Source organism: Kocuria sp. CPCC 205260 (assembly GCF_040981045.1).
Lineage (GTDB): Bacteria > Actinomycetota > Actinomycetes > Actinomycetales > Micrococcaceae > Kocuria > Kocuria palustris.
Genome location: NZ_JAVKPT010000006.1, coordinates 114,265 through 161,509 on the forward strand (window position 1 = coordinate 114,265; position 47,245 = coordinate 161,509).

Here is a 47,245-nt window from a genome sequence, read left to right on the forward strand (position 1 = left end):
GAGCCAGCAGCGCCTGGATCTCGGGGTGGCAGGTTCCGCACCCGGTGCAGGCGCGGGTGGCCGCCGTGATGGCCTCCGCCGTCCGGGCACCGCCGTCGATGGCCTCCTCGAGCACGCCTCGCGTGACCCCGGCGCAACGGCAGACCACGTCCGCGGGACCAGCGGCGGCCGGTTCGGGAGCGGCCCACTGCGAGTCCAGCGAGAGGAGCCAGGTGAGGTCGCCCCGGAGCGGCTCCCCGGCCTCGACCGCCGCGGTCAGCTGAGCCATCGCGCGGGGCCGTGCCAGTGCCACGGCGCGTCGTAGACGGCCGTCGTCCGCGAACTCCGCATGAAGGTCCTGGCAGAGCGCATCGTCGGTGAACCGGATCCGCCTGGCGGGATCGCCGGCGACGGGCAGACCGGAATCGAGGACTACCAGGTCGATGTCCTTGGCCTTGAGCCGCAACACGGACGGTTCGTGGGCCGGCATCGGCTCGACGGGGCCGGTCATGAGGCGGGGGTCGGCGAGGGCCCTCACCTCGGCTGCGATCCGGGCCGCGAGGTACTCGGCCTGCCGCCAGCCCGGCGCGATCATGCCCGCCGGTGCGCTCCGGAGTTCACCCGCCCTGCGCTGCAGGCAGGGCTCGCATCCCGGATCCCGGCACAGGACCTCGGCGCAGTCCCCGATCGCGAAGACCCGGCCCTCCACGTCCGCCTGGAGCTCGTGGTCCACCACGATCCCCTGGAGGACGCGCAGGCCGGCGCCCTCGGCCAGACCGGCTCGCGCCTGGACCCCGCAGGACAGCACCAGCAGATCCCCCGGTATCGATCCCCCGTCGGCGAGCTCCAGCGCCGTGAAGCCGCCGCCAGGGTCGGTGGCCACTGCGACGGCACGGGCCGAACGGCACCGGACACCCGCCTGCCGTAGCCGCTCTGCCAGCAGCCGCGCCGTGCCCGGGGACAGCACCCGCCCGAGCGGATGATCGCCGGTGTGCACCAAAGTGGCCGTACCGGCCGTCTCGGCCGCGGCCAGGGCCGCTTCCACCCCCAGGACTCCTCCGCCCAGGACGACCGTGTGCCCGCGTTCGGCCACAACAGCTCGCATGTGCCGCGCGTCGTCGAGGTCCCGCAGGGCAGTCACTCCTGCCGGGAGAACGGCCCCATCCGGTGAGGGATCCAGTCCGCGCAGATTGGGCCGGACCGCCCGGGCGCCGGTCGCCAGCACCACCCGGTCCCAAGAGAGCCCGGAGATCCCGGCGGAGGCGTCGCTGCTGCTCTCGCTCGCCCCGTCGTTCTCCTGGTCGTTCTCCTGGGCGTTCTCCCCGGCGGCCTCCCCCGGGCCTGCGGCAGCCACGCGAACCGTGATCCGCCTGCGCGTGCGGTCCATCCTCAGCACCTCGGCGCCGAGGCGGACGTCGACCCCCGCGGCGCGCCACGTCTCCAGGTCGGCGACCGTCAGCGACTCGCGGGAGACCCGCCCCACGGCGTATTCGCCCACCAGGATGCGGTTGTAGGCCATGTGGGGTTCGGCCCCCAGGACGGTGACGCGAAGCAGGCCGCGTTCGACCAGGGGCAGGACATCGTCGACGAAACGGGCGGCCACAGGACCGCAGCCCACCACCACGACGTGCTCGCCGACGTCGAACGGGACCCGTGCCCGCACCCTGCGAGCGCGGAAGGCGACGGAGTCCTGCCCGTGAGCCGGCTCCAGCCCGGCCCCGGCCTCTCGCGGGTCTTGGCGCCTGCTTCCACCCGGCGGAAGACCGGCCGACGAGACGGTGGCGCCTGGTCCTGATACGTCCGTGCGATCGGTCACGTGAGGCTCTCCTGAGGATCGTCGATGCGGGGCGCTCCGGCCGGTCCGGGGGCACCGGGCGGCGCAGGTGCTGCCCGTGCGACACGGACTCGCACGGCCTTGAACTCGGGCATGCCCGAGACCGGGTCCACCACGGCTGAGATGAGCCGGTTCACGGTCTGCTCACCGGCGAAGTGGAACGGGAGGAACACCGTGTGCGGTGCGATATCGGCGTCCACGGCCACAGCGGCAGCGGCCTTGCCGACCGCGGAGGCCAGGGCCAGGCGGTCACCGTCGCTCACGCCGAGGCGCGCGGCCACGGTGGGATGCAGGTGCGCCCGCGCCTCCGGAGCGGCGGCCTGCAGCGAGGGGACGCGCCTGGTCTGGGTGCCGGACTGATAGTGCTCGAGGAGCCGTCCCGTGGTGAGCATCAGTTCGATATCCGGCCCTCCGGCGTCGGGGGGTACCGGTGGTTCGGCGATCGAGCCGCGGTCGTGCGCGGGTCCGAGCTCCGCGCGTCGCGCTGCTGTTCGCGGTCTGACGGCCTTCATATGGGCCAGTCCGTCCGCGTGGCCGAACCTCTCCAGGAACATGCGCGGTGTCCCCTCCGGGGCGGCGGCGGTGACCGGCCACTGCCGAGCGCTGGACTCCGCGGGCCCTTCGAGCCCGTCCAGTCCGGCGTGGCTCAGTGCCGAGTAGTCGGCCTTGCCTCCCGCCGAGGCGCGGGTGAGTTCCTCGAAGACCTCCGCGGCGTTCGTCGAGAACGTGCCCGGAGCGTCGAGACGGCGGGCGAGCTCCGCCATGATCCACAGCTCGTCGCGCGCCTGTCCCGGTGGCTCCTGGATCTTCCGGCGGCGAAGCACCCGGCCCTCCAGGTTGGTCATCGTCCCCTCCTCCTCGGCCCATTGCGGGACGGGGAGGATCAGGTCGGCATGCAGGGCGGTCTCGGACATGAAGAAGTCGGAGACGACCAGGAACTGCAGGCGGTCCAGTCCCCGGGCCACCTCCGCCGCGTCCGGAGCCGAGACCACCACGTTGGAGCCGTTGACCCACAGCGCCTGCAAGCCTCCTGGCACGCCGAGCGTGGTCAGCAGCTCGGCGGCCGGAATGCCGGGGCCCGGGATGATCTCAGGGTCCACGCCCCAGACGCGGGCCACGTGCTCGCGGGCGGCGGGGTCGGTGATCAGGCGGTAGCCCGGAAGCTGGTCCGCCTTCTGCCCGTGCTCACGGGCGCCCTGGCCGTTGCCCTGTCCTGTCAGGGTGCCCCAGCCCGAGTTCTCCCGGCCGGGCAGGCCCAGCAGCAGGGCCAGGTTGATCGCCGCCATCACGGTGTCCACGCCGTCCACATGCTGTTCCGCTCCGCGGCCGGTCAGGACATACGTCCCTTCGCGTCGCCGGCTCAGCAGGCGGGCTGCGGTGACGACGTCGGTCGCGGCCACTCCCGTGACGGCCTCCACACGTTCGGGCCACCAGGCCGCTACCGCCGCCCGGACCGCGGCCGTACCGGACGTGCGCTCGGCCAGATAGCCCTCGTCGGCAGCGCCATCGCTCAGGATCACATGCGTGATGCCGAGCAGCAGGCTCAGGTCGGTGCCCGGGCGCGGGGCGAGATGGATCCCGCCGCCGTCGTCGGTCAGGGCCGCGGTCGCCGATCGTCGCGGATCGACCACGATCAGCCCGCCTGCGGCCCGGGCGGAGGCGAGGTGCTGCACGAACGGCGGCATGGTCTGGACGGGGTTCGAACCGCACAGGAGCACGGTGTGCGCCGCGTCGAGGTCCTGGAGGGGGAACGGCATGCCCCGGTCCGTGCCCAGTACCGCGTTGGCGGCCCCGGCCGCCGAGGACATGCAGAACCGGCCGTTGTAGTCGATCCGGGAGGTCCGCAGAGCGATGCGGGCGAACTTCCCCAGCTGGTAGGCCCGTTCCGTCGTCAGCGAGGCGCCGCCGAAGATCCCGGCCGAGTCCTCGCCCTCCCGGTGCTGGATCGCGCGGAAGCGGGAGGCCATGAGATCCAGGGCATCGTCCCAGGCCACGGGTTCGAGGAGAGGCTCGCCGTCCGCGTCGACGCCCACCCTGCGCAGCGGATGCGTCAGCCGGTCCCGCGCGTCCAGCAGCTCGGCGGCGGTCCAGCCCTTGCGGCACAGCCCGCCGCGGTTGGTCGGGAAATCGCGGGGTGACAGCTCGATTCCCCTGCCGGTGCGCGTGAGCGTGATGGCGCACTGCAGGGCGCAATACGGACAGTGCGTGTCGACGGCCTCGGCCGTCGCGGAGACCCCCTCAGACATGTTCCGCGGCCATCGCGGTGCCGCGACGCAGGTAGAACGCCCAGGTGAGCACCAGGGCCACCATGTAGAAGCCCACGAAACCGAAGAACGCGATCTCGTAGCCACCCGTCGCCGACTTCGATGCGGAGAGCACCTGGGGGATGGCGAAGCCCCCGTAGGCTCCCACGGCGGAGATGAGACCGAGGGCCGCGGAGGCCCGCCGTGCGGTGGAGACTCCCCCGGCGGTGTCCTCACCCCTCGCCTCGCGCAGAGCGCCGCGGATGCGGTAGATGGACGGGATCATCCGGTAGGTCGAGCCGTTGCCCACACCCGAGCAGATGAACAGCGCCAGGAACAGCACCAGGAACAGCCAGAAGTTCTGCAACGGCAGGGTGAGCACGACCACCAGGGCGAACAGCGCCATGCCCGCGAACGCGTACACGGTCATCTGCGCACCGCCGAAGCGGTCCGCGAGCTTGCCGCCGTACGGGCGGGCCAGCGAGCCGATGATCGGGCCCATGAACGCCAGGGACAACGACGCCGCGCCCACGGAGAAGGTCGAGAACTCGGGGAAGGTGTCCGCGATCAGCTTGGGGAATACCCCCGCGTAGCCGATGAACGACCCGAAGGTCCCGATGTAGAGGAAGGACATGACCCAGAAATGCGGCTCCTTGACCGCGGCCAGCGAACCGGCCACGTCGCCTCTGGCGTCGGAGATGTTGTGCATGAACCTCCAGGCGCCCCAGGCCGCCACGATGATGAAGGGGACCCAGAACCAGCCGGCCAGGGGCAGGTTCAAGGCCGCCGCACCACCGATCGTGATCACCAGGGGGACCACGAGCTGGGCGATCCCGGCCCCCAGGTTGCCCCCGGCCGCGTTGAGTCCCAGGGCGTAGCCCTTCTCACGGGCGGGATAGAAGTAGGTGATGTTCGCCATCGAGGAGGCGAAGTTGCCTCCTCCGAAACCGGCCGTGGCCGCCACGAGCAGCATGAGCCAGAAGGGGGTCGCCGGGTTGGCCACCGCCAGTGCCAGGCCGATCGAGGGGATCAGCAGCAGCAATGCGGAGATGATGGTCCAGTTGCGCCCGCCGAAGCGCCCCACCATGAAGGTGTACGGGACCCGCAGCGTGGCGCCCACGAGCGACGGCATGGAGATCAGCCAGAAGAGCTGGGAGTCGGTGAACTCGAAACCCGCCCGCGGGAGGAAGACCACGGTGATCGCCCACAGCTGCCACACGGCGAATCCCAGGAACTCGGCGAAGATCGACCATCTCAGGTTGGACCGTGCGATCGCCTGTCCCTGGGCCTCCCACTGCTGCCGGTCCTCGGGATCGTAGCCGTCCAGCCATCGGCCAGGGCGCTCACGCAGGGCGAGCTTGGGAAGAGCCTGAGGGGCCCCGGCGTTCTGTACGCCGGAGTGCTGGAGTTCGGTGCTCACAGAAGCCTCCAAGTATCGAGAAGGCACCCGCGAGGAGTCTTGGGATGCCGTTATTCCCGACCCTAGGAACTCCCTGTTGCCGTGCATGTCGCAGGGCCGTCACTGGGGGGTGACGCTTTGCTCACGTACCCCGGCGCAGGTGGTGAGGGACGCAGGTGGTGAGGCAACAACGGACCCTCAGTGCTACGGGAGCAGGGCCTTGCCCTCTTCCCACCGTTTGAGCACGACGTCCACCAGCTCGGGCGGGACCTCGGTGCCATCCACCAGCAGTGGCTCGGTGACCCTGCCCCCCGCCCGGGCAGACGTGGCGGGCAGTCCCTCGGCTGCCGTCTGCGCGGCCCGGACGGCATCGGCGTGGAACACCCCGGGAGCCACGTGGAAGGAGACCGTGGTGACATCCCGGGCCCCGTCTCTCAATGCGCCGGCGACGGCATCATGGGCGCTGGGCTCCACGGCCGAGACGAAACCGGTGCGGACGTCACGGCCCGTGAGCTCGGCCAGGTCGGCTGCCTGCCGGCGGACGTCCTGAACCGCACGATCGTCGGACGATCCCGCCGCCACCAGCACGATGGCGGGCGCTGCCGTCTCCGCGGAAGAGGCCACGAGGGCTTCATGCAGTGCCGGGGCGGCCTCAGGGCGCCTCACCGCGGTGGTACGGGCCTCTGTGTGGGCGATCCGCCGGGCCATGAGCTCGGACAGGCTCCGATCCGGCCCCAGTGCCCCGGTCACCACGTGATGCGACCGCCCCGCCACGGCCCGGGCCAGGTCCTGGTGCACGTGGAACCCGGCTGACAAGAGCAGGGGCACGATCACCACGGGACGATCCGCGAACTCCTCGCACCGGTCGACGACGTCCGGCTCCTGGACGTCGACCCAGGTCAGAATGACGTCTATGCCGGGCAGCGCCTGCGCGACGGAGGCTGTGATCTCCTCCGTCGCGATCTGCGCGGACCGAGACGTGGATCCATGGGCGCAGAGCAGCAGGACCGGATCCTGCGGGGCGCTCACGAACCCAGCTCGATCAGCACGCGGCCGTCGTCGATCGAGACCCTGTGCACGGGCAAGGAGAGCTCCGCGCCGGTACGGCATTCGCCGGTTCGCAGGTCGTAGACCTCTTTGTACAGCGGGGAGGCCAGGGTGGGCACGCCGTCCACGGTCTCCCCCACGAGGCCCCGGGCCATCACGAGGGCCCCCGAACGGGGGTCGGCGTGGTCGCAGGCGTAGACGGTGTCGTCCTGCATCCTGAACACGGCGACCTGATGCTCGCCGATCAGCGCGACCTCGCCCCAGTCCGGCTCGAGGTCGCTCACAGCGCACACATCTTCAAAACCCCGGGTGCTCGCCGGAGCCGGCTCAGTGCTCATGGTGGTGGTTCCGTTCTGTGTGGGGTCTTCCGGACCGTGTCCTGCGTTCTTCGTACATCCGCACCCAAGCATCCTGCGGCAACCGCATGACCTCGGCGTTACGGAGATGCTTCTATGTCAGCAAAGGTCGAGCGGACTGCCCAAACCGTTGCCGGTGATTTCCGCTCGCGAATGCACGTGAATGCACGTGAATGCCAGGACACGTTAGGAAGCGTCACACTCATGCCACACACGCCAGCTCCCGGAACCGGACGCGAGATCCTGGTGATCGGGGGTGGACCGGCCGCTCACCGCCTCGTGCAGAAGCTCATCCAGAGGGGGCTCGGGGAGGACCGGGTCACCGTCCTGGCCGAAGAGCCGTGGTCCTCGTACGACCGCGTGGCCCTCGAGACCCTCTTCAACGATCCGTACCGCGACCTCTCCCTGGGCGGACCCGAGTTCTGGGAGCACCCCCAGGTCACCCTGCACACCGACATGAGGGCCTCGGATCTGGACGTCAAGGGGCCGAAGGGCCTGCGCGACGCGCGCGCGGATCGTCAGCCGCGCCGAGCTGCCCGAGGATCAGGTGCTCCAGCTGCGGGTCTGCCGCTTCAGCGGGAGGTGCTGGTGCCCCCAAGGTCACAAGCACCTTCCGCACAGGACAGCGGCAGGATGGTGAACCCGCATCTGCTCGACCTTCATCAGAATAGGCGGAGATGTCCTCGATCAGGCAGCGATCCGTGCAGAAAAGCGGACATGTCCCCTAAAATAGCCGAAGTAGATGAGCTTCCGCACAGCGGAGGACATCGGCGCCCTGACGTGGGACGACGTCGGGATCACTGCGAACCGCTCTGCGCCTGCGCTGCGCTCGACGATGCCTGCGGCTCCTGCGCCTCGAAGATCGACACGAGCACCTGGCGAGCCCAGTCGATCACGGCGGCATCGGTGAGGTCCTTGCCTCCGACGCGCGCCGTCTTGGGCTTGGGGATCAGGACCTGACGGGCACCGGAGGCGTCGGCCCCCGGAACCGGCACGATCTTGGATCCGGGGTGCATGCGCTGCAGGCGCATCTGCTTGGACTCGGGCAGATCGGCCGGGGCGAAGCGGATGCTCGGCCCCTGCACAGCGATGTCCGACAGGCCCACCGAGCGGGCCATCACACGCAGGCGGGCGACCTCGAGCAGCAGCCGAGCCGGCTCCGGAAGCTCGCCGAAGCGGTCCTGCAGCTCGGCCTCGACCTCGCGGATGCCGTCCACGTCGGAGGCCTGGGCCAGGGTGCGGTAGGCATCCAGGCGCAGGCGCTCCCCCGGGACGTAGTCGTGCGGCAGGTGCGCGTTGACCGGCAGCTCGATCTTCATCTCCGTGGGCGCGGTGTCCTCGTCGCCGCGGAACTCGGAGACGGCCTCGCCGACCAGGCGCAGGTACATGTCGAAGCCCACGCCCTGGATGTGACCGGACTGCTCGCCGCCCAGCAGGTTGCCGGCACCGCGGATCTCGAGGTCCTTCTGCGCCAGCTGCAGGCCGGCGCCGAGCTCGTTGTGCGCGGCCACGGCCTTGAGCCGCTCCAGGGCGGTCTCGGTCAGCGGCTTCTCGACGTCGTAGAGGAAGTAGGCGTAGGCCCGCTCGCGGCCGCGGCCCACGCGCCCGCGCAGCTGGTGCAGCTGCGAGAGCCCGTACTTGTCCGCGCCGTCGACGATCAGGGTGTTGGCGTTGGCGATGTCCAGGCCGGTCTCCACGATCGTGGTCGAGACCAGGACGTCGAAGCGCTTCTCGTAGAAGTCCAGGATGATCTGCTCGAGCTCGGTCTCCGACATCTGCCCGTGCGCCACCGCCACGCGGGCCTCCGGGACCAGCTGGGCGATCTCCGAGGCGCGGCGGGTGATCGACGAGACCCGGTTGTGCACGAAGAAGACCTGGCCCTCGCGCATGAGCTCGCGGCGGATCGCGGCGGTGACCTGCCGGTCCGTGTAGGCGCCCACGTACGTCAGCACGGGGTGGCGCTCCTCTGGGGGCGTGGCCAGCGTGGAGGTCTCGCGGATGCCGGTCAGCGACATCTCGAGCGTGCGCGGGATGGGGGTCGCGGACATGGACAGCACATCGACGTCCGTGCGCATGGCCTTGAGCTTCTCCTTGTGCTCCACGCCGAAGCGCTGCTCCTCGTCCACGATGATCAGGCCGAGGTCCTTGAACTGGACCTCCTTGCTCAGCAGGCGGTGGGTGCCCACCACGAGATCCACGGAGCCGTCGCGCAGACCGGCCAGGATCTCCTTGGACTCCTTGGCGGTCTGGAAGCGGGACAGGCCCGCCACGCGCACGGGGAAGCCCGAGTAGCGCTGGGAGAACGTCTCGACGTGCTGCTGGCCCAGCAGCGTGGTCGGCACGAGCACCGCGACCTGCTTGCCGTCCTGGATGGCCTTGAAGGCCGCACGCACCGCGACCTCGGTCTTGCCGTAGCCGACGTCGCCGGAGATCAGGCGGTCCATGGGGACCTCTTTCTCCATGTCGGCCTTGACCTCGTCGATCGTGGTGAGCTGATCGGGGGTCTCGATGTAGGGGAAGGCCTCCTCGAGCTCGCGCTGCCACGGGGTGTCCGGGCCGAAGGCGTGGCCCCGCGTGGCCATGCGCGCCGAGTACAGGCGGATCAGCTCGGCGGCGATGTCCTTGACCGCCCGCTTGGCCGCGCGCTTCTTGGCATTCCAGTCCGAGCCGCCCATCTTGGACAGCACCGGAGCCTCCCCGCCCTGATAGGTCGAGATCTGGTCCAGCTGGTCCGTGGGCACGAACAGCCGGTCCTTGGGCCCATTGCGCTTGGACGGGGCGTACTCGAGCACCAGGTACTCGCGCTGCGGCTTGGGCTGCCCGGGCTTGGTCACCGCACCGGCGATCGGTCGGGCGATCAGCTCGATGAACTGACCCACGCCGTGCTGCTCGTGGACCACGTAGTCGCCGGGCTGCAGCGCCAGCGGATCCACCGCGTTGCGCCGGCGCCGCTGCGGCAGCGCCGTCTTGGTCTTGGCCGCGTAGGACGACGAGCGCCCCAGGACGTCGGCCTCGCTGAGCAGCGCCACGCGCTGGTCGTCGAGCACGAAGCCCGTGGACACCCCGGCTGTGGTCAGCTCGACGACGCCGGCGGTGGGCTCGACCTCCAGGGACTCGTGGCGAGCGGCGGGGATCTCCGCGCTGCCCATCAGCTCCGCCAGGCGCTGCAGCGGACCCGGCCCCTCGGTCACGGCCACCACGCGCCAGCCCTCGCGCACGAGCGAGCCCAGGTGCTCCAGCAGCGCCTCCACATCGCCGCCGAAGCGCCGCGGCGCCCGCCCCGAGACGGTCAGGGTGTCGGCGTCGGTGTCCATCAGCCGCACGAGCGCCTCGTCGGTGTCGGCGTCGACCTCCGAGAGCTGCGCACCCACGGTCAGTGCGGTCGTGGACCACCAGCCCAGGCCGGTCTCCAGAGCGGTCTCCCGGGACTGGGCCAGCGTGTGGAAGGACCCGGAGGCCAGAGTGCGCCCGTCGTCCTCCAGGGACTGGGCCTGGGCCACGTCCAGCGGCGCCTGGTCGGTGTCCGCGGCGGACTCCCAGGCCGCGGCCAGGAACTCCTCGTTCGTGGCCACCAGGTCCTCGGCGCGGGCACGGACCTTCTCCGGCTCCTGCACCACCACGATCGACCCGCCCGGCAGCAGCGAGAGCACGGGCATCATGCGATCGGCCAGCAGCGGGGCCAGCGACTCCATGCCCTCCGAGTAGATGCCGCCGGCGATGCGCTCCAGGATGGCCTCCGCACCGGGCAGGCGGTCCTTCAGCCGGGCGGCGCGCGACTGCACCGCAGGGGTGATCAGCAGCTCGCGGCACGGCGGAGCCACGATGCGCTGCGGGTGCTCGCCGCTGCGCAGGGTGCGCTGATCGGCCACCGCGAACCAGCGCAGCTCCTCGATCTCATCGCCGAAGAACTCGACGCGCACCGGATGATCGGCGGTGGGCGGGAAGACGTCGAGGATCCCTCCGCGCACGGCGAACTCGCCGCGGCGGGAGACCATGTCCGTGCGGGAGTAGGCGGCAGCGGCGAGGGCCCGGACGGTGTCGTCGAAGGACTGCTCGGCCCCGCGCTCGAGGATCACCGGCTGCAGGTCCCCCATGCCCTCCACGACCGGCTGCAGCACCGCGCGCACCGGAGCCACGACGACATCCAGCGCCCCCTGCTCCGGGTGAGCCAGCCGGCGCATGACGTCCAGGCGCTGGCCCACGGTGTCCGAGCGCGGCGAGAGCCGCTCGTGCGGCAGCGTCTCCCAGGCCGGAAGCGAGGCGACCTGAGCCTGCGGGGCCCAGGCCGGCAGCTGCTGCTCGAGCTCCTCGGCCTCCCGGCCCGTGGCGGTGACCACGAGCAGCACCGGCTGCTGCCCGTCGGAGGCCGGGGCGCTGCGCAGACCCGCCAGCAGCTGGCTGATCAGCACCGGGCGCATGCCATCGGCCACGCTGATCACGGTCTCGGCGGAGCGCTCCGCAGGGCGCACGCCCGCCTGGGCGCGGACTGTGGCCAGCGAGGGCTCCTGGGCGAGGATGTCGGCGAGGCCGGTGAGGGACATGTGCTGCGGGACTCCTGGTGGGCACGGCTGGATCGAGAAGGGCGCGGTCTGGGGCGACACGACGAATGGCCCTGCACTCGGATCGAGGGGCGGCTCGAGGTGCGTGCGGGACTGAGGCCTCCAGGCTACTCGTCGGCTCGGACGCCGCAGCGTCGGGCTGAGACGCAGGCCTCAGCCGCCGGCCGAGGCGCGGTCCTGCACCGAGGCCGTCCCGGCGCTCGGGTGCGCCAAGCCCAGGCTGCTTCGCAGCGCGGCCACGGCGCGCCGCCTGCTCGACTCGGCCAGCAGCGCGTGATCCGCATCGCCCAGGGACATCGCACGGAAGTGCACGCCGCGGCGCTGCAGGGCGCGCACCTCCCGCTGACCTCCGGCCATCTCGAAGCTCTCGCGGTCGCCGTCGCCCAGATGCAGGTCCACCGGGGGCAGCCCCGACGGATCCCGCAGCATCTGCCCCAGCATCTGGACCTGGCCGGTGCGCGCTGCGATCCGCAGCTGCCACAGCGGCATGGTGCTGAGCACCACCCGCCGCGCGGTCTTCAGCCGCTGCTTGAGACGAGCGCGCCATGCGTGCGGGTCCCGTCCGAGGCGCTCGCGTCCGCCCAGCAGCCGCTGCACGGCGCCGTCGCGGTAGAAGCGCCAGTAGTAATCGCCATCGGGGGTCCAGGCGACGCTGTTGAGCAGGATCGCCAGGTCGAGCTGCCGGGCGGTCTTCAGCGCCATCCACGCCCCGGAGCACAGTCCCGCGGCGGCCACGGGTCCGTCCACGCGCGCCCTGAGCCAGCGCACGGCCTCCATGGTGTCCTCCACCGCCTCCTCGGTGTACGGCATCGGCTCGCCCAGGGCTGCCGGGTCCCCGGCCTCGCCGATCCCGCGGCGCTCGGCGCGCAGCACGACCAGCCCCTGCCCGGCCAGCTCCCGGGCGGTGCGCGCCCACAGACCGGTGGGCCCGTCCATGGGCTCGGCATCGGCGGCGATCAGCAGCAGCCCCGCTGCCTGCCCCGACGACGGCCCTCCATCCCGGCCCCACGCTGCACCGGACGACGGCCGTGAGGCCTGAGCCTCGGGAGCCTGCCCCGGCACAGGCCGCGTCAGCACGCCGGGCAGGCGATGGGGTCCGATCGTCACGAACTCGCTGCGCACGGCGAGCAGGCCGTCCCGGAGCGGGCTGTCCCAGTGCCTGGGCCAGGCCAGCTCCGGAACGGGAGCCGTCGCCGTCTGCGCATGATGACCCTCACTACCCGAGGCGTCCGCGGAGGATCGCTGCGCCGTGCGCTCCTCCGAGCTCGGCACCGCCAGGGAGATGACCCGGTCCAGCACCTCGAGAGGGACCCGAGCATCCCGGGAGGCCACGGCGTACATGCGCTCGGCCCCGGCCCTGTCCTGCGCCGTGGCGCGCACGATGCTGACGTCGCCTCGGCCGTGGAGCGCCTGGTCGGAGGGCAGCCGCAGCGCGGCCAGGGAGGCGGCCTGCTCTGCGCTCAGGCTCAGCCCCGGCAGTTCGATCCCCTCCGCCGACGGAAGGCCCGCGGACATCCGTCGCAGCGCCCGGTGCTCGCGCACGAAGCGCCGGCCGTCGACCGGCTCCCACAGGACGGTGCGCTCGGCGGCCTCAGGATGCTGCAGCGCCCCGGCCGCCACCGCGGCGCCCAGGCGCAGTCCGATGACCGAGACCGCCGCCCCCGGCGCTGCCTCGCGCGCCGCTGCGATCAGCCGCAGCAGATCCTCGTGCCAAGCGCCAGCCGGATCTGCGGGCAGCCGACCCGTTGATTCACCGACCCCACTCCACGACGGCCTCAGCACGACTGCTCCCGCCCTCGCCGCCGCTCGGATCGCCAGGACCCGCAGGGTCCGGTAGGAGATGACCTGCTCGCGGCCCACGGGCGGAGCCAGGACGATCGCTGCGCGCACCGGCCCCTCGCTGGGACGGTGCACGTGGACTTCCAGGGCCTCGCCGTCCGCGCTGCCGGGGAGCCAGCGCGCGGTCCCCAGCTCGGGATCCCACAGGGCATCGCAGTGCGAGGACCTGTTCGACGCGGCGCCTCGGTCGGGCTGCCTGTCGGGCCCGTCCCGCTGGCTGCCGTGCGCGACGGCCCAGGGCGCTGCGCCGCCGTCCCTCGATCGCGATGTCTCGGTCATCGCCGCTCCCCCTGTCGCCGTGGCTGCTGTTTCCGCGGCTGCGCGCAGCCGGCTCGCTCCTCCGGCCGTCGCCGCGCAGCACCCGATCCGGGGATCCTTCCGGCGCTGAGCGCGTCCCCACGCGCTCCCCGGCCCCGGCCGGTCTCGCTCCCAGCGTAGGGGGCTGATGCGAGCCATGCCGAGGCGCGGACGTCATATGCCGACCCGTTCACGAGGCCGCGGTGGAGCGCTGCCGCCGCCGATCGGCGCCATAGCGGGCGCGCGGCGGCTTCACCCCATGTCAGGCGGTCCGGGGGCCGGTCGGGCTGTTGGTACATTGACCGCAGGAGCGAGCCGTGGGCAACAGACCGGAGGCTCCTGCACGGGGGATCAGAACGGGCTGCTCAGCTGCCGGCATGGGGATGCCGACAGCGGACCGGAGCCCGCAGCGGGGATGCGCTCTGCATCCTGGCAGCGGTTCGGCGCAGCCCCTCATCAGAAGGGCTTGAGGCGCACATGACCTCTGCACACGGCCACGACGTCGGCAATGGCGCTGCGCTCGTCCTGGACGCAGCCGCCGCACAGGACGGACGGGACCTCAGGACCGAGGAGGACTTCGCGCCCGGGGCACCGAGCAGACGCGGGTCCGCGGTCGACTGGCTGATCATCCACCAGTTCGACGCCGCCCGCGCCTCCCCCGGCGGCATCGACACCGTGATCCGCGGGATCCTGCGGCATCTCGACCCCTCCGTGTCGGTGGCGGTCGTGGGCGTGGACACCACTCCGGGCGGCGATCCGCACCGCGTCGGCCGGTGGGAGACGCACGTGCTCGGGCAGCGCACCTTCCGCTTCCTTCCGGTCGTGAGCCTGGATCCGGCCGATCAGTCGCGGCGCATCCCCCACACGGCCCGGCTCGTGGCGGGCGTGGTGCGCCATCGGAAGTCGCTGCCTCCGGCTCGCCGCCTGCAGTGCCACCGCATGGACACCGCGCTGACGCTCGGCTCGCTGCTGCGGATCCCCTTGGCCTATGTGATCCACACCCAGGTGGCCGGTTCGACCGGCAGGTCCTCCGACTCCTTCTGGCGCTTCGCCGGCCAGATCCACCCGCGGCTGGAGAACGCCGTGATCCGCCGCGCCGTCGACGTCCGCGTCTTCAGCCCCGCCCGTCTGGAGGCGGTGCAGCGGGTCAACCCGATCGCCCGTGCGGCCACCACCTGGTGGGAGCCGGAGCTGCTCGAGCGCGCCGCCGCGGAGGCCCCCGTCCGCGATCCGCACCGGATCGTGTGGATCGGACGCGTCGAGAAGCTCAAGGCCCCGGACTTCGCCGTCGAGGCCTTCGCCGAGCTGGTCCGCGAGGATCCCGAGACGCCGTGGTCCCTGCACTTCTACGGACCGGGCACCGAGCTCGAGGCCCTCACCCGGCAGGTCGAGGCGCTGCCCCGGGAGATCGGACGGCGGATCACGATCCATGGACCCGTGGCTCCGCAGGAGATCGCCCGCGTCCAGGCCTCGTCCGGGGTGTTCCTGATGACCACCTTCGCCGGGTACGAGGGCTTCCCCACGGTGATCGTCGAATCGCTGGCGGCCGGCATGCCGGTCGTGTCCACCGAGGGCGCGGATCCCGCTGGGCTGGTGCAGGACGGGCGCACCGGATTCACCTCCCCCCGCGATCCCCGCGAGTTCGCCGAGCGGATCCGGCGCAGCGTCGGACTGGACCGCGCCGAGCTGCGCAGCGCGGTCGCGCACCTGTCGGCTCCGGCCGCCGTCGGGCGGCTCATGCAGGCAGCGGAGGCCCGAGACAGGGCCTTCTCGCCTCGCTTCGAGGCGCTGGACGGCCGCCTCCTGCTGGATGGCATGGAGTTCATGATCGGCTCGGACGCCCAGGTCGACGACGAGCTGGACCGCCTGGCGCACACAGGCCGCCCCGAGCTGGTCGTGACGGCCAACGTCGATCACGTCCTGTCGCTGCGCACGTCCTCGGCGCTGCTGGCCGCCTATCGCGGGGCCTCGCTGCGCCTGGTCGACGGCATGCCCCTCGTGGGCCTGGCGCGGGTGCTGGGCCTGGCGCAGGCCGAGCGCCACACCGGGGCGGACCTGCTGCCGCACACCGCTGCCGTGGGCGCCGAGCGCGGCTGGCGCATCGTGGTCACCGGCGGTGCCGACGACGTCGCCGCCGAGGCCGTGGCCCGGCTGAAGGCAGCGCATCCGGGGGCCGATCTGCACCACGTCCCGTTCCCGTGCATGCCGAGGGTCGATGACCCCCTCTCCCAGGAGGTCATCGACCGGCTGGCGCAGCTGGATCCGTCCCTGGTCTACCTCTGCCTGGGCTCGCCCAAGCAGGAGGCCTGGTTCGAGCACTGGCGCCGAGAGCTGCCCGCGGCCGTCTACGTGGGCGCCGGGGCGGCCGTGGACTTCGCGGCGGGAGCCCGTCGGCGCGCCCCGCGCGCGCTGCAGATGATCGGCGGCGAGTGGACCTGGCGGCTGGTGCAGGAGCCGCGGCGCATGGCCGGGCGCTACCTGGGGCGCGGTCCGCGCTTCCTGGGCGTCATCGCCCGCTCCGTGCTCAGGGACCGGCTGCGCGTGGGCCGCTGACGCGACCGTGCCCGGCGCCTCCCGACAGGACGGGAGGCGCCGCAGCTCGCGGGAAGGCTCAGCGCCCCATCACCGGGTCGTAGTCGACCATCTCGTCCGTGGTCTCCTGGCGCCGCTTGAGCAGTCGCATGCCGCCGGGCACCCTCGCGATGCGCGCCTTGACCCCCACCCGCTTCTGCGCCGGCATCAGCTCGGCGGCCAGCAGCAGCTTCTGCTTGGCCTCCTCGATCCGTCCGGCACGCAGGGCCTCATTGGACTGCCGGATGATCCGCTGCGGGGACCCGACGGACAGTCGGTGCTCCACGAACGCGATCTCCTCCGGCGTCATCTCCTCCCGGAACCCCTCGAGCAGCAGCTGCAGGGCCCGGTCCTCCCCGCGGCCCATGTCCTCGACGTCGGAGCTCATGGATCCCGGCGACCACCACAGCAGCAGCAGGACCTCCTCGAGGCGGTGGAACCGCCAGCCGGAGAAGACCGCCCGCAGCCACAGCTCCCAGTCCTCGACATAGCTCTGGGTCTCGTCGAAGAGCCCGACCTCGTCGAAGAACTCCCGTGGGAACAGGCTGGCCAGGCTGCCGATGTTGTACTGCAGCATCACCTCCCGCTGGCGCTTGGGCTCGGGCACGGGCTCCCGGTGCAGGGGCCGCGTCGTGTCGAGCGGTCCGCGCGTGATCTCGGCGCCCTGCAGGGAGACCAGCACCCTGCCTCCTCCCAGCCGCTCGCGCTCGGCCACCATCCGGGAGATCGCCGCAGGCATGAAGGCGTCGTCGGCATCCAGGAACGTGACGAACTCGCCGCTGGCCATGCGCAGCGCGCGGTTGCGGGCGCCGGCCACGCCGGTGTTCTCCTGGCTCTGCACGATGACGCGCCGGCCGGGCAGCGCCATGCGCTCGTACACCCGGGCGAGCTCGGCGGTGGCGTCCTGGGAGCCGTCGTCGATCACGATGATCTCGAGGTTCTGCCAGGTCTGGCGCATCAGCGAGGTCAGCGCCTCGCCGATGAAGCGCTGAGCGTTGTAGGCGCCCATGATCACCGTCACGAGGGGGACGCCGCCGCCCTCTTCGGGCACGGCGGCGAGATGTCTGCCTCGGTGGTCGTTCGTGGTCACAGGAGTCTCCCGTCATCGATGCTGCTCCGGCGCCGCCTGCCGGATCGTGCGGCAGCGCCTGCGGCCGCCCATGGCCGCGCTCGGGTCGCGGCACCTTCCCCGCGGCGCTCGCACGGCCCGCCACGAGCCTGGCACCGCCGGCCCGGAATCGGAACTCCGGCAAGTTTCGCTTCATGAGTTCCCGAAGCGATGTCCCCACATGCGCGGGGCGCCGTTGGGGCGAACGAGTGCTCGGAGTCGAGGTCGGCGCCCCGTGTGTCCGCACAACTGTGCCGGGCCCGGGCCTGCGAGCCGGTCCGATGAGGCTCGGGCCCGCAGACCAGGCGGTATCGTCTGAGCCCGATGCGCCGGGGACGCTTCTGGGCTCCCTTCCGCCTGGCAGCCGACCGTGGTCTCGGATCCGGCTGGCGGCGGCGCGACGGCGGGCCCGTCGCGGGGCGCAGGATCCATGCATCGCCCGGGGTGGGGACCCCGGCGCAGCTTCGAGGGGAGAACCGTCGTGACCCTGGCACGCTATCTGAAGGCGCTGCGGCGCTGGTGGCCGATCGTGGTGCTGTGCGCACTCGTCGGGCTCGGACTGGGCTACGGCTCGGCCCTGCTCATGCCCAAGTCGTACGAGGCGCAGACCACGATCTTCGTGAACGTCTCCGAGTCAGCCACGGTCCAGGACCTGCAGATGGGCGAGCAGTTCGCCCAGTCCCGCGCCGCCTCCTACGCCGCGATCGGCACCTCCTCCGAGGTCCTCCGCCCGGTCTCGGACGAGGTCGGCGACGAGGTCGAGGACGCCGTGACCGTCACCAACGCGCCGAACACGGCCACGCTCAGCGTCACCGCCGAGGACCCGGACCCGCAGCGCGCGGCCGAGATCGCCCAGGGCGTCTCGGAGAGCCTCGTCGAGCGGGCCGCGGACCTCGAGGGCTCGTCGGCCCCGGATGAGTCCCCGGTGCAGCTGTCGATCATGGACGAGGCGGAGGTGCCGCTGGCCCCCGCCTCGCCCTCGCCGTCGATGAACAGCCTCGTGGGCGTCGTGGTCGGCCTGGTGGTCGGGCTGCTGATCGTCCTGGCCCGCGCCGGCTCCCAGGCCGGCAGGCGCGCACCGTGAGCCGGCGCCCCACCACCTCACGGGGCGCCCGCGTGCTCGTCGTGTGCCCCACCGAGTACGGGGGCCAGATCGAGCACGCCGCGGACACCGCCTTGGCCCTTGCCGCGGATCCCCGCACGCAGCGCGTGGTCCTTCTCTCCCGCAAGGGCGCCGACGCCTACCTGGGCCGGCCCCGGGTCGAGGGGCTGCAGATCGTGGAGTCGATCCCCCCGCGGCGCACCGGCTCAGGGATCCTGCGTCGCGGGATCCAGGTCCTGGACCTGGTGCGCGAGCACCTGCAGATCCGCCGCCTGGCCGCCCAGGCCGGCCCCGGAGCCGTCGTGGCGCTGGACTCCTCGAAGTACCCGTTCCCGGCCGTGCTCACCCCCGGCAGGGACCAGGCCTCGGTGCTGTTCCTGCACAACGTCCGCCCGCATCACGACGACGCCCGCGCCTCGCTGCGCCTGCGGCTGCTGCGCCGCCTCGAGCTGGGGGCGGCCACCGGCTGCGATCGCGTGATCGTGCACGGCCGGGACCAGCGCAGCACCGCGCAGCAGAACCTGGGCGAGACCCGCGGCGACCTCGTCGCTGTGCCCCTGCCCACGAGCACCCGGATCGACGAGGCGGCTTCCGCCGAGTCGGTGCCCGTGCCCCTGCACGACGACGGTCCCGCCGCCTCCGCCCGCCTCGAGCTGCCCGAGCAGCCCTACGCGCTGGTGCTGGGCGAGCTGCGCGCCAACAAGGGCGTCGAGCTCGCGATCGACGCCGCCGGGCAGGCGGGCGTGCCGCTGCTCGTGGCCGGTCGCGCCGAGAGCCCCGAGCTCGCCGCGACCCTGCGCGAGCGGGCCGAGCGCGCGGGCACCGTCCGGCTCGAGGACCGCTTCCTGGAGCGCGGCGAGTTCCAGAGGGCGCTGGAGGGCGCGGCCGTCGTCGTGCTGCCCTACACGCACTTCGACGCCCAGTCCGGGATCCTCGCCAAGGCCATCGCCGCCGGGCTGCCCGTCGTGGCCTCCGACCTCACCTCGCTGCGCGAGCAGAACGGCGCGCACTCTCCCGCCCGCTTCGCGGACATCCACGACCGCGACGCGTTCGCCGCAGCGCTGCGCCAGGGCTTCGACGACGCCGTCGCCGCCGGACCGCGCACCGGTGCCGACACCTCGTCCCGCGCGGACTGGCAGCCCACGGTCGAGGCCGTGCTCGGGGCAGTCCCCCGCGGCTGAGCAGGACGCATCCGATCGGGGTCCTCGCATGAGCATCCCCAGGACCAGGAAGGAGCAGGCAGCATGACGGAGATCAGCACGCTGCGCCCGGCTCGGCACACCGCCCTGCCCGATGGCCGCCTCCCCGAGACCGGGACGCGCCTGGACCGCGTGCTGTCCGGGCTGCTCATCGTGCTCTCGGCCTTCCCGTACGCGGGGATCCCGGTGGGCGGCGACACGAACATCCCCGTGTCATCGGTGCTCGCCGGCATCCTGGTGCTGCGCGCCATCCGCTACCTGCCCCTGTTCGCGATCGCCGTGGTGCTGGCGGCGGTGCCGTTCTTCTCGGCCTTCATCCGCCTGTTCCTCACCTCCGATCCGCTGCAGCTGATCCCCACCATCACGTGGGTCGCTGCGACCCTCGCCCTGCCGGGAGCCGCGGCCGCCGTCCTCTTCCTGCGCCGCCGTGCGATCGCCTGGCTGTCCTGGACCCTGATCGGCTCCGCCGGCTACGCCGTGGTGCAGAAGCTCGTGTTCATCGACCGGCTCGACACCATCCCGTTCATGTGGCTCTACACCCTGCCGGGCTACGCCAACATGTCGGACTTCGCCGACACCTTCCTGCTGTACGTCAGGCGCCCCTTCGGGTTCTTCCCGGAGACGTCGTTCATGGTCGGGTCCGTGACGCTGATGGCCATGGTGCTCATCGTGCTGCTGCGCCACTACGGCATGACCCCGTCCTGGCTCGAGTGGTCTGCGGTCGGCCTGGCCGTGTGGGCGGCGGCCATCTCCGGCTCCGGCTCGGCGGTCGTCGTCGTGGCGGTCGTGGCCATGGCCATCATCCTGCCGGTGGCCATCCGCCAGGCCTGGCTGTTCCTGCTGGGCGTCCCGGCCGCCGCGCTCGGCGCCGCCGTGGTGGCCTCCAGCGTGCTCCAGGAGCGCTCGGAGAGCTTCAACTGGTCCTGGGCGGACCGAGGCAGCTCGGTGCAGGCCGTGGTGAAGCGGCTGATGGAGGACCCGATCGCCTTCTGGGGCGGACTGGGCCGCGGCAATGTGAACCAGGAGTTCGTCTCCGGGCGCATGCCCCTGGAGACCTTCCAGCACTACAACCCGATCCCGGACGTGTACTCCGTGCTCGGCCGCATCATCGCCGAGAACGGGATGCTGGTCGGCGGGCTCACGGTGGCCGGCATGGGCCTGCTCATCCTGCGCTCCGGCGGGCGCGTGCCGCCGCTGATCGGCGTGCTGCACGTCCTCACGTGGGTCGTGGTCGCCGGGGCCACCATCAGCTACGACAACGCCTTCTGGCTGTGGGGAGGGGCCGGCGCGGCCCTGGGCCTCGAGCTGACCCGGCGCTGGCCGGAGGAGCCCGTCCCGGGCGGACGGCGCATCCGCTCCACGGCCGAGATCGAGGACGACTTCGATCGTCGTCAGGACCTGCTCGACGCGCCGGCCGGTGCCGTCGCGGCGCATCCCCGCGGCGGCGGCTCGAGCGCTGCCGCTGCGCGCAGCGACGACGGCGCCGGTGCCGCTCCGTGGGACCGCTGACCTGCTGACCCTCTGACCCGCTGAGTCGGCTGCGGGGGCCGCTCGGCCTGCTGCACGTCCGCCCCGGCATCACCCCTTCACCTCACGAGGACAGGACGAGAATGCGCATTCTGCATGTCATCAACGACGCCGAGACCGGCGGCGCCCAGACCCTCGTCGAGGCTCTGGCACGCCACCGGGACCCGAGCGACGAGGCGCACATCCTGGTGCTGCTCGGCCGCGGCGGGCTCAGCGACCGGCTGGAGGAGGCGGCCAGCTCGGTCGAGCACGTGGGCATGTCCCGGAAGGACCTCGTGCCGGCGCGGGCCGCAGCGCATCTGCTGCGCATGGTCCGCAGGCTGGAGATCGACGTGGTGCACTCGCACCTGCAGCAGTCCGACCTGCTCAGCGCGCTGACCCCGCACGGCCGCCCGCGCGTGTCCACGCAGCATTCGAGCCAGGACGGCTCGTCCTCCGCCGTCGCCCGCTTCGCGTGGCAGGCCGCGGCCAAGACGTCCTTCCGCATGGATGCGGTCGTGGCCTGCTCGCCGTCGGCGCGCAGGGTCGCCACCGAGTTCGGCTACACGTTCCCGGCCGAGAAGATGCCGGTGATCGTCAACGGGACCGCGACGGCCCCCGCCCCCTCCCCCGATCCCGGGGGCCAGCGGCTGCTGCATCTGGGTCGCTTCGCCCCGGCGAAGGACCATCGCACCCTGCTCGAGGCCATGGCGCTGGTCCACGAGAGGCTCCCCGGCGCCACGCTGCGCTGCGCCGGCAACGGCGTGGACGAGGACAACGACGAGCTCACCTCCTGGCGCCGGGAGCTCGGGCTGGAGGGGAGCGTCGAGCTGTGCGGCACGATCTCGGACGTGCGCTCCGAGCTGCGGGCGGCCGACGCCCTGGTCTTCTCGAGCTCGACCGAGGCCCTGCCGATGGCAGGGATCGAGGCGCTGAGCGAGGGGCTTCCGGTCGTGACCACGGACGCCGGCGATGCCGGGCTGCTGGCCGTCGACGAGCACCTGCTCTGCCCGCCGCGAGACCCCCGCGCGCTGGCCGAGCGGCTCCTGTGGCTGCTCGAGCGCTCCCCGCAGCAGCGCGCACAGCTGCGCCGCCAGGCGTGGCAGCTGTGCGGCGAGCGCTTCGGGATCGAGCGCACCGTCGCCCGCTACCGGAGCATCTACCGAGATCTGGTCGGGGTCGCCTGATCCGAGCCCTCATCGGGTGAGGGGCCCTCGGCCCGGGACGGATCCTCGTCCCGGGCCGCCTGCTCGGCGGCCTCGGCCACGATCTGCCCGTCGGCGCGCACGGTGCGCATCATGCGCACGGCCATCAGCGCCAGACCGGCCCCGACCACGAGGATCGTGGGCCAGCTCGGCAGCAGCCGCGCGACCAGCACGGCGAACGCGACGTAGGCGAGCGCTCCCGCGAGCATGACGGCCCAGCGCCTGAGGTCCTGGCCCTGGATCCGGTAGGGCAGGTCCCGGTTCGCGCCCATCACCTGCGCGGCGCTGAGCAGCAGCGACGGGGCCACGGTGCCGAGGATGACCCACTCGATGTCCCCGGTGCTGGTCGCCAGCCACACGGCGGGCAGCGTCAGCACCAGGATCGCCAGGTTGATCAGCGAGGCCCGAAGCGCCGACCCGCGAAGGGTCATCACCATGCTCGCCGGCTGGTTGATCGCCTCGGCGATCAGGCCGATCGTCAGCGTGGCCAGGCCCATGGCGGCGAAGGCGAAGTCGTCGCCCATCCACGCCGTCATCAGCTCCGTGGGGATGCTCAACAGCGCCGCGCCCATGAGCATGCCGATGCCCAGGGTGAGCGTCTGGCAGCTCTTGAGCACGTGCGAGGCCTGCTCCCCCTCGGCCACGCGCAGCGGATAGCCGTAGGGCATCGTGATCCAGCTGACGATCAGGCGGCAGCTCTGGTAGACGCGCATGAGGGCGCCGAACGCCGTGGCCGCCGCCAGGCCCAGAGTCGGCCCGACCAGGAACAGCGGCAGCTGGTAGACGCCCAGCAGGGCCAGCGAGCCGATGGACATGACGGAGGACAGCCGCAGCAGCGGGGCCCCGTGATCTGCCCACAGGCGACGATCGAGCACCGGAGCCCGGAAGCGCCGCCACACCGCCCACAGGCACACGAAGGGCGGCAGCATGAGCGAGAAGCACTCGACCACCACGATCCCGATCAGCCCGCTGCCCGTGAGCAGGACGGCCCCGTAGCCCAGGGCCCGCAGGATGATCGACACGACGGCGGCCTTGCGCTCGATGTCCGGGCGGTTAAGGCCCCACAGCACCGAGTTCAGGCCGCGGCCGACCATGGAGACGAACAGCGTGCAGCCGGCCAGCACGGTCATGGGCATCACCGCGTGCTGGTCCTGGTCCGGGACATCGACGGCTGCCAGGTACAGCGGGAAGGCCAGCAGGTACACGATGGTCAGCCCCGCGCCGAGCAGCACGAAGACCAGGATCGCCGCCGTCACGAAGCGCCGTCGCTCGTACGAGGCGCCCGGGCCCTCCGCGATCCCGGTCAGGGTGCGCACGATCCCGGAGCCCAGCCCGAAGTCGGTCATGGTCAGCATCTGGATCGCGCCGATCGCCAGGACCCACAGGCCGTAGGACGGCGCGCCGACGATGGACACGGCCAGCGGGTAGAGCAGCAGCAGCCCGAAGATCGAGGTGAAGCCGGAGAGGTAGTTCCACAGGATGTTCTGCCCGAGACGCTCCGATCCTGTGTCGGCCGAGGTGTCGGCCTCGGGCTCCTGGCCTCCGCGGACCTCGTCTGCAGCCGTCTCGGCGGGCAGCGGCGCGGACGCGCTGCGCTCCCGGCGCCGATGACGGCGCAGGGGCCCGGAGGCGGGGCCTTCGAGGCGGTGCTTGGCCATGCGGACGGTCCTCCTGGACGGGTGCGGACCTCGAGGTCCTCATGAGCGAGGGGAGAAGGGGCCCCTGCGCGAGGTGCGGCTGCTGCGCCACGGCGGAGATCGCACGTGGTCAGGACGTGGTCTCGGCATCCCCCGATGCCGTCGGCGCGGCGCGATCCCCATCGCGGCCGTCCGATACGAGCATGTCCCGGAGCATCGTACGCACCTCCGCCCGCCCGGACGCTGCAAGCAGGGCGTGGTCCAGTGAGGGGACATCGTGCACCCGAACAGTGCGTCCGAGCCGTCGCGCGATGCGTACACCCCAGTCGCCGCGGGCCTCGCGGAACTCGGCCAGGTCCTCTGCGCCCAGGATGAGATCGATCTCACGCGCTCCGCCGGGCAAGACGAGCATGCTCGAGACCGCGTCGCTGATCCCGAGCAGGGCCAGCAGGTGCCGGGCCGGGGCGGGGGCGTGCGTCTCGACGGCGCCGCGCAGTCCGCGCAGCCGACGGCGCAGCACGTCGCGCACGCCCGCGGGCCACGTCGGCCGCTGCTGCGCTCCCCCTGCCTCCCGTGCGAGGGACTCCGTGAAGCCGCGCGGGGCGTTCTCCCAGGTGTCCCTCTCTCCGTAGAGCAGGTCGTAGTAGCCGGTCCCGGGTCGCCAGGCCACGTTGTTGACCGCGATCACCCGCCGCGTCACGGTCCGCTCCGCGCTGCGCAGCGCCAGCCAGGAGCCGACGCACAGCCCGACCGCCGTCACGGGCAGGCCCGTGCGCCGCGTCAGCCAGGCGGCATCCGATCCCACGGCGCGCAGCGTCGCAGGGTCATAGGGCGAGGGGATGGTGTCCAGGCTCGCGTCGGAGAGGATCCCGCAGCCCGGGCGCTCGGCGCGCAGCACGGTCATGCCCTCTCCCGCCAGGTCCCGCGCCGCACTGGTCCACAGGCCCGTGGGACCGTCCGAGGGCTCGGAGGCCGCCGCGATCAGCTGCACGGCCGTCTCGGGCAGACGGCGCCGCCCGCCTCCCGTCGGCCGATCCTCCGCAGCGCTGAGCACTGCCGGTCTGCCGTCGGCCACGCGCACGAAGGTCTCGATCACCCGTTGCGGCGCTCCGGACGAGTCCGGCACCGTCAGCGCGGCGCTCGCCCTGGGTTCCATGTCCACGGCCTGCTGCGCCTCAGTGCTCAGCGGAGGCTCCAGCGGATCCGCAGCCGTCAGGAGCTCGACGATCTCGTGGACGGCCGTCCGCGGGACTCGCGCGAACTCCGAGCCCACGCCCCACAGCATCTCGGCGGCCTCCCGATCGTCCTCCTCGCGGATGCTCCACCGATCCGAGGGCAGCGGGCCGCGCCGAGGGTCAGGCAGGGTCCGCAGGCTCTCGGCCTGCTCGCGGCTCCACAGCATTCCGCTCACCTCGGCGCCCTCGTCCGCCGTCGGCCTGGGCACGCTGACCCGACGCAGAGCCTGGTCGCGACGCAGCTGCTCCCGACCGCCCTGCGGCTCCCACAGCACGACTCGCTCCAGCTCCGGAAGCGGCCGGGCGTCCGGGCCGTCACCGGCTGCGGCGCCCTCTCGTGCCGGCTCGTCAGTCGCAGTGCAGGCGTCCAGCAGCACGGCCGCCCCCAGGCGCAGGCCCACGGCGTGCACCGCAAGCCCCGGCGCCCGCCGCCGCAGCTCGTTCACGGATGCGCGCACATCAGCGCGCCAGGCCGAGCGGACGTCGTCGCCGGGCAGGTCGTGGGAGTCGCCCGAGCCGCGCAGGCCCAGCCGCAGCACCAGGCAGCCCTCTCCCGCCAGCTCCCGGCTCAGCACGGCGATCGCGGCCGTGGACACGACGCGCTCGCGTCCCAGCGGTCCCACGACCAGCACGGCCGCGCGCGCCCTGCCGCTCACGGGGCTCTCCAGGACGCCCGCCGCCGCCGGAGCCTCCAGCACGCGGCCTCGCGCCTCCTCGCCGTGCACCATCCGGTCGTCGCCGACGGGGATCCACGTCTGCTCGATCCTCGTGCTCGCACCACGGCGCTCGGCACCGGCCGAGCTGTCCGGCCTGGCAGATCCCTGCGCCGGGCTCACGAGACCCGCGCCCCTCCCGCGGGTGCTCCGGCATCCGGTGCCGGAAGGGCGCTGCGCAGGGAGGCGACCAGCAGCCGATGGGACTCGCTGGTGAGCAGCGAGTGGTCCATGTGCTCCAGACGCCGCTCGCTGAGGGGCAGCCCGCGCTGGTCGAGCTCGCGCACCGCGCGGTCGGCGCGGGTCTGCTCCCAGCGCTCGATGTCGTCACGGCCGTTGACGACGTGCACTGGCTGACGGGCCGCCATGGGCTCCAGCACGGACTCCGGGCCGATCACGCGGCGGGAGCGGTTCAGGCGCAGCCACAGCGGGTAGGGCATCTCCCACCGCATCCATCGCACGATCTCCGGACGGATCTCGGACTTCAGCCCCCGGAGGTCTCGCTCGCGCAGGCGTCGAGCCGCGATCCTGACCAGCGCCGAGACCGGGGAGGCCTTCGCCGCTGCGCCATCGGCCGGCCCCTCCGACGGGACGTCGCCGGCCGCCGTGTCGGCGACGTCGGGCAGCGCGGAGTCGTCGGCGATGCCCAGGTAGGCGCTGCGGGCCTTCGCGCGCTCCACCGCGGGGAGGTCGGCGTCGTAGACCAGGCGCAGGCCCTCCCACCAGGAGAGGTCCATCTTCCACTCGGCATGCCCGATCAGCGTGGTCGAGTCGGAGAGCACGGGACGGCCGTGCAGCTCGCCCAGGCAGGCTGCCCAGGCCGAGGCGCAGTGCAGCCCCGCGTGGACCTCAGCGCAGCCGTGGTCGCGAAGCCACTGGACCATGTCCTGCAGCCCCACCGCCGAGCGCAGGGTGTAGGAGTTGCTGGCCTGCAGCTCATCCACCGGAGTGGAGTCCGCCACGGTCGGACGGTCGCAGCGCAGCACCACGAAGCCGCCGGCAGCCAGCTCGCGGGCGGCATAGGGCCACTCCCCGCCGCCTGCTCGTCCATCCGGGCCTCCCCCGGAGACGATCAGGCCCGGCCCCCGCCAGCGCAGCGCATCGGCCCTCGGGTCCTCGCCTGCGGCCTCGTCCCGGGACTGCAGGGAGCCCTCGGCCCAGGTCACGATGCCCACCCGCGGCTCGGGGCCGACATCGACCAGGCGCTCGTGGAGTCGGACGCCGTGCTCGTCGTCCCAGCTGATCTCGCGCACCGGGGCCGAGACGAGCCCGCCCTGGACGGGCTGGTGCTCCGGCAGGGCATCCATGACCAGGTCGAGGACGTCGTCGTGCAGATGGGTGTCGAACGGCTCGACGGCGTACATGGCCTTCGCCCGTCGGCGGTCCTTCTCCTTCACGATCGCTGCGTTCTCGGGGCTCGGGGCGGGCAGCCCGCTGAGGCTCTCAGCCTGGGCACGGGTCAGGGTCAGGCTCAGAAGATCAGCCTCGCCGTCGCGCTGCGGCGTGGAGGAGGCCAGCGCCGCGCGCATGCGGGTCCACTGCCGCACGAAGGCGCTGCCGCCCACGGGCTCCCAGGCCACCACGGTGCCGAGCTCCCCGGACATGCTGGCCAGCAGGGCCGCCCCGATCCGGTAGCCGATCGCGTGCACCGGGACCTGCGGCAGGCCGCGGGACTCGCGGACGTGGGAGATCACGGTGCGGACGTCGTCCTGCCAGCGTCCGACGAGATCGGGGTCCCCGTAGAGCGGCTGCGAATCCGAGGTGCCGCGCCAGAAGAAGCGGACGGCCGTGTAGCCGCGCCGCGCCAGCAGCACGGCCAGCCGCCGTACCGCCAGCAGGGACAGCACCTGCTCGCGTCCGGCAGGCTGGCCGAGCACCACGATGCCGCGGCTCGTCCCGTCCTCGGGGGCGTGGATCCATGCCAGCACGGCCTCTCGGCCGGTTCCCGCCCATGTGGGCTGTCCTTCGAGCATCTCTCCCCCAAACGATTCGACCGGGCCCGGCCACGGCGATCCCTCGCCCCACCCGACCCGCTCCCCCTTCCGGCCCCGGAAGAGGGGACAGCGGCTCCCCTGCCGCTTCAGCCGCCGGACGTCGTGCGACCAGACACGACGACGGGCGGCCAGGCGCTCGCCTCGACCAGCGCGACGTCCCGGTTCCCGTCTGGCTCCAGGTCGAAGCCCTCGTCCAGCGGGATGCGGCCTGCCCCGCAGGGCACGCGCACGGACGACGATGCGGCCGCCGAGCTCAGCCTCAGCTGCCCGCTCCGGGCACGATAGCCGGGCTCGCCGGCACGGCGCTCGTATGACGACTCATCGTCCTGTCTCCCGAGCGTCGGCTCCGTCCGCAGGTCGGCCAGAGCGTCGCGGCTCTCGCCCCCCAAGAGGCGGACAGTCTTGAGTGCGCTGTCCGGCCCGACCGGATCGGAATCCGGTCCGACCTGCAGATCCACCGCCAGCGCCTCCCACTGCCGGTCGCCGAATCCCCAGTTCCGATCGAGATCCAGGAAGCCGCCGAGCTCGTCCTCCACGACGAATGTGACGGACCCGGGGCCGTCGATCGACACGTCGCAGTGCGTCTCGTGGCTGAGCACGCCCTGTCGCGTCCAGACCCGCAGCCGCAGCCTTCCCCGCAGCCGCAGCGGGCGGTCGCACACCACGTGCGCGTGCAGTCCGGCCAGCCCCTCGTCGGTGAGCAGCACCGCGACCGGGGCGCAGGCGCGGCGCATGGCGTACCAGGTGGCCTTGGGCAGGCCCTCGGAGTCGAGCAGCCCCCAGCCGGCCCCCGGCACCAGGTCCCGGGCCGCGAGGATGATCACGCCGTCGCAGCGCGACCCCGGGCGGCGCAGATCGGCCAGGGTGCGCTCCACGGCCCGGGCCGATGCCGCGCGCTCCAGCCGCAGCTGCTCCTCGCGGACGAGCCCGTCCCAGTCCACGTCCCCGGGATGATCGGCCACCAATCCCGTGGCACCGCGGTCGGCCTCGATCCCCGGAGCGATCCAGCGCCGGGCGTAGTGCGCGGCGATGTCCTCGAAGTCCCATTCGGCCCCCGGATCCCGGGCCGCCGCCGCGGACCATGCCGCGCGGGCGGCCTCGTCATGATCGGCCGTCGCAGAGCCGAAGGCGGCCTCGATCGCTTCGGGGCGCGGCGGACACCCGAAGGCCAGGGCCTCGGCCGCGAAGCGCACGCCGCTGAGGCGGGCGTCCGTCAGCGGCCGGCGGTAGGCGCCCACGCCGAACCAGTGGGAGATCCCCTGATCGGGGCGGGTGGGCGGCTGCCCGCCGCACGGACTCGTGGGCACGTGCACGGCCTGCGGGACGAGCTCGGCGCTCAGGCGCGGGATCAGCTCGTCGATCGCGGTCATGGCCATCTCCTGCGGGCTGCGGCCCCACAGCACGGGCTGCTGCAGGACCTCGTTGCCGCCGGAGACCACCGCCAGGCACGGGTGCGCCCCCAGGCGCGGCAGCCAGGTCCGCAGCTCGGCCTCGAGCAGCCCCAGCCAGTCGGGATCCTCCGGTGGATCGAGGGTGGCCAGCATGGCGTCCTGCCAGACCATCAGGCCCAACCGGTCGCAGGCCTCGTAGAAGGCCGGGGACTCCCAGGCTCCGGTGCCGGAGATCCGCAGGATGTTGGCGCCGGCAGCGGCCATGGCTCGCACCGTGCGCTCGATCTTCTCCGCCGCTGCGCCCAGGCTCAGCGGGTCCACGGGCGCCCAGACGGCGCCGCGGACGAAGACCGGGCGGCCGTTGACGATCAGCCGGAAGCCGCCGTCGTCGGTCTGCGCCTCCAAGCGGCGGAATCCGACGCTGCGCCGGGCCAGCGGCTGCAGCTGTCCGGGACGGGATCCGGCGCGCACGGTCAGCTCGTGCAACGCGGGCTCGCCATGGGTCGCCGGCCACCACAGCGCAGGCTCACGCACCTCGAGTCGCACCCGGCTCTCACCCGCAGGGACCTCGACAGCCGTGACGGCGCCTGCGCAGGCGAGCTCCAGGTGCCCCCCGCGCTCGGCCATGCAGTCCACGAGCACCCGCGCGCTGCGAAGGTCCGCATCGAGCTCGGTGCGCACGCCCGTCAGCTCGATCCCGTGCTGCGGCACCGGCAGCAGGGAGACCTGCCCCCAGGGCCCGATGACGGGAGCGGTGCCGGCCCACGGGATCCGACCGATCAGCGGCGTCCGGCGCCAGCGCAGCGACTGATCCGCCACGAGGCTGGAGCGCCATCGTCCTCGAGGCCGGCGCGGCACGGGCAGCAGGGACAGGGCGCGGCACACGATCGCCAGCTCATGACGGCCCGGCGACGCCGTCAGGTGCACGACCAGGTCGTCCAGCCCGGTCGCCGATGTCGCGGCGCGCCGGCCGTCCCACCAGACCTCGGAGACGGTCGCCACCCCGCGCAGGCTCAGCTCCCACTGCCCCTGCGGCTCGCCGGAGGGCAGCTCGAGGTCGGCGCGCCACCACCAGTCCCGGTCATCCGGCTGCGCCACCGGCTCGCGCCCCGCATCGCGCAGGGCGGCGGCGAGCGTTCCCGGCACGGAGGCGGGCAGGCTCAGCTGCGACAGCTCTTCGAGCCGAGGCCTCAGGATCGAGACCCCGCCCGCGCGCAGCACCGGGGCCCCGGCCTGCTCCCAGGGACCCGTCCAGCCGATCGCCCCGGACTCCGTCCCGTGCAGTGTCCAGTTCAGCCTCCCCAGGGCGACGCCGCCCGAGCCTGTGCCGAGCGGGTCGTCCACGAGCGGGTCGGGACTCATGAGGCGGGCTCGGACCCGCCGCCGTCGGCGGCCCAGGAGGCCAGCGCCTCCGCCGCCTGCGCCCAGTGCTCGACCGCGGAGTCCATGGTGGCCGCCAGGGCCGAGGAGCCCCGCCCGCGGGCGAGCCGAGCCAGCTGGAACTGCATGCCCTTGGCCTCCTCCGAGACGGCGGTCCAGGCCTCGACGGCCGGTTCGAGCTCGGGCACCTCGGCATGCCGGCATGCGGCGGCCGCCAGCATGGAGACGACGCCGAGCTGCCGCGTGGTCTCGAAGCACAGCGCGTGGTAGCCCTCCATCCCGTTCTCCCCCAGCCAGGCGAAGCGCGAGCGGAGGATCTCCATGAGATCGGCGACCGGATTCATCTGCGGTGCCCGGGCGGAGTGCAGCCGCAGCAGGCGCCGGGTCTGCGCCGCGGCGTCGACGTCCTGCGGGTCGCGCAGCCCCTCCAAGGAGATCAGCTCGGTGTAGGGCGAGGGCACGATCCCCTGGCTGCGGCCCGCGCCCAGCACGTGGTCGAAGTCCGCGCCGTCGAGCCGGTGCAGCCCCTCGTTGTGCAGGTAGACGAGCTCACGGGTGTCGGGATCGGCATGCAGCACGACGATCGAGGTCTTGGTGTGCTCCTGCCCGTAGGACACGCCTCGGGTGTCCGGCAGCCAGAACGCATCGGCCTCGATCAGCATGGGGTTCCCGAGGCCCAGCTGCAGCATGACCTGCTCCTGCAGTCCCAGCCAGATGTCGTGCTCGCCCACCCGGATCCCGGTGACCTCCTCGAGGTCGCGGTGATCCACCTTCAGGAACTCGAACTGCGTCGCCTGAGCCGTGGTCGCGACAGCCGCTGCGAACAGCGGCTCCGGTGCATGCCCCAGACCGTGCAGCAGCTCGATCCACACGTCCAGGTAGCAGTTCGTGTTCGACCAGACGGACTCATCCCGGTGCAGCGGGTGCTGGATGAAGCCCTCAGGGCTCAGCGCTGCGACCCCGAGTCCGGCGGCGGAGGTCGTCGCGGTCATCCGGTCTCCCCCGTCGGCAGGCCGAGAAGGGCCCGCACCTGCTCGGGCCAGGCCATCAGCTCGGTGCCGTGGACCCGCGCCAGCGCCAGCGCCACGCGCTCCAGGCCGAAGCCGAAGCACGCGGAGTGCGCCATCGAGCCATCGGCGCTATGCAGGTCGAACTCGGCGCCGAAATGGTCCTCGTGGTAGTTGCCGGAGGCGATCGCCGTGCGATGGGTGCCGTAGACCGGCGCCGTGATCTCGAACTTCAGCTCGGCCTGCAGCTGCCCCTTGGCCAGCATCACGCCGGCACGGCCGAAGAACGGGTCGTTGGCGCTCTCGATCTCGACATCCAGCCCCAGATCGCGCAACAGCCCCGAGCCGAGCTCGAGCATGGCCTGACGGTGGGCCAGTGCCTGCTCGGGCGTGCCCACGAGCACGAACTCGAGCATGCGGAAGGAGACGAAGCGCATGGGGTCCGGCGACGGCTCGTTGCGGAAGCAGTCGCCGATCAGCGAGTACACCGTGCCATCGACCTCGCCCCGGGCGGAGCCCAGCTGCAGGGCGCCGTAGAGCGGGTGGCAGGCTGCCGGCACCAGCGCATAGCCGCTGGTCGACATGTGCCCGTCCCACGGCTGGCCTGCCTCTCGGTCGGCCAGCAGCCGCCGATGAGCCTTCGTGTCGCCCTCGAAGGTGTCGATCGTTCCCAGCAGCTGCGGGAAGCTGGCCACGTAGTCCGTGCGCTCGAGCAGGCTGCGGGCATTGACCGGCGGGAAGCGGACGGCTTCGAGCCGACCGGGGCGGGGCAGGTCCACGGCTCGCTCGCGCGCGGCCAGGATCAGGCCCTGCACGACGGCCTCCATCACCGCCCCGGTGCCCGTGATCCCCTGTCCCAGCGTGGGCAGCAGCCACCCGGCCTGGAGCAGCTCGGCCTCGAAGCGCTGCTCCTGGGACATCTCCTCCGCGGGAGTCTGCGGCATCCCGACCTGCGCCCCGCCGCTCATGCCCGCCCCTTGGAGACGGTCAGCAGCGAGGCGCTGCTGTTCAGGATGCGGTCGTTGTTGACCTGCAGCGACGGCCCCATGGCATCGCGCAGCGAGCGAGCGAGCGAGAACGGGCCGGTGTTCGAGTACGAGGCGATGCCCACGATGACCATGGCCTCGGAGACGATCGCGCGCACGGACTCGGAGGTCGAGACCTTGAGCGTGTTCATGGCGATCGCGAAGTGCATGGACGTGGCCAGCTCGGGATCATGGGCGGCCTTTTCGAAGCGGGCGATCGAGCTGCGCACGGTGTCGATCATCGACTGGATCCGCACCTCGAGCTCGGCCAGTCGCAGGGCTCCCGGAGGCGTGGTCCCGGGGTTCGAGCGGGCCTTCTTCTGGATGAAGCGCCGAGCCACGGCACCGGCTCCGGTGGCCAGGCCCAGCCAGGACGACGCCCACAGCGTGTGCGATGCCGGGAGCATGGTCTGTGCGGAGATGGTCGCGAAGTCGACCGGCAGCACCATGTCTGCCGACACGGTGCCCTCCAGCTCGAAGCCCTCGGACATGGTGCCGCGCAGGCCCAGGGCATCCCACTCGCTGGTGCGCTCCAGGCTCAGGTGCTCGCGCGGCACGACCACCAGTGACTGCTCGGAGGCCGGTGCCTCCGGATCACGGCGCGCCGTCACCAGGATCGCGTCGGCGAAGCGCCCGTAGGAGATCACGGGAGCCGACTTGGCCACGGTGGCGCTGCCGTCGTCGTGGGCGACGACCGCGCACGACGACGTGCGCGTGTCGCCGCCGATGTTCTTCTCGGTCGTCGAGGAGGCCAGCAGCAGCTGCTCCGCCGCCACCCGGCAGGTGAAGCGCGACAGGGCCGTGTCCTCCTCGAGGTCCACGTGGCGGGTCAGGCACAGCTCCTGGCTGAAGTGCATGGCGATCACCGCGGCCGAGGAGGCGCACACGGCACCCAGGGCCTCCACCAGCCGGCAGATCTCCGTGATCGAACGGCCCAGGCCGCCGTGCACGGCCGGCACGTGAGCGCCCAGGATCAGCTGCTCGCGCGCGGCGTCCAGCATCTCCTGGGGAAATCGACCCTGGGCGTCGACGTCGGCTGCCGCAGCCGCTGCGGCCGCGACCACGGCGTCGATCCGCTCGGACCAGTCCCTGCGCTCCATGTCCTCGCCGGAGCCGCTGCGGTTCTCGCGCGTCGGGGCGCTCACTGCTGCTCCTCGAGAGTGCGCACGGCGGCGGCGATGGATTCGAGGCTCTCGAAGGTCTCCTTGGTCAGCATCTGCTCCGGGAACTCGAGGTCGAAGGCGTCCTCCACCCCGAGCATCACGTTGACGGAGGCGTGCGAGGTCATCCCCGCCGCGTAGAGGCTGTCGGATTCGGCCAGCGAGCCGGCGTCCCGGGCCAGATGCGCATGCTGCGCGACGACCTGACGGACCTCGGCGATGATCTCTTCGGTGCTGCTCATTCTGCTTCTCCCCGATTCTTCCGGGGGACCTGAGGGGTCCCCCTGTTGTGCGGGAGCGGCTGCGACTGCTGCCCGCAGCCCCTCCGCCGGCAGAACATCGCCGTGCGGATTCCCCGTTCCCCTGTGCTGAGCCCCGGCCGGCATGCCGCGGACCGCTGAGCGGCACTTCGCGGCATCCCCCGGCCTCCGGGACGCATCCAGCGTCCCCGGAGCCGTCCCCGCCTCGATCCTCCCCCCAGGTGACCGTCCCGACAGCGCGACGGCTCTCGCCGTCGCGGACAGGACCACCGTCTCCCCCGTCTGCGCAGTGCGCGCAGCGGGCACGGTGGTCGAGGCCACTGCCAGGAAGCTGCGGATCCCCCGTCGCCGCGCCAGGAGCGCGGCCGATCCATGCAGCTGCACCCGATGAGCGGTCTGCTCCTCGGATCCGGTCCCCTCGGCGGAGGATCGCCGTCGGATCGGTGCACATCGTATGTCAGTCCATGAAATCGGATCTGAGGCGCTGAGGTCCAGACATTTCATGACAGTTTCCTTGAGCGCCACCAAAAGGGCCACACGCGCCGTGAGCTCCGGATCGGGTGCGGCCCCCTCCGCCGGCGCATCCAGGCCGACCCTCTCCTGGGGGTGGAGCACACGACGGAGGTAGGCCGGGCCGAAAGATCCGATCGCCTCCGCCACCGGCCCGTGGGCCTGGATGTCGCAGCCCACCGCGACGACGCGGCGGGAGGCCTGCGGCGCAGCGGACATGGCGAGCTCCTTCGATCAGCCCAGCCGCGGATCAGCGGCTCGGACCGGCATATCCTGCCAGCTCCGCGGAGCTCTTGGTCTCGCGCGTCACCCCGTCGACGATCTGCGTCGCGCTCTGCCGCCCCGGAGCGCCGCGTCCGCCCACGCCCCACGGCCGGACCTCGAGCCCGTAGGCCTGGGCGAGCCTGTCGTGCTGGACACCTGCGCAGTTCTCGCGCAGTGCCCGGTCCTGCTGAGAGACCATCTGCTCGCGAGTGGCGTGCTCAGCGATCCGCTCCCAGCGCTCGGCGAGATCCGAGGGCCGATCGAGCACGACGGGCAGCGACACCTCGTGGAAGGCCTGGATCGAGCGCACGGCGATGGGCCGCCCCAGTTGTGCGGCCTCGAGGACCGTGATCGGGAAGCCCTCCCAGGCCGCCGTGTGCAGGTACAGATCGGCCTCCGCGAGGTGGCGCTCGACCTGTGCAGGAGGGATCCACCCCGTGACCTCGATGCCGGCGGACTCCAGATCCGCCTGCATGGTCTCGTCGCCGCCGCCGACCCACAGCGCGCGCACGGGGTGGCCCTCTGCGCGCACCGCGCGGACCGCAGCGCGGAACCACGCGGGGTCCTTCTGCGCGGTCAGGCGACCCGAGCCCACGATCAGGAGGCCTCGAGGATCCGAGGGCTGCTGCACCAGAGTGGGGGTCGAGTCCGCCTCGAGCTCGGCGATGTTGGGGACGTGGACCAGCTCGACGTCCGAACGCCAGGCGCGCGCCGGCGCCAGCTCGGCGCGCGAGCAGCCGGCCAGGACGTCCGTGCGGTGCAGCAGGACGCGCTCGACGCCGCGGAATGCCGCGCGCTCGAGCCGCGACTTGTCCTCGCGGGCGAACGCCCACGCGTGCGGGGTGTAGACCGAGCGGAAGCCGTCGAGCCCGATGCCGGCGACGCGGGCCCACACTCCGGCGTAGCTGGAGTGCGAGTGCACGACGGCCGGATGCAGCTCGCGGATGGTCTCGCGGACGGTGCGCACCGCACCCAGCTGACCGCCGGTGATGGCGGTGACGGAGGCGAAGTCCTGGCGCCACTGCGCTCCGAGAGCTTCGGCCTCCGGGCGCAGCCGGCACACGATGTGGTGACGAGCCTCGGGCAGATCCCGGACGTAGTCGCGCACGGCTGCGGCCACGCCTCCGCCGAATGCCTCGACGACGTGCAGGACGTCGATGGCAGGGCTGTGCTCCATGCGGTTCCCCCTAGCGGCCGGGCGGATCGACCCGGCTCAGAACAGCGCCGCGGATCGAGCCCCTCGATCGCTGCGACGCCGGATGAAGATGTTCGAGGCCCGCTCCCCCGAGCGACGACCCCGGCGAGCGACTCTACGCGTCGAGCGGCTCGGACTCGGCGTTCGGGACGTCCACTTGACCCCACAGATGCGCACGGACGTCCCCTCACCTGTCGATCTCCGGCTCGCGTCGAGGGCCGTCCCAGGTCTCGCCGTAGAATGGCCGATGAATGACAGTGCGCGATCGGCCCCACCGCATTTTCGGCCAGGCGCGGTCGCCGCGTGCTCGACCAAGCTCCCGTCGTCGTCCCAGCAGGAGGAGTCCCATGGCCGTCAACGCCAGCCAGACCATCAATGCCCCCGTCGAGAAGGTCATCGAGACCTTCACCGATGAGGCCTTCAACCGCCATGTCGCCGAGCGCGGCGGCGCGACCCTGGTGTCCCAGAACGTCGAGGGCGACACCTCGGGTCCGTTCAAGGTCACGATCGTGCGCAGCATGGGCGCGGAGAAGCTGCCGGACATCGCGAAGAAGTTCGTCAAGGGCGGACTCACCGTGACCCAGGTCGATACCTGGTCCGGTCCTCGCGACAACGGCTCCCGCGACATCCAGACCGAGGTCTCCGTGGGCGGCATGCCCGTCTCCGGCTCCGGCACGCAGACCCTGACCGCCAAGGGCGAGACCACCGACGTCGCCGTGGACGTCACCGTCAAGGCCAACATCCCGCTGGTCGGCGGCAAGGTCGCCTCGGCCGCCGAGCCCTATGTGGGCAAGGCCCTGAGCCTGCAGTCCCGAGAGGCCGACGCCTGGATCGCCTCGCACTGACCCGCCCGGCGGCTGTCCTGGCCGCACCGGCTGCGCGCCCCGGAACCCCGCCACGCAGCAGGGTCCCGGGGCGTCGTCATCTCCGGCGCCATCGGCACTTCGACGCGACGCAGGCCACTGCGGTCGTAGACTGGCCCGATCCGTGGCCGGTGCCCAGCACGGGTCGATGCCATGCCGCACGGAAGGTCCCCGATGTCCCAAGCCCAGTCAGCCAGCAGATCGCCTCTGCTCCGTCTCGGAGATGCCCTGCGCCAGGACCTGGTGGGCGGCGTGCTGCTGCTCGTGGCGCTGGTGGCCGCCCTGGTGCTGGCCAACACGCCGGCCGAGTCCTTCTACTTCGGACTGCGCGATGCCGAGGTGGGCATCCACTCCGTCCCCGGGCTGACCCACACCGTCGGCGAATGGGCCGCCGACGGGCTCCTGGCGATCTTCTTCTTCCTGACCGGCCTGGAGCTCAAGGCCTCCTTCGTGGACGGCGAGCTGCGCAATCCGGCCAAGGCCGCCGTGCCGATCGTGGCGGCTTTCGGCGGCGCCGCCGTGCCGGCGATCATCTACGCGGTGCTCAACCTGACCGCGGGCTCGGATCCTTCGACCATCCAGGGCTGGGCCATCCCCACCGCCACGGACATCGCCTTCGCGGTCTCGGTGCTGGCGGTCGTGGGCTCCGCCCTCCCGGTGGCCATGCGCACCTTCCTTCTGACGCTGGCCGTGGTCGATGACCTCATCGCGATCGTCATCATCGCCATCTTCTACAGCCACGGCTTCAGCTTCCTGCCCCTGCTGGCCTCGTTCGCCGTGCTGGCCGTGTACTGGGTGCTGACCCACCGCTTCGCCTCGTTCTTCATGGCGCGGGCCTGGGCCGCCTGGGTCATCCTGCTGCCCCTGGGCTTCGTGGTCTGGATCCTCATGTACAACAGCGGCATCCACGCCACGATCGCCGGCGTGCTGCTCGGCTTCGCGACGCCTGTGCTGAAGACCCGTCCGCACGTGATCAACGACGAGGACCCCGCCCAGGGCCTGGCCCCGACCCTCGAGCACCGCTTCCGCCCGCTGTCCAACGGACTGGCCGTTCCGATCTTCGCCTTCTTCTCCGCCGGTGTGGCCGTCGGAGGCGTCGAGGGCATCCGCTCGGCGGCCACCGACACCGTGGCCGTCGGCATCGTGCTGGGACTGGTCTTCGGCAAGATGATCGGCGTCTTCAGCTCCGCTTGGCTGATGGACCGGTTCACCCCTGCCAGCAAGGACCGCGACTACCAGTGGATCGACATGGCGGGCCTGGCCATGGTGGCCGGCATCGGCTTCACGGTCTCGCTGCTGGTCGCCGAGCTGTCCTTCGGCATCGGCTCCCCGCACAACGACTATGCGAAGGTCGGCATCCTCTTCGGCTCCACGATCGCCGCGCTTGCAGGCGGCGGCCTGCTCGTGGCTCGCAACCGCCACTACAAGAAGCTGCGCGACGAGGGCGCCGAGGTGGACACCATGGGCTGATCGGCGCGCTCGGTTCCGCGCACCGACGACGACGGCGCTGCACCTTCTCCAGATGGAAGGTGCAGCGCCGTCGTCGTGAGAGACGAGCGCGGACCCGGCGATCAGCCCTGCTGCCCGGCCTGAGCCCGCTCGATCGCCTTCTCGGCCGCGACCCAGCCCAGCGCCGCGCACTTCACCCGGGCGACGAAGCGCGAGACGCCGGCGAAGGCCGCGGCATCGCCCAGCAGCTCGACATCCGGCTCGATGCGACCGCGCGAGTGCAGCATCTCTCGGAAGGCGTCCAGCTGCTCACGCAGCTGCTCCAGGGACGAGCCGGGCGCCATCTCCGAGAGCACGGAGGCCGCGGCCATGGAGATCGAGCAGCCATCGCCCTCCCAGGTCACGGACTCGACGGTCTCACCGCGCAGGCCCACCCGCAGCCGGATCTCATCGCCGCAGGTGGGGTTGTACTCGTGGTCCGCCCCGGCGGCGCTCTCCTGCCCCACCGGCTCCGTGACGGCGTCCTTGCCGGGCAGCTCCCGGATCTCGGCCGCCAGGCCCTCGCCGACGCGGCGCTTGGAGTGGTCCAGGATCACCTCCTGGTACATCTGATCGAGCTCGCTCATGCTCTCTCCTTCCCGCTGCTGGCGGCGCTGGTGTCCTCGTCGACCCGGAAGTAGGCTCGCACCTTCCCCAGCTCCTCCAGGAACCGGTCGATGTCCTCCGTGGTGCTGTGCACGTAGGCACTGGCCCGTGTGGTCGCCGCGGTGCCGAGCCGCCGGTGCAGCGGTTGGGCGCAGTGGTGCCCCACGCGCACGGCCACCCCTGCGACGTCGAGCAGCTGGCCGACGTCGTGGGAGTGCACGCCGTCCACCACCACGGAGGCCAGGCCCACGCGGGGCTCCCCGGCTGGCGGGCCCACGAGCCGGATTCCGGGCAGCTGCTCGATGCCGGCGGCCAGGCGCTGGCCGAGCTCGGCCTCGCGGGCCTCGATCCGGGACATGCCGATGCCCTCGAGGAAGCGCACGGCCTCCGCCAGGGCGACCGCCTGGGAGATGCGCTGGGTGCCGGCCTCGAACCGGGTGGGGGCCGGCATGTACTCGCTGGACTCCATGGTGACCCGCGTGATCATGGACCCGCCGGTCAGGAAGGTGGGCAGCGCCTCGAGCAGCTCGCGGCGGCCCCAGAGCGCGCCGATGCCCGTGGGCCCGAGCATCTTGTGCCCGGAGAACACGGCGAAGTCGACGTCGAGGGCATGGAAGTCCACCGGGAGGTGCGGCACCGACTGGCAGGCGTCGAGCACCACGAGCGCTCCCACCCGGCGGGCCGCCGCGACCAGCGCGGAGACGTCGTGGACGGCGCCGGTGACGTTGGAGACGTGGGCGAAGGCCAGCACCCTGGTCCGCTCGGTCACGACCTCCTCGAGGGACTCGAGATCGAGCAGCCCCCGGTCATCGACCGGGATCCAGCGCAGCGAGGCTCCGGTGCGAGCGCACAGCTCCTGCCACGGCACCAGGTTGGCGTGGTGCTCGGCCTCGGTGATCACGATCTCGTCGCCGGGCCCCAGACGGAAGCGCTGCGAGGCCTCGGTGGCACCGTTGGAGCCTGCGGTCGCGTTCGAGAAGGCGTAGGTGAGCAGGTTCAGGCCCTCGGTGGCGTTCGAGGTCCACACGATCTCCTCCTCCTGCGCGCCGACGAAGCCGGCGACCGTGCGGCGAGCGTCCTCGAAGGCGTCCGTGGCCTCGACGGCCAGGGTGTGCGCGCCGCGGTGCACGGCGGCGTAGGACGTCTCCAGGAAGGAGCGCTCGGCATCCAGCACGCTGACGGGGCGCTGGGAGGTGGCCCCGGAGTCCAGGTAGACCAGCCTGCGGCCGTCGAGCTCGCGCTGCAGGATCGGGAAGTCGGCGGCCAGGCGCCGAGCCTCGGCGTCGTCGAGGGGTCCGTTCGGGGTGTCCATGTCGAAATGCCTCCATCGCGTCGGGCCCGTCCGGCGCACGAGGCGCGGGACGGCATATCCACGGTAGTCCAGGGCTCCGACGGCCCAGCGGAGCCTCAGGAGCTGTGGAAGGCGTTCTGGGCGGCGGTGAGGCCGTCGTCGATGATCCGCTCGACGGCATCGGCCGCCCGGTCCAGGTGCAGCGGCAGGTCCTTGGCCTCGGCCGAGCCGAACGGGCGCAGCACGTAGTCCGCGGTGTCCATGCGCCCCGGAGGACGCCCCACGCCCACACGCACTCGGAGGTAGTCCTTGGTGCCCGCGGCCTTGGAGATGTCGCGCAGCCCGTTGTGCCCGCCCTCGCCGCCGCCGCGCTTGAGGCGCAGGGTATCGAAGGGGATGTCGAGCTCGTCGTGGACCACGATCAGCTGCCCGGCGGTGGCGTCGTAGTACTTCAGCAGCGCGCTCACCGGCCCGCCCGACGTGTTCATGTACGTCAGCGGCTTGGCCAGCACCAGGCGCGGGCCGCCCGGGCGCAGGCGGGTCTCGATGACCTGGGCCCGCGACCTGTGCGCCGAGAAGCTGCCTCCGGTGCGGCCGGCGAGCTCGTCCAGCACCATCTGGCCCACGTTGTGGCGGGTGGCCGCGTACTGGGGACCGGGATTGCCCAGTCCCACCACGATCCAGCGATCGGTCGTCATGCGGGGCTGCTCCTCGAAGTGCTCGTCTTCGTCATCGTGTCCGTGGCGCACACCGTGCGCTCGGTCCATCCTGCCCGCTCGCGCGCCAGGACGACGATGGCACCCCGTCGCGCGGACGGGGTGCCATCGGGATCCGGCGCGCCGTCGGCCGGAGCCGGGCGCACAGGGGGATCACTCGGAGTCGGAGGACTCCTCGTCGGAAGCCTCGCCGCCCTCGGACTCGCCCGACTCCTCGCCGGACTCGCCCTCGGCGCCCTCGGTCTCCTCGTCCTCCGGCTCCTCGCCGAGATCCTGCTCGATGGGCTCGGAGACGTTGATGACCATGGTCTCGGGGTCGGTGAGGACCTCGACGCCCGACGGCACCACGATGTCCGACACGAGCGCGTGCTCGCCCGGCGTGCGGCCCTCGATGTCGAGCTCGACCTGCTCCGGGACGTTCAGGGCGTCGGCCATGACGGTGATAGTGGTCTCCTCCTGCGTGTAGATCGCGGAGGGGTCGACCTCGCCGGTGACGTTGATCGGCAGGTCGACCTCGACCTTCTGGCCGCGCTTCACCGTCAGCAGATCGATGTGGTAGATCTCCGGGCGGATCGGGTGGCGCTGGACGTCCTTGAGCATGGCCAGGTGCTTCTGGCCGTCATCGGCCAGGACCTCGATCACGGCGTTGGCATTGCGGGAGATCAGCATCATGTCGTGGCCCGGCAGGGACACGTGGATGGGATCGTGACCGGCGCCGTAGATGACGGCGGGGATCTTGTCGGCCTGGCGGATGCGGCGGGCGTAGCCCTTGCCGAAGTCGGTGCGGACCTCGCCGGGGACCTTGGTGGTATCAGCCATGGTGGCTCCTCCTGATGCAACGGGTTCTCGTGGTGGTTCATCGGTGCCGATCGGCGAGCGACCGGGACCTTCAGCCTCCACGGCTTTCCGGACACGAATGCGAGGCATCCGATCGGATCATCCCGCGCGCTGGATCCGCGAGCCTCGAGCTCCGGATGCGCTGGAAGAGCAGGTACCAGCCTCGTCGATCACGGGAGTCCGCGGGATCTCACCCGCGCGCTCCCCTCGCCTCGGCAGCCCGCACAGCATACCAGCCTGCGCTCACGACCTCGGAATGCGGACATCGCCCCATGTCACACGGTTCGAGCTGCCCCCGGCTCGCTCGAGGCCCCGACCAAGAGACCACAGCAGAGAACACCCATATCGGGCTCCGGACTCGTAGGATGGGCCTGTGGGATGCTCGCGCACCCGCTCGAGATCAGCCGTGGGGACGGCGGATTCCGAGCAGGTCGCGGGCGCTGACCCGCATCAGCATCGCAGGAAAGCATCGGGACGCCCCTAGCAGCGCGTGGCCCTTCGACGGCGCCGTCATCGCACGACGCACCCGCGGCAGTGCCGCGGCGACGATCAGGGACCAGGCGCGATCGCCTCGGTGCATTCCACCAGGGGGAGGAATCATCCATGAGCAGGTCGCTCGGCACATCGCCGCAGACCGATCGACGCACGACCGCCCGGGAGTACCGCTCGCAGCGCCGCGCGCACCCGTCGCAGGGCGCGGGCTCAGGCCCCGCGGCCACCACGGAGCACAAGGGGTCTGCGCGCCACGACCCTGCCCCTCTGCCCCGCCGGCCCGACGGCAGCGGCGGGGAGCCGACCACCGGCCCCATCCGCATCATCCCCACCCCGGATGCCCCGTCCCGCCCGCTGCCGACCGCCACGGAGCAGCAGTGGCGCACCGGATACGTCACCCGCATGCGGATCGTGGACGCCCTGGCCATCGTGGTCACGCTCGTGCTGGCACAGGTGGCCCGCTTCAGCCTCCCCGATGCCCAGGCCGAGCTGATCATCGGCCGGTTCGGCATCCACTACCTCGTGGTGGGCCTGATCATCGGCCTGCTGTGGTGGTGCGCGCTGGATCTGCGCGGTACCCGAGCCGTGCGCCTGATCGGCAGCGGCATGGAGGAGGCCCGGCAGGTCCTCACCGCGACCCTGATGGTCTTCAGCGCCGTGGCGATCGTCTCCTACGCCCTGGCGCTGCCCGTGGCGCGCGGCTACGTGCTCGTGGCTCTGCCGGCCGGTGCGGCGCTGCTGATCCTGGGCCGCGTGATGCTGCGCTCCCAGCTGATCCGCCGCCGTCGCGCGGGCGAGGCCATGGCGCCCACCATGATCGTGGGCCGTCGTCGCGGCGCCCTCGAGACTGCCGAGTCGCTGCGCGCGCACGTCGAGTCCGGGCTGGACCCGGTGGCGGTCTACGCCCCCACCACGCGCAAGCAGATGCCCTCGAATCTCGAGGAGATCGAGATCCCCAATGCCCTGGCCCCCGACCAGACCCCCTCGGTCTCCGGAATCCTGGAGGCCGTGCGCCGCCACCGCATCCAGACGCTGGTGCTGACCAACAGCTCGCCGCTGACCTCGGCCGAGATCCGCCACCTCTCCTGGTACCTCGCCGATGCCCACGTGCGACTCGTGCTCAACACCGGGCTCACGGACATCGCAGGGCCCCGCATCCACACGCAGCAGGTCGCCGGTCTGCCCCTGATCCACGTGGCCACCCCGCGCATGACCCGCTCGCGACGGATCCTCAAGCGCCTGGTCGACATCGTGGGCGCGCTGGGAGCGCTGATCGCGTTCTCGCCGATCATGCTGGTCGTGGCTCTGGCGGTGAAGGCCCACGACCGCGGCCCCGTCCTGTTCCGCCAGCAGCGCGTGGGCCTGGACGGGACGCACTTCAAGATGCTCAAGTTCCGGTCCATGTACACGGATGCCGAGGAGCGCAAGGCGGCCCTGCTGGCGGAGAACGAATCCGGCGGCGACGTCCTGTTCAAGATGAAGGACGATCCCCGCGTGACCGGCCCCGGCAAGGTGCTGCGCCGCTACAGCCTCGACGAGCTGCCCCAGTTCCTCAACGTCCTGCGCGGAGACATGTCGCTCGTGGGGCCCCGTCCCCCGCTGGACTCCGAGGTCAGCAAGTACGACTCGTACGTGCACCGCCGCCTGCGGGTCAAGCCCGGCATCACGGGCCTGTGGCAGGTCTCGGGACGCTCGGACCTCGACTGGGAGCAGGCAGTGCGCCTGGACCTCTACTACGTCGAGAACTGGTCGGTGCTCGAGGACCTGCTGATCCTCCTGCGCACCGTGAAGGCCGTCTTCGCCCACGAAGGCGCCTACTGAGTCTCAGCCCAGCGCGGACGCTGTGAGCTCGGCGGCACTGGCCGCCGGCTCCCATCCCGCTCCGGCGACCTCCTCGAGGCCGCGCCACCGGTACCGGCGGCGCGGCCTCGAGGCGTCTGCCGCGGCATCGCGCGGCTGTCCCCCAACCTGTTATTGATCTGTTCGTGATCTGCGCAGATGCGTGCGATCAGTAGCGATACACTTCTGTATCGTGATTCTTCAGAATTTGCTGATAACGACCTGATAAATAACCCGAGACTCGCTTATGCTTTGGGGCGTCCGCGCGCCCGGGTGCGTCGCGGATGCTGACCCCCCCCCCCCGAACAGATAGGCCCCGCGTGTCTCCCTCCCCCCGCCACACCGCGACCTGCTCCGTGCTGTCCCTGACGGCTCTGACCATCACCTCCCTTCTCACCGCCGTCCCGTCCCACGCCGAGGAGTCCCCCGCCACCGGCACCACCGATGCGGGCGCCCCGGCGGGCGAGCTGCCCCTGGTCGACGGCGAGGTCGTCTCCTACGACGACGAGGCCGTGGCCTCCTACGACGACCCCGAGCTGCCGCAGTCCGCTCCGAGCACCGGCGATGACACTCCCGGTGCCGCCATGGGCCAGTACCAGAAGACGGTCGAGGAGGCCAAGCACCTCTCGGAGGACTCCGAGGAGACCATGGAGCAGATCGAGGGCGGGGACCTTCCCGATCCCGAGGACACCGCCTCCGCGTCGTCCACCTCGGGTCCCATCGGCGCCATGTCGCTGAGCGTGCTCGGCAGCGCCTGGCAGCCCTCCGGCATCCAGGGCATGGATGTCTCGGGATGGCAGCCGTCGGTGAACTGGACGCGGGAGTACTCCATGGGCGCCCGCTTCGCCTATGTCAAGGCGACCGAGGGCACCACCTACACCTCGTCCGCCTTCGACAGCCAGTACATCGGCTCCTATCAGGCCGGGATGACCCGCGGCGCCTACCACTTCGCCGTGCCGACCCGCACCTCCACCGGTGCTGCGCAGGCGGACTACTTCGTGGACAACGGCGGCGGCTGGTCCACCGACGGCCGCACGCTGCCCGGCCTGCTGGACATCGAGTACAACCCGTACCCGGCCTACGGCAACATCTGCTTCAATCTCTCCCAGTCGGAGATGGTCAACTGGATCGAGAGCTTCTCGAACCGCTACGAGAAGCGCACGGGCCGTCTGCCCGCGATCTACTCGACGACCGACTGGTGGGCCACCTGCACCGGCAACACTGCTCGGTTCAACGACCACCCGCTGATGATCGCGCGCTGGACCGGCTCCCCCGGAGTCATGCCCAACGGCTGGAGCACCTACGACATCTGGCAGTACTCCGAGACCGGCCCGTTCTCCGGCGACTCGAACGTGTTCGGCGGCAGCGCCGCCAAGCTGCGCGACCTGGCCATCAACCCGAACTACCGCCCGATCGGCGGCAAGGCTCCGACGACCGCGCCCACGACCGCCGGCCCGTTCCGCGATGTCTCCGCCAGCAATCAGTTCGCCACCGAGATCACCTGGGCCAAGAACAAGAAGTACCTCAACGGCTGGTCCGACGGCACCTACCGCCCCACCGAGAACATCGACCGCAACGCCATGGCCGCCGTGGCCTACCGCATGGCAGGCTCCCCCGCCTACACCCCGCCGCGCGTCTCCCCCTACAAGGACCTGACCCCGCAGTCGGCCTTCTACAAGGAGATCACCTGGGCCCGCTCCGAAGGCCTGCTCACCGGCTGGTCCGACGGCACCTTCCGCCCCCTGAACGACATCGACCGCAACGCCACCGCAGCGCTGCTCTACCGCATGTCGGGATCGCCGGCCTACACCGCACCGAAGACCTCCTCGTTCAAGGACGTGCGCCCCGGCTCGGCCTTCTACAAGGAGATCCACTGGATGAGCGCCCAGGGCATCACGACCGGCTGGAACGACGGCACCTTCCGACCCCTGGACCAGACCCACCGCGACGCCATGGCCGCCTTCCTCTACCGCTTTGCCAACTGACCCCTGACGGTGCCCGCCCGCCCGGCGCTCGGGCGCCGTCAGGACCCGCTGACCATCGCGGCTGCGGCAGGACCCCCTGCCGCAGCCGCTCCCGCCCGGCTCGCAGCCGTCACCCGCGCGACTGCGAGCCCCGACGCTCTGCCCCGAGGCTTCTTCCCCGTCACGGACGCAGCACCACCCGGACGCGCTCCCGCGTCCGGAACCAGATGCAACCGCTCAGACGGCACATCGTCCGTGCCAGCAAGGGAAGTGACCCATGACCCGTTCCGTTCGCCATCGACTCGCCGGCGCAGCGCTGGCCGCCGCGGCCCTCACGGCCCTGCCAGTGATGCTCGGGCCCGCACCCGCCCAGGCCGCCTCCCAGGACATCGTCAGCGTGGCCTCGTCCCAGAAGGACGGCTACCGGCAGCAGATCCTCAGCGAGATCAATGCCTACCGGACGGCTCGCGGCCTCAAGCCCGTGCGCTACTCCTCCACGATCACCGGCATCGCCCAGGACGAGTCCGATCGAGTGGTGCGTGCCGAGTACGTCAGCCACTCCCTGAACTTCGTCTCCGATCCCCGACGCGGCGCCGGCGTGGACGCCATGAATGAGATCACGGCCCTCGAGTACTCGATCAACCCCAAGGCCCTTGTCACCTGGTGGAAGAACTCCCCTGATCACAACAAGGTGCTGCTCTCCCCCAAGATCGACGTGATCGGCATCGGCGTCACGATCGCCGACGGGAATCTTGCTCGCACCGGGCAGCCCTGGCGGATCGTCTCGGTCGTCGACGGCTACGGCTATGCCTCGGGCTACGGCCCCTCCGACGCCCGCTCGTCGGTCACCTCATCCACGACGGCCAAGCCCACCACCAGCTCCGCCGTGAAGCCCCAGGCGACCCGCAAGACCGTCCCTGCCGGGCCCTTCGCCGATGTGCCGGGCGACCATTCTTTCGCCTCCGAGATCAGCTGGGCCAAGTCGAAGGGCCTGCTCACCGGCTGGTCCGACGGCACCTTCCGCCCGACCCAGAACATCAACCGCGACGCCATGGCCGCGGTCGCCTACCGCATGGCCGGCTCGCCCGCCTACACTCCGCCCAAGGTCTCCCCCTATAAGGATGTGTCCCCGTC

General features: G+C 71.8%; 32 protein-coding genes and 1 pseudogene (2 of these 33 running past the window's edge). 11 read left to right on the forward strand and 22 right to left on the reverse strand.

Annotation, left to right across the window (positions count from 1 at the left end; translation table 11 throughout):
- A protein-coding gene (locus tag RF645_RS10470) for a uroporphyrinogen-III synthase (protein ID WP_368819058.1) crosses the window boundary here: on the forward strand, positions 1 to 2 show a 2-nt sliver of it. Its footprint begins 1,243 nt before the window's first position; just 2 of its 1,245 coding nucleotides fall inside the window; its start codon lies beyond the left edge, outside the window; its stop codon straddles the left edge of the window (only 2 of its three bases are visible, at positions 1 to 2).
- Here RF645_RS10470 and RF645_RS10475 read toward each other — a convergent pair.
- The 7 genes from RF645_RS10475 to RF645_RS10505 all read right to left on the reverse strand — a co-directional run.
- Positions 1 to 1,795: the 5' portion of an FAD-dependent oxidoreductase gene (locus tag RF645_RS10475; protein ID WP_158034178.1), read on the reverse strand. Its footprint begins 26 nt before the window's first position; 1,795 of the gene's 1,821 nt are visible here — the first part of the coding sequence; it begins with the start codon at positions 1,793 to 1,795; its stop codon lies off the left edge, out of view. The two genes, RF645_RS10470 and RF645_RS10475, sit on opposite strands and share 28 nt — an antisense overlap.
- Positions 1,792 to 4,059, reverse strand: a complete 2,268-nt coding sequence (locus RF645_RS10480) for a molybdopterin oxidoreductase family protein (RefSeq protein ID WP_368819059.1) — start codon at positions 4,057 to 4,059, stop codon at positions 1,792 to 1,794. Before RF645_RS10480 ends, RF645_RS10475 begins: the two co-directional genes overlap by 4 nt.
- Entirely contained in the window at positions 4,052 to 5,407 is a 1,356-nt protein-coding gene (locus RF645_RS10485; RefSeq protein ID WP_246180162.1) for an MFS transporter, read from the reverse strand. Before RF645_RS10485 ends, RF645_RS10480 begins: the two co-directional genes overlap by 8 nt.
- Before the next feature lie 252 nt (positions 5,408 to 5,659).
- A complete protein-coding gene (locus RF645_RS10490; RefSeq protein ID WP_368819060.1) occupies positions 5,660 to 6,484 on the reverse strand; it encodes a sirohydrochlorin chelatase in 825 nt (274 codons plus the stop codon).
- Positions 6,481 to 6,840 (reverse strand): nitrite reductase small subunit NirD, encoded by a 360-nt coding sequence (gene nirD / locus RF645_RS10495; RefSeq protein ID WP_158034175.1) that lies wholly within the window; start codon positions 6,838 to 6,840, stop codon positions 6,481 to 6,483. Before nirD ends, RF645_RS10490 begins: the two co-directional genes overlap by 4 nt.
- Positions 6,841 to 7,655: 815 nt before the next feature.
- Positions 7,656 to 11,399, reverse strand: coding sequence for a transcription-repair coupling factor (gene mfd, locus RF645_RS10500; RefSeq protein WP_368819061.1), 3,744 nt, complete (start codon positions 11,397 to 11,399; stop codon positions 7,656 to 7,658).
- A gap of 171 nt (positions 11,400 to 11,570) precedes the next feature.
- A complete protein-coding gene (locus RF645_RS10505) occupies positions 11,571 to 13,535 on the reverse strand; it encodes a hypothetical protein (protein WP_368819062.1) in 1,965 nt (654 codons plus the stop codon).
- A 495-nt stretch (positions 13,536 to 14,030) separates the two neighbouring features.
- Between RF645_RS10505 and RF645_RS10510 the strand changes: the two genes are divergently transcribed.
- Positions 14,031 to 16,106, forward strand: coding sequence for a WecB/TagA/CpsF family glycosyltransferase (locus tag RF645_RS10510; RefSeq protein ID WP_368819063.1), 2,076 nt, complete (start codon positions 14,031 to 14,033; stop codon positions 16,104 to 16,106).
- A 58-nt stretch (positions 16,107 to 16,164) separates the two neighbouring features.
- On the opposite strand, the gene RF645_RS10515 is transcribed toward RF645_RS10510, so the two are convergent.
- Positions 16,165 to 17,175, reverse strand: coding sequence for a glycosyltransferase family 2 protein (locus RF645_RS10515; RefSeq protein ID WP_368819064.1), 1,011 nt, complete (start codon positions 17,173 to 17,175; stop codon positions 16,165 to 16,167).
- Between the two features lie 538 nt (positions 17,176 to 17,713).
- Between RF645_RS10515 and RF645_RS10520 the strand changes: the two genes are divergently transcribed.
- The 4 genes from RF645_RS10520 to RF645_RS10535 all read left to right on the forward strand — a co-directional run bounded on the left by RF645_RS10520 (position 17,714) and on the right by RF645_RS10535 (position 22,226).
- Entirely contained in the window at positions 17,714 to 18,316 is a 603-nt protein-coding gene (locus tag RF645_RS10520; protein ID WP_024290033.1) for a YveK family protein, read from the forward strand.
- Positions 18,313 to 19,515, forward strand: a complete 1,203-nt coding sequence (locus RF645_RS10525) for a glycosyltransferase (protein ID WP_368819065.1) — start codon at positions 18,313 to 18,315, stop codon at positions 19,513 to 19,515. The genes RF645_RS10520 and RF645_RS10525 overlap by 4 nt, the downstream gene beginning before the upstream one ends.
- Positions 19,516 to 19,578: 63 nt before the next feature.
- Positions 19,579 to 21,042, forward strand: coding sequence for a hypothetical protein (locus RF645_RS10530; protein ID WP_368819066.1), 1,464 nt, complete (start codon positions 19,579 to 19,581; stop codon positions 21,040 to 21,042).
- Between the two features lie 101 nt (positions 21,043 to 21,143).
- Entirely contained in the window at positions 21,144 to 22,226 is a 1,083-nt protein-coding gene (locus RF645_RS10535) for a glycosyltransferase (RefSeq protein WP_368819067.1), read from the forward strand.
- Here RF645_RS10535 and RF645_RS10540 read toward each other — a convergent pair.
- The 10 genes and pseudogenes from RF645_RS10540 to RF645_RS10585 form a co-directional block, all read right to left on the reverse strand.
- Positions 22,199 to 23,902 (reverse strand): lipopolysaccharide biosynthesis protein, encoded by a 1,704-nt coding sequence (locus RF645_RS10540; RefSeq protein ID WP_285728640.1) that lies wholly within the window; start codon positions 23,900 to 23,902, stop codon positions 22,199 to 22,201. The genes RF645_RS10535 and RF645_RS10540 overlap by 28 nt on opposite strands.
- Before the next feature lie 109 nt (positions 23,903 to 24,011).
- Entirely contained in the window at positions 24,012 to 25,952 is a 1,941-nt protein-coding gene (locus tag RF645_RS10545; RefSeq protein WP_144421656.1) for a hypothetical protein, read from the reverse strand.
- Positions 25,949 to 27,802 carry a hypothetical protein gene (locus tag RF645_RS10550; RefSeq protein ID WP_368819068.1) on the reverse strand — a complete coding sequence of 618 codons (1,854 nt, stop codon included), beginning with the start codon at positions 27,800 to 27,802 and terminating at the stop codon, positions 25,949 to 25,951. Before RF645_RS10550 ends, RF645_RS10545 begins: the two co-directional genes overlap by 4 nt.
- Before the next feature lie 107 nt (positions 27,803 to 27,909).
- On the reverse strand, positions 27,910 to 30,576 hold the full coding sequence (locus RF645_RS10555; protein ID WP_368819069.1) for a hypothetical protein: 2,667 nt from the start codon (positions 30,574 to 30,576) through the stop codon (positions 27,910 to 27,912).
- On the reverse strand, positions 30,573 to 31,586 hold the full coding sequence (locus RF645_RS10560; RefSeq protein WP_368819070.1) for a DUF1839 family protein: 1,014 nt from the start codon (positions 31,584 to 31,586) through the stop codon (positions 30,573 to 30,575). Before RF645_RS10560 ends, RF645_RS10555 begins: the two co-directional genes overlap by 4 nt.
- Positions 31,583 to 32,569, reverse strand: a complete 987-nt coding sequence (locus RF645_RS10565) for a hypothetical protein (RefSeq protein ID WP_200860729.1) — start codon at positions 32,567 to 32,569, stop codon at positions 31,583 to 31,585. Before RF645_RS10565 ends, RF645_RS10560 begins: the two co-directional genes overlap by 4 nt.
- Positions 32,566 to 33,771 (reverse strand): acyl-CoA dehydrogenase family protein, encoded by a 1,206-nt coding sequence (locus RF645_RS10570; protein WP_368819071.1) that lies wholly within the window; start codon positions 33,769 to 33,771, stop codon positions 32,566 to 32,568. The genes RF645_RS10565 and RF645_RS10570 overlap by 4 nt, the downstream gene beginning before the upstream one ends.
- Positions 33,768 to 34,028: an acyl carrier protein gene (locus RF645_RS10575; protein ID WP_006214203.1), complete on the reverse strand. Its 261-nt coding sequence runs from the start codon at positions 34,026 to 34,028 to the stop codon at positions 33,768 to 33,770. The genes RF645_RS10570 and RF645_RS10575 overlap by 4 nt, the downstream gene beginning before the upstream one ends.
- A gap of 426 nt (positions 34,029 to 34,454) precedes the next feature.
- Positions 34,455 to 34,775: pseudogene (locus RF645_RS10580) on the reverse strand (4'-phosphopantetheinyl transferase superfamily protein); the annotation flags it as partial.
- Between the two features lie 31 nt (positions 34,776 to 34,806).
- Positions 34,807 to 35,997, reverse strand: a complete 1,191-nt coding sequence (locus RF645_RS10585) for a glycosyltransferase family 4 protein (RefSeq protein WP_058871751.1) — start codon at positions 35,995 to 35,997, stop codon at positions 34,807 to 34,809.
- A 365-nt stretch (positions 35,998 to 36,362) separates the two neighbouring features.
- On the opposite strand from RF645_RS10585, the gene RF645_RS10590 reads away from it, so the two are divergent.
- Together RF645_RS10590 and nhaA are read left to right on the forward strand one after the other, a co-directional pair.
- Entirely contained in the window at positions 36,363 to 36,860 is a 498-nt protein-coding gene (locus RF645_RS10590) for a DUF2505 domain-containing protein (RefSeq protein WP_006214201.1), read from the forward strand.
- Between the two features lie 192 nt (positions 36,861 to 37,052).
- Positions 37,053 to 38,348: a Na+/H+ antiporter NhaA gene (gene nhaA, locus RF645_RS10595; RefSeq protein ID WP_058871752.1), complete on the forward strand. Its 1,296-nt coding sequence runs from the start codon at positions 37,053 to 37,055 to the stop codon at positions 38,346 to 38,348.
- A gap of 101 nt (positions 38,349 to 38,449) precedes the next feature.
- Here nhaA and sufU read toward each other — a convergent pair whose 3' ends face one another.
- From sufU to RF645_RS10615, 4 genes are all read right to left on the reverse strand, one after another.
- Positions 38,450 to 38,953, reverse strand: a complete 504-nt coding sequence (sufU, locus tag RF645_RS10600) for a Fe-S cluster assembly sulfur transfer protein SufU (RefSeq protein ID WP_006214199.1) — start codon at positions 38,951 to 38,953, stop codon at positions 38,450 to 38,452.
- Positions 38,950 to 40,284, reverse strand: a complete 1,335-nt coding sequence (locus RF645_RS10605; RefSeq protein ID WP_006214198.1) for a SufS family cysteine desulfurase — start codon at positions 40,282 to 40,284, stop codon at positions 38,950 to 38,952. The genes sufU and RF645_RS10605 overlap by 4 nt, the downstream gene beginning before the upstream one ends.
- Before the next feature lie 95 nt (positions 40,285 to 40,379).
- Positions 40,380 to 40,961 (reverse strand): aminoacyl-tRNA hydrolase, encoded by a 582-nt coding sequence (pth, locus tag RF645_RS10610; RefSeq protein ID WP_058871886.1) that lies wholly within the window; start codon positions 40,959 to 40,961, stop codon positions 40,380 to 40,382.
- A gap of 171 nt (positions 40,962 to 41,132) precedes the next feature.
- On the reverse strand, positions 41,133 to 41,798 hold the full coding sequence (locus RF645_RS10615; RefSeq protein ID WP_006214196.1) for a 50S ribosomal protein L25/general stress protein Ctc: 666 nt from the start codon (positions 41,796 to 41,798) through the stop codon (positions 41,133 to 41,135).
- A 621-nt stretch (positions 41,799 to 42,419) separates the two neighbouring features.
- Between RF645_RS10615 and RF645_RS10620 the strand changes: the two genes are divergently transcribed.
- The 3 genes from RF645_RS10620 to RF645_RS10630 form a co-directional block, all read left to right on the forward strand.
- On the forward strand, positions 42,420 to 44,129 hold the full coding sequence (locus tag RF645_RS10620; protein WP_058871753.1) for a sugar transferase: 1,710 nt from the start codon (positions 42,420 to 42,422) through the stop codon (positions 44,127 to 44,129).
- Between the two features lie 338 nt (positions 44,130 to 44,467).
- Positions 44,468 to 46,132 (forward strand): GH25 family lysozyme, encoded by a 1,665-nt coding sequence (locus RF645_RS10625; RefSeq protein WP_058871754.1) that lies wholly within the window; start codon positions 44,468 to 44,470, stop codon positions 46,130 to 46,132.
- Between the two features lie 256 nt (positions 46,133 to 46,388).
- Positions 46,389 to 47,245, forward strand: an 857-nt coding sequence (locus RF645_RS10630) for a CAP domain-containing protein (protein ID WP_368819073.1), incomplete at its 3' end; no start/stop codon positions are given.

What these genes read in the sequence shown, in the direction of transcription:
- RF645_RS10510 (WP_368819063.1), top strand. Translation starts at nt 14,031, where the DNA reads ATGACCTCTGCACACGGCCACGACGTCGGCAATGGCGCTGCGCTCGTC.
- pth (WP_058871886.1), bottom strand. Translation starts at nt 40,961, where the DNA reads ATGACGACCGATCGCTGGATCGTGGTGGGACTGGGCAATCCCGGTCCC.
- RF645_RS10550 (WP_368819068.1), bottom strand. Translation starts at nt 27,802, where the DNA reads ATGCTCGAAGGACAGCCCACATGGGCGGGAACCGGCCGAGAGGCCGTG.
- RF645_RS10620 (WP_058871753.1), top strand. Translation starts at nt 42,420, where the DNA reads ATGAGCAGGTCGCTCGGCACATCGCCGCAGACCGATCGACGCACGACC.
- nhaA (WP_058871752.1), top strand. Translation starts at nt 37,053, where the DNA reads ATGTCCCAAGCCCAGTCAGCCAGCAGATCGCCTCTGCTCCGTCTCGGA.
- RF645_RS10565 (WP_200860729.1), bottom strand. Translation starts at nt 32,569, where the DNA reads ATGAGCGGCGGGGCGCAGGTCGGGATGCCGCAGACTCCCGCGGAGGAG.
- RF645_RS10585 (WP_058871751.1), bottom strand. Translation starts at nt 35,997, where the DNA reads ATGGAGCACAGCCCTGCCATCGACGTCCTGCACGTCGTCGAGGCATTC.
- mfd (WP_368819061.1), bottom strand. Translation starts at nt 11,399, where the DNA reads ATGTCCCTCACCGGCCTCGCCGACATCCTCGCCCAGGAGCCCTCGCTG.
- RF645_RS10605 (WP_006214198.1), bottom strand. Translation starts at nt 40,284, where the DNA reads ATGGACACCCCGAACGGACCCCTCGACGACGCCGAGGCTCGGCGCCTG.
- RF645_RS10480 (WP_368819059.1), bottom strand. Translation starts at nt 4,059, where the DNA reads ATGTCTGAGGGGGTCTCCGCGACGGCCGAGGCCGTCGACACGCACTGT.
- sufU (WP_006214199.1), bottom strand. Translation starts at nt 38,953, where the DNA reads ATGAGCGAGCTCGATCAGATGTACCAGGAGGTGATCCTGGACCACTCC.
- nirD (WP_158034175.1), bottom strand. Translation starts at nt 6,840, where the DNA reads ATGAGCACTGAGCCGGCTCCGGCGAGCACCCGGGGTTTTGAAGATGTG.
- RF645_RS10555 (WP_368819069.1), bottom strand. Translation starts at nt 30,576, where the DNA reads ATGAGTCCCGACCCGCTCGTGGACGACCCGCTCGGCACAGGCTCGGGC.
- RF645_RS10615 (WP_006214196.1), bottom strand. Translation starts at nt 41,798, where the DNA reads ATGGCTGATACCACCAAGGTCCCCGGCGAGGTCCGCACCGACTTCGGC.
- RF645_RS10540 (WP_285728640.1), bottom strand. Translation starts at nt 23,902, where the DNA reads ATGGCCAAGCACCGCCTCGAAGGCCCCGCCTCCGGGCCCCTGCGCCGT.
- RF645_RS10535 (WP_368819067.1), top strand. Translation starts at nt 21,144, where the DNA reads ATGCGCATTCTGCATGTCATCAACGACGCCGAGACCGGCGGCGCCCAG.
- RF645_RS10530 (WP_368819066.1), top strand. Translation starts at nt 19,579, where the DNA reads ATGACGGAGATCAGCACGCTGCGCCCGGCTCGGCACACCGCCCTGCCC.
- RF645_RS10505 (WP_368819062.1), bottom strand. Translation starts at nt 13,535, where the DNA reads ATGACCGAGACATCGCGATCGAGGGACGGCGGCGCAGCGCCCTGGGCC.
- RF645_RS10560 (WP_368819070.1), bottom strand. Translation starts at nt 31,586, where the DNA reads ATGACCGCGACGACCTCCGCCGCCGGACTCGGGGTCGCAGCGCTGAGC.
- RF645_RS10575 (WP_006214203.1), bottom strand. Translation starts at nt 34,028, where the DNA reads ATGAGCAGCACCGAAGAGATCATCGCCGAGGTCCGTCAGGTCGTCGCG.
- RF645_RS10590 (WP_006214201.1), top strand. Translation starts at nt 36,363, where the DNA reads ATGGCCGTCAACGCCAGCCAGACCATCAATGCCCCCGTCGAGAAGGTC.